The sequence below is a fragment of the Kitasatospora sp. GAS204B genome (genome assembly GCF_029892155.1).
Classification (GTDB): Bacteria; Actinomycetota; Actinomycetes; order Streptomycetales; family Streptomycetaceae; genus Kitasatospora.
On sequence record NZ_JARZAG010000017.1, the window covers coordinates 114623 to 171017 of the forward strand.

The 56395-nt window shown below is 71.5% G+C and carries 51 protein-coding genes, 1 pseudogene and 1 riboswitch (2 of these 53 cut by a window edge); of the genes and pseudogenes, 32 read left to right on the top strand and 20 right to left on the bottom strand.

Annotation, left to right across the window (positions count from 1 at the left end):
- The 9 genes from hpnD to P3T41_RS23060 form a co-directional block, all read left to right on the top strand.
- A protein-coding gene (gene hpnD / locus P3T41_RS23020; protein WP_280691947.1) for a presqualene diphosphate synthase HpnD crosses the window boundary here: on the top strand, positions 1 to 216 show its end. The gene continues 642 nt to the left of window position 1, outside the view; only the last 216 of its 858 coding nucleotides appear in the window; the start codon falls outside the window, past its left edge; its stop codon occupies positions 214 to 216.
- Positions 217 to 355: 139 nt separating this feature from the next.
- Positions 356 to 1792, top strand: coding sequence for a hydroxysqualene dehydroxylase HpnE (gene hpnE / locus P3T41_RS23025; RefSeq protein ID WP_280691887.1), 1437 nt, complete (start codon positions 356 to 358; stop codon positions 1790 to 1792).
- 164 nt (positions 1793 to 1956) lie between these two features.
- The gene (locus P3T41_RS23030; protein WP_280691948.1) at positions 1957 to 2994 is read left to right on the top strand and encodes a polyprenyl synthetase family protein; all 1038 of its coding nucleotides are present in this window, start codon (positions 1957 to 1959) and stop codon (positions 2992 to 2994) included.
- 130 nt (positions 2995 to 3124) lie between these two features.
- Positions 3125 to 5083, top strand: a complete 1959-nt coding sequence (gene shc / locus P3T41_RS23035; RefSeq protein ID WP_280691949.1) for a squalene--hopene cyclase — start codon at positions 3125 to 3127, stop codon at positions 5081 to 5083.
- A complete protein-coding gene (locus tag P3T41_RS23040) occupies positions 5080 to 5784 on the top strand; it encodes a 1-hydroxy-2-methyl-2-butenyl 4-diphosphate reductase (RefSeq protein WP_280691888.1) in 705 nt (234 codons plus the stop codon). Before shc ends, P3T41_RS23040 begins: the two co-directional genes overlap by 4 nt.
- A 2-nt stretch (positions 5785 to 5786) precedes the next feature.
- Positions 5787 to 6809 (top strand): adenosyl-hopene transferase HpnH, encoded by a 1023-nt coding sequence (gene hpnH / locus P3T41_RS23045; RefSeq protein ID WP_280691889.1) that lies wholly within the window; start codon positions 5787 to 5789, stop codon positions 6807 to 6809.
- Positions 6810 to 6896: 87 nt separating this feature from the next.
- Positions 6897 to 8057, top strand: a complete 1161-nt coding sequence (gene ispG, locus P3T41_RS23050; protein WP_280691890.1) for a flavodoxin-dependent (E)-4-hydroxy-3-methylbut-2-enyl-diphosphate synthase — start codon at positions 6897 to 6899, stop codon at positions 8055 to 8057.
- Positions 8058 to 8133: 76 nt separating this feature from the next.
- Positions 8134 to 10056 (top strand): 1-deoxy-D-xylulose-5-phosphate synthase, encoded by a 1923-nt coding sequence (dxs, locus tag P3T41_RS23055; RefSeq protein ID WP_280691891.1) that lies wholly within the window; start codon positions 8134 to 8136, stop codon positions 10054 to 10056.
- Complete coding sequence (locus P3T41_RS23060) at positions 10046 to 11461, top strand: aspartate aminotransferase family protein (RefSeq protein ID WP_280691892.1); 1416 nt, start codon at positions 10046 to 10048, stop codon at positions 11459 to 11461. The genes dxs and P3T41_RS23060 overlap by 11 nt, the downstream gene beginning before the upstream one ends.
- A gap of 24 nt (positions 11462 to 11485) precedes the next feature.
- On the opposite strand, the gene P3T41_RS23065 is transcribed toward P3T41_RS23060, so the two are convergent.
- Entirely contained in the window at positions 11486 to 11761 is a 276-nt protein-coding gene (locus P3T41_RS23065; protein ID WP_280691893.1) for a DUF6343 family protein, read from the bottom strand.
- 118 nt (positions 11762 to 11879) lie between these two features.
- Between P3T41_RS23065 and P3T41_RS23070 the strand changes: the two genes are divergently transcribed.
- The 3 genes from P3T41_RS23070 (at position 11880) to P3T41_RS23080 (ending at position 12922) form a co-directional block, all read left to right on the top strand.
- Positions 11880 to 12128, top strand: a complete 249-nt coding sequence (locus P3T41_RS23070; RefSeq protein ID WP_280691894.1) for a hypothetical protein — start codon at positions 11880 to 11882, stop codon at positions 12126 to 12128.
- A 67-nt stretch (positions 12129 to 12195) separates the two neighbouring features.
- Entirely contained in the window at positions 12196 to 12414 is a 219-nt protein-coding gene (locus P3T41_RS23075) for a hypothetical protein (RefSeq protein WP_280691895.1), read from the top strand.
- 343 nt (positions 12415 to 12757) lie between these two features.
- Positions 12758 to 12922: a hypothetical protein gene (locus tag P3T41_RS23080; protein WP_280691896.1), complete on the top strand. Its 165-nt coding sequence runs from the start codon at positions 12758 to 12760 to the stop codon at positions 12920 to 12922.
- Between the two features lie 23 nt (positions 12923 to 12945).
- Here the strand turns inward: P3T41_RS23080 and fabG are convergent, their stop codons facing one another.
- Positions 12946 to 13713, bottom strand: a complete 768-nt coding sequence (gene fabG, locus P3T41_RS23085) for a 3-oxoacyl-ACP reductase FabG (RefSeq protein ID WP_280691897.1) — start codon at positions 13711 to 13713, stop codon at positions 12946 to 12948.
- A gap of 483 nt (positions 13714 to 14196) precedes the next feature.
- On the opposite strand from fabG, the gene P3T41_RS23090 reads away from it, so the two are divergent.
- On the top strand, positions 14197 to 14982 hold the full coding sequence (locus tag P3T41_RS23090; protein ID WP_280691898.1) for a MarR family winged helix-turn-helix transcriptional regulator: 786 nt from the start codon (positions 14197 to 14199) through the stop codon (positions 14980 to 14982).
- A 110-nt stretch (positions 14983 to 15092) separates the two neighbouring features.
- Here P3T41_RS23090 and P3T41_RS23095 read toward each other — a convergent pair whose 3' ends face one another.
- Positions 15093 to 15947: an aldo/keto reductase gene (locus tag P3T41_RS23095; protein WP_280691899.1), complete on the bottom strand. Its 855-nt coding sequence runs from the start codon at positions 15945 to 15947 to the stop codon at positions 15093 to 15095.
- A 197-nt stretch (positions 15948 to 16144) separates the two neighbouring features.
- On the opposite strand from P3T41_RS23095, the gene P3T41_RS23100 reads away from it, so the two are divergent.
- Entirely contained in the window at positions 16145 to 16402 is a 258-nt protein-coding gene (locus tag P3T41_RS23100) for a LapA family protein (protein WP_280691900.1), read from the top strand.
- 104 nt (positions 16403 to 16506) lie between these two features.
- Positions 16507 to 17412 (top strand): LysR family transcriptional regulator, encoded by a 906-nt coding sequence (locus P3T41_RS23105; RefSeq protein ID WP_280691901.1) that lies wholly within the window; start codon positions 16507 to 16509, stop codon positions 17410 to 17412.
- Positions 17413 to 17452: 40 nt separating this feature from the next.
- Here the strand turns inward: P3T41_RS23105 and P3T41_RS23110 are convergent, their stop codons facing one another.
- Both P3T41_RS23110 and P3T41_RS23115 read right to left on the bottom strand, forming a co-directional pair.
- A complete protein-coding gene (locus tag P3T41_RS23110; protein WP_280691902.1) occupies positions 17453 to 19345 on the bottom strand; it encodes a hypothetical protein in 1893 nt (630 codons plus the stop codon).
- Between the two features lie 88 nt (positions 19346 to 19433).
- Positions 19434 to 20156, bottom strand: a complete 723-nt coding sequence (locus P3T41_RS23115) for a TetR/AcrR family transcriptional regulator (RefSeq protein ID WP_280691950.1) — start codon at positions 20154 to 20156, stop codon at positions 19434 to 19436.
- Between the two features lie 242 nt (positions 20157 to 20398).
- On the opposite strand from P3T41_RS23115, the gene P3T41_RS23120 reads away from it, so the two are divergent.
- Positions 20399 to 21064, top strand: coding sequence for a molybdopterin-dependent oxidoreductase (locus P3T41_RS23120; protein WP_280691951.1), 666 nt, complete (start codon positions 20399 to 20401; stop codon positions 21062 to 21064).
- Positions 21048 to 21707, top strand: a complete 660-nt coding sequence (locus P3T41_RS23125) for a cytochrome b/b6 domain-containing protein (protein ID WP_280691903.1) — start codon at positions 21048 to 21050, stop codon at positions 21705 to 21707. Before P3T41_RS23120 ends, P3T41_RS23125 begins: the two co-directional genes overlap by 17 nt.
- Here P3T41_RS23125 and P3T41_RS23130 read toward each other — a convergent pair.
- Entirely contained in the window at positions 21689 to 22198 is a 510-nt protein-coding gene (locus P3T41_RS23130) for an NUDIX domain-containing protein (protein ID WP_280691904.1), read from the bottom strand. The genes P3T41_RS23125 and P3T41_RS23130 overlap by 19 nt on opposite strands.
- Positions 22199 to 22213: 15 nt before the next feature.
- On the opposite strand from P3T41_RS23130, the gene P3T41_RS23135 reads away from it, so the two are divergent.
- Positions 22214 to 23476, top strand: a complete 1263-nt coding sequence (locus P3T41_RS23135; protein WP_280691905.1) for a serine hydrolase domain-containing protein — start codon at positions 22214 to 22216, stop codon at positions 23474 to 23476.
- A gap of 27 nt (positions 23477 to 23503) precedes the next feature.
- Here the strand turns inward: P3T41_RS23135 and P3T41_RS23140 are convergent.
- The 3 genes and pseudogenes from P3T41_RS23140 to P3T41_RS23150 form a co-directional block, all read right to left on the bottom strand.
- Positions 23504 to 23860, bottom strand: a pseudogene (locus tag P3T41_RS23140) (DUF779 domain-containing protein); the annotation flags it as partial.
- On the bottom strand, positions 23860 to 25365 hold the full coding sequence (locus P3T41_RS23145) for an aldehyde dehydrogenase family protein (RefSeq protein ID WP_280691906.1): 1506 nt from the start codon (positions 25363 to 25365) through the stop codon (positions 23860 to 23862). The pseudogene P3T41_RS23140 and the gene P3T41_RS23145, both read right to left, overlap by 1 nt.
- A 105-nt stretch (positions 25366 to 25470) precedes the next feature.
- Complete coding sequence (locus P3T41_RS23150; RefSeq protein WP_280691907.1) at positions 25471 to 26421, bottom strand: hypothetical protein; 951 nt, start codon at positions 26419 to 26421, stop codon at positions 25471 to 25473.
- A gap of 247 nt (positions 26422 to 26668) precedes the next feature.
- On the opposite strand from P3T41_RS23150, the gene P3T41_RS23155 reads away from it, so the two are divergent.
- The 6 genes from P3T41_RS23155 (at position 26669) to P3T41_RS23180 (ending at position 34634) form a co-directional block, all read left to right on the top strand.
- Positions 26669 to 29608 carry an AAA family ATPase gene (locus tag P3T41_RS23155; protein WP_280691908.1) on the top strand — a complete coding sequence of 980 codons (2940 nt, stop codon included), beginning with the start codon at positions 26669 to 26671 and terminating at the stop codon, positions 29606 to 29608.
- 61 nt (positions 29609 to 29669) lie between these two features.
- A complete protein-coding gene (locus tag P3T41_RS23160; RefSeq protein ID WP_280691909.1) occupies positions 29670 to 30776 on the top strand; it encodes an aldose epimerase family protein in 1107 nt (368 codons plus the stop codon).
- A gap of 37 nt (positions 30777 to 30813) precedes the next feature.
- Positions 30814 to 33267, top strand: coding sequence for a nitrate- and nitrite sensing domain-containing protein (locus tag P3T41_RS23165; protein ID WP_280691910.1), 2454 nt, complete (start codon positions 30814 to 30816; stop codon positions 33265 to 33267).
- Positions 33264 to 33668, top strand: a complete 405-nt coding sequence (locus P3T41_RS23170; RefSeq protein WP_280691911.1) for a roadblock/LC7 domain-containing protein — start codon at positions 33264 to 33266, stop codon at positions 33666 to 33668. The genes P3T41_RS23165 and P3T41_RS23170 overlap by 4 nt, the downstream gene beginning before the upstream one ends.
- A gap of 53 nt (positions 33669 to 33721) precedes the next feature.
- Positions 33722 to 34066, top strand: a complete 345-nt coding sequence (locus P3T41_RS23175; protein ID WP_280691952.1) for a DUF742 domain-containing protein — start codon at positions 33722 to 33724, stop codon at positions 34064 to 34066.
- A gap of 1 nt (position 34067) precedes the next feature.
- The gene (locus tag P3T41_RS23180) at positions 34068 to 34634 is read left to right on the top strand and encodes an ATP/GTP-binding protein (protein ID WP_280691912.1); all 567 of its coding nucleotides are present in this window, start codon (positions 34068 to 34070) and stop codon (positions 34632 to 34634) included.
- 68 nt (positions 34635 to 34702) lie between these two features.
- Here P3T41_RS23180 and P3T41_RS23185 read toward each other — a convergent pair whose 3' ends face one another.
- From P3T41_RS23185 to P3T41_RS23195, 3 genes are all read right to left on the bottom strand, one after another.
- Positions 34703 to 35473, bottom strand: coding sequence for a G1 family glutamic endopeptidase (locus P3T41_RS23185; protein WP_280691913.1), 771 nt, complete (start codon positions 35471 to 35473; stop codon positions 34703 to 34705).
- A gap of 225 nt (positions 35474 to 35698) precedes the next feature.
- A complete protein-coding gene (gene fahA / locus P3T41_RS23190) occupies positions 35699 to 36916 on the bottom strand; it encodes a fumarylacetoacetase (protein WP_280691914.1) in 1218 nt (405 codons plus the stop codon).
- Positions 36913 to 38145, bottom strand: a complete 1233-nt coding sequence (locus P3T41_RS23195; RefSeq protein ID WP_280691915.1) for a homogentisate 1,2-dioxygenase domain-containing protein — start codon at positions 38143 to 38145, stop codon at positions 36913 to 36915. The genes fahA and P3T41_RS23195 overlap by 4 nt, the downstream gene beginning before the upstream one ends.
- A gap of 349 nt (positions 38146 to 38494) precedes the next feature.
- Here P3T41_RS23195 and P3T41_RS23200 point away from each other — a divergent pair, with 349 nt between their 5' ends.
- The 5 genes from P3T41_RS23200 to P3T41_RS23220 all read left to right on the top strand — a co-directional run bounded on the left by P3T41_RS23200 (position 38495) and on the right by P3T41_RS23220 (position 44654).
- Positions 38495 to 39778 (top strand): extracellular solute-binding protein, encoded by a 1284-nt coding sequence (locus P3T41_RS23200; RefSeq protein ID WP_280691916.1) that lies wholly within the window; start codon positions 38495 to 38497, stop codon positions 39776 to 39778.
- Positions 39779 to 39882: 104 nt separating this feature from the next.
- The gene (locus P3T41_RS23205) at positions 39883 to 40830 is read left to right on the top strand and encodes a sugar ABC transporter permease (protein WP_280691917.1); all 948 of its coding nucleotides are present in this window, start codon (positions 39883 to 39885) and stop codon (positions 40828 to 40830) included.
- Positions 40831 to 40906: 76 nt separating this feature from the next.
- Positions 40907 to 41824 (top strand): carbohydrate ABC transporter permease, encoded by a 918-nt coding sequence (locus tag P3T41_RS23210; protein ID WP_280691918.1) that lies wholly within the window; start codon positions 40907 to 40909, stop codon positions 41822 to 41824.
- 102 nt (positions 41825 to 41926) lie between these two features.
- Complete coding sequence (locus P3T41_RS23215) at positions 41927 to 43606, top strand: glycoside hydrolase family 13 protein (protein ID WP_280691919.1); 1680 nt, start codon at positions 41927 to 41929, stop codon at positions 43604 to 43606.
- Between the two features lies 1 nt (position 43607).
- Complete coding sequence (locus P3T41_RS23220; protein ID WP_280691920.1) at positions 43608 to 44654, top strand: LacI family DNA-binding transcriptional regulator; 1047 nt, start codon at positions 43608 to 43610, stop codon at positions 44652 to 44654.
- Positions 44655 to 44701: 47 nt separating this feature from the next.
- Here P3T41_RS23220 and P3T41_RS23225 read toward each other — a convergent pair whose 3' ends face one another.
- The 3 genes from P3T41_RS23225 to amcA form a co-directional block, all read right to left on the bottom strand.
- Positions 44702 to 45391: a hypothetical protein gene (locus P3T41_RS23225; protein ID WP_280691921.1), complete on the bottom strand. Its 690-nt coding sequence runs from the start codon at positions 45389 to 45391 to the stop codon at positions 44702 to 44704.
- Positions 45388 to 46080, bottom strand: coding sequence for a pentapeptide repeat-containing protein (locus P3T41_RS23230; protein WP_280691922.1), 693 nt, complete (start codon positions 46078 to 46080; stop codon positions 45388 to 45390). Before P3T41_RS23230 ends, P3T41_RS23225 begins: the two co-directional genes overlap by 4 nt.
- 61 nt (positions 46081 to 46141) lie before the next feature.
- Positions 46142 to 47443, bottom strand: coding sequence for a multiple cyclophane-containing RiPP AmcA (amcA, locus tag P3T41_RS23235; protein WP_280691923.1), 1302 nt, complete (start codon positions 47441 to 47443; stop codon positions 46142 to 46144).
- A 214-nt stretch (positions 47444 to 47657) separates the two neighbouring features.
- On the opposite strand from amcA, the gene P3T41_RS23240 reads away from it, so the two are divergent.
- A complete protein-coding gene (locus P3T41_RS23240; RefSeq protein ID WP_280691924.1) occupies positions 47658 to 48971 on the top strand; it encodes a helix-turn-helix transcriptional regulator in 1314 nt (437 codons plus the stop codon).
- A 155-nt stretch (positions 48972 to 49126) separates the two neighbouring features.
- Here the strand turns inward: P3T41_RS23240 and P3T41_RS23245 are convergent, their stop codons facing one another.
- Positions 49127 to 50293, bottom strand: coding sequence for a transglycosylase family protein (locus tag P3T41_RS23245; protein WP_280691925.1), 1167 nt, complete (start codon positions 50291 to 50293; stop codon positions 49127 to 49129).
- A 7-nt stretch (positions 50294 to 50300) separates the two neighbouring features.
- Positions 50301 to 50464: riboswitch (cyclic di-AMP (ydaO/yuaA leader) on the bottom strand.
- A 726-nt stretch (positions 50465 to 51190) separates the two neighbouring features.
- A complete protein-coding gene (locus tag P3T41_RS23250; RefSeq protein ID WP_280691926.1) occupies positions 51191 to 52168 on the bottom strand; it encodes a hypothetical protein in 978 nt (325 codons plus the stop codon).
- Positions 52169 to 52656: 488 nt separating this feature from the next.
- Here P3T41_RS23250 and P3T41_RS23255 point away from each other — a divergent pair, with 488 nt between their 5' ends.
- The gene (locus P3T41_RS23255) at positions 52657 to 52893 is read left to right on the top strand and encodes a DUF397 domain-containing protein (protein ID WP_280691927.1); all 237 of its coding nucleotides are present in this window, start codon (positions 52657 to 52659) and stop codon (positions 52891 to 52893) included.
- Positions 52894 to 53134: 241 nt separating this feature from the next.
- Here the strand turns inward: P3T41_RS23255 and P3T41_RS23260 are convergent, their stop codons facing one another.
- A complete protein-coding gene (locus P3T41_RS23260; RefSeq protein WP_280691928.1) occupies positions 53135 to 53749 on the bottom strand; it encodes an ATP-binding protein in 615 nt (204 codons plus the stop codon).
- Positions 53750 to 54117: 368 nt separating this feature from the next.
- Between P3T41_RS23260 and P3T41_RS23265 the strand changes: the two genes are divergently transcribed.
- On the top strand, positions 54118 to 54984 hold the full coding sequence (locus tag P3T41_RS23265) for a helix-turn-helix transcriptional regulator (RefSeq protein WP_280691929.1): 867 nt from the start codon (positions 54118 to 54120) through the stop codon (positions 54982 to 54984).
- A 56-nt stretch (positions 54985 to 55040) separates the two neighbouring features.
- On the opposite strand, the gene P3T41_RS23270 is transcribed toward P3T41_RS23265, so the two are convergent.
- Together P3T41_RS23270 and P3T41_RS23275 are read right to left on the bottom strand one after the other, a co-directional pair.
- The gene (locus tag P3T41_RS23270) at positions 55041 to 55691 is read right to left on the bottom strand and encodes a helix-turn-helix domain-containing protein (protein WP_280691930.1); all 651 of its coding nucleotides are present in this window, start codon (positions 55689 to 55691) and stop codon (positions 55041 to 55043) included.
- 213 nt (positions 55692 to 55904) lie between these two features.
- On the bottom strand, positions 55905 to 56395 hold the end of the coding sequence (locus P3T41_RS23275; RefSeq protein ID WP_280691931.1) for an MFS transporter. It continues 1054 nt past the right edge of the window; the window shows 491 of its 1545 coding nt (coding positions 1055-1545); its start codon lies off the right edge, out of view; it ends in the stop codon at positions 55905 to 55907.

Below are 56395 nucleotides of genomic sequence, written 5' to 3' on the forward strand. Positions count from 1 at the left end.
CGGCGTGCCCAGGGCTACTTCGAGGAGGGCCTGCGGCTGCTGCCGATGCTGGACCGCCGCAGCCGCGCCTGCACCGCCGCGATGGCCGGCATCTACCACCGGCTGCTCGGGCGGATCGCCGCCGAGCCCGAGTCGGTGCTGCGCGGCAGGGTATCGCTGCCGGGCTGGGAGAAGGCCTACGTCGCGCTCTCCGGCCTGGCCGGAGGACGTTCTTGAACCCTTGCGACCCTCCGTCATCGTTCGACGACGGGGAATCATCAGAGGGATCTGCGGTGTTGTGGCGGGTGTTGTGCGGGAGACGGGTGTGCACTGAGGGGGACACCCGAGGGCACGGAGCGAACGGCGGGGAGGTGCGATGAGCAGGCAGGCCGAAGAAACGAACCAGCGCACCGCCGTGGTGGTCGGCGGCGGCCTGGCCGGCCTCACCGCCGCGCTGCGCCTGGCCGAGGCCGACCACCGGGTCACCCTGCTGGAGGCCCGCCCGAGGCTGGGCGGGCTGGCCTTCTCGTTCCGCCGTGGCGAGCTGACCGTGGACAACGGCCAGCACGTCTTCCTGCGCTGCTGCACCGCCTACCGCGGCCTGGTCGAGCGCCTGGGCGCCACCGACCAGGTCGAGATCCAGCCCCGTCTCGATGTCCCGGTGCTCGCGGTGCGCGGCGACCGGCACCGGCTCGGCCGGCTGCGCCGGGCCGCGCTGCCGGTGCCGCTGCACCTGGCCGCGAGCCTGGCGAGCTATCCGCACCTGGCGCCGCTGGACCGGCTGCGGGTGGTGCGCGGCGCGCTCGCGCTGCAGCGCCTCGACCTCGCCGACCCGGCGCTCGACCAGCTCTCCTTCGGCAGCTGGCTGCGCGCGCACGGCCAGAACGAGCGCACCATCGCCGCCCTCTGGGACCTGGTCGGGGTGGCCACCCTGAACGCCCGGGCCGACGAGGTCTCGCTGGCGCTGGCCGCGATGGTCTTCAAGACCGGCCTGCTGATGGACCCCGGCGCCAGCGACATCGGCACTGCTGCCGTCCCGCTCGGCGTCGTGCACCACGACGCGGCGCTCGCCCAGCTGGAGCGTGCCGACGTCACCGTGCGGCTGCGCACCAAGGCGGTCGAGATCAAGACCGTCTCCGCCACCGTGGGCCCGCCGCACGCGGTGCGACTGGAGAACGGCGAGCTGCTCAGCGCCGATGTCGTGGTGCTGGCCGGCGCCCAGGAGAGCGCCGCCGCCCTGCTGCCGCCGGAGGCGATCGACGGACAGCACCGGCTGGCCGAGCTGGGCACCGCGCCGATCCTCAACGTGCACGTGGTCTACGACCGCAAGGTGCTGCGCCGGCCGTTCTTCGCGGCGCTGGACTCCCCGGTGCAGTGGGTCTTCGACCGGACCCCGCACTCGGGCCTGGCAGGCTCGACGGTGGCGCGCACCCACCCCGGCGCCCAGTACCTGGCGCTCTCCCAGTCCGCGGTGCGCGACGAGATCGACCTGCCGGTCTCCGAGCTGCGGGCCCGTTACCTGCCGGAGCTGATGCGGCTGCTGCCGGCGGCCCGCGGGGCCGAGGTGCTCGACTTCTTCGTCACCCGTGAGCGCACTGCCACCTTCGACCCGGCGCCGGGCACCGCGGCGCTGCGCCCGGTGGCCGCCACCCGGATCCCCGGCCTGCTGCTGGCCGGCTCGTGGACCGCCACCGGCTGGCCCGCGACCATGGAGAGCGCCGTGCGCAGCGGCCACGCCGCCGCCGATGCCGCGCTGCGCGGCACCGGCTCCCGGGTCCCGGTGGACCGCGGCGACGGGCGGTGGCCCCGATGAGCGCGCCACCGGACACCCCGGGCGCCCCAGCCGGCCGGCTCCCGGCCCACCCCACCAGCACCGACCCCAGCACACCGGCCCACGGAGAGGGAACACACGTGGAGGCACGCCCCAGCACGGCCGCGGGAGCGACGGCCCAAGCCGAGCCCGTCTCGGTACCCGAGCTGCTGGCCAGAGGCCGCACGCTCTGCACTCCGCCGCTGCGCGCGGCGATCGCGCGCCTCGCGCCGCCGATGGACGCGGTCGCGGCCTACCACTTCGGCTGGACCGACCGGGCCGGCAACCCGGTGGCGGGCGACGGCGGCAAGGCGATCCGCCCGGCCCTGGCACTGCTCTCGGCCGAGGCGGCCGGCGCCGACGCACTTGCCGGAGTCCCTGGTGGGGTCGCCGTTGAGCTGGTGCACAACTTCTCCCTCCTGCATGATGATCTGATGGACGGTGACGAGACTCGCAGGCACCGGGCCACCGCGTGGACGGTCTTCGGACCGGCCCAGGCGATCCTGGTCGGCGACGCGCTGGCCACCCTCGGCACCGAGGTCCTGCTGGACTCCGCCCATCCCTCCGGGGACCGGCCGGCGCCCGCGACCCACACCGACGCGGCCCGGGCCGTGCGCCTGCTCACCGTCGCCACCCGCAAGCTGATCGACGGTCAGGCCCAGGACCTCTCCTTCGAGCACCGCGACGTGGTCACGGTCGAGGAGTGCCTGGCGATGGAGGGCAACAAGACCGGCGCCCTGCTGGCCGCCGCCTCCGCCGTCGGCGCCGTGCTGGCCGGGGCCGACGACCGCACCGCCGACGCGCTGGAGCGCTACGGCCACCACCTGGGCCTGGCCTTCCAGGCCGTCGACGACCTGCTCGGCATCTGGGGCGCCACCGAGATCACCGGCAAGCCGCACTGGGGCGACCTGCGTCAGCGCAAGAAGTCGCTGCCGGTCGCCGCCGCCCTCGCCGAGGGCGGCGCGGCCTCCCGCCGGCTGGCCGAGCTGCTCGCCGACCCGAAGGGGCGCGGCGAGGAGTCCGAGGAGGTGCTGGCCGGGCGCGCCGCGCTGATCGAGCAGGCCGGTGGCCGCGCCTGGACCCAGGAGGAGGCCCGCCGCCAGCACACGACCGCCCTCGCCGCGCTGGACGAGGTGCCGATGGCCGACGAGGTGCGCGAGCGTTTCGTGGCTCTCGCCGAATTCGTGGTGGTACGAGAGAGGTGACATCAAGTTGACAGCAACCGCGGACGGCCGGCTCGACCCTGAGTACGATTCCGAGCCGGTCGCGGTGGATGAGCGGCCGCCCGACCCGGCGGTCGCCCCGTGGCAGGTGGCGGGGGAGGTCGTCGAGGTCATCGGCGAGCCGCCCGCACACGCACCCGTGGAACGCGCGGAGATCGAGGACAGCCTGCGCCGGGCCACCGCACACCTGCTGTCCCTACAGGACGCCGAGGGCTGGTGGAAGGGGGACCTGGAGACCAACGTCACCATGGACGCGGAGGACTTGTTACTCCGTCAGTTCCTGGGTATCAGAACCGCGGAGCACACCGCCGCGACCGCCGAGTGGATCCGTTCGCAGCAGCGCGCGGACGGCACCTGGGGGACCTTCCACGGCGGCCCCCCGGAGATCTCCACCACCGTCGAGGCCTATGTCGCGCTGCGCTTGGCCGGCGACGAACCCGACGCCCCGCACATGCGGTCCGCCGCCGAGTACGTCCGCGCCCACGGCGGGATCGCGGCGACCCGAGTCTTCACCCGGATCTGGCTCGCGCTCTTCGGCTGGTGGCCGTGGGAGCGTTTGCCGGAGATGCCTCCGGAGATCATGTTCCTGCCCAAGTGGCTGCCGCTGAACATCTACGCCTTCGGCTGCTGGGCCCGCCAGACCATCGTCCCGCTCACCGTGGTCTCGGCCCACCGCCCGGTCAGACCGGCGCCGTTCGACCTGACCGAGTTGCACACCGATCCGGCCAACCCCTTCCCGCTGCGCCCGCTCGCGCCGCCCGCCAGCTGGGACGGCCTCTTCGAACGCCTGGACCTGGTCCTGCACGCCTACCACAAGCGCGCGGTGCGTCCGCTGCGCCGCCTGGCGCTCACCCAGGCGGGCCGCTGGATCGTCGAACGGCAGGAGGCGGACGGCTGCTGGGGCGGGATCCAGCCGCCCGCCGTCTACTCGCTGATCGCCCTGCACCTGCTCGGCTACGAGCTGGACCACCCCGTCATGACGGCGGGTCTGGCCGCCTTCGAACGCTTCACCGTGCACACCGAGGACGGCAAGCGCTGGCTGGAGGCCTGCCAGTCCCCGGTCTGGGACACCTGCCTGGCCACCATCGCGCTGGTCGACGCCGGTCTGCCGGGCGACCATCCGGCGCTGGTCAAGGCCACCGACTGGATGCTCGGCGAGGAGATCACCACCAAGGGCGACTGGTCCGTCCAGCGTCCCCAGCTCGCGCCCGGCGGTTGGGCGTTCGAGTTCCACAACGACACCTACCCCGATATCGACGACACCGCGGAGGTGGTGCTGGCGCTGCGCCGGGTGCGCCACCCCGAGCCCGAGCTGGTGGACGGCGCGGTCCACCGGGGTGTCGAGTGGAACCTCGGCATGCAGTCCAAGAACGGTGCCTGGGGCGCCTTCGACGTCGACAACACCAGCACGCTGCCGAACAAGCTGCCGTTCTGCGACTTCGGCGAGGTGGTCGACCCGCCCTCGGCCGACGTGACCGCCCATGTGGTGGAGATGCTCGCCGAGGTCGGCAAGGCGGACGACCCGCGCACCCGGCGCGGCGTCGACTGGCTGCTGCGCAACCAGGAGGCCGAGGGCTCCTGGTTCGGCCGCTGGGGCACCAACTACATCTACGGCACCGGCTCGGTGGTGCCGGCCCTGGTGGCCGCCGGGGTGCCCGAGTCCGACCCGTCGATCCGCCGCGCGGTGCGCTGGCTGGAGGAGCGGCAGAATCCGGACGGCGGTTGGGGCGAGGACATGCGCTCCTACGAGGACCCGGAGCACTGGTCCGGGCGCGGGGAGTCCACCGCCTCGCAGACCGCCTGGGCGCTGATGGCGCTGCTGTCGGCCGGCGAGGGCCCCGGCGGGCGGTTCGCCCCCGGGGCGGAGCGGGGCAGCGCGGCCGTCGAACGCGGCGTGCGCTGGCTGGCGGCCACTCAGCAGCCGGACGGCAACTGGGACGAGCCGCAGTTCACCGGGACCGGGTTCCCGTGGGACTTCTCGATCAACTACCACCTCTACCGGCTGGTCTTCCCGGTCACCGCACTGGGCCGCTACCTGCACGGCAACCCCGCGCTGGGGAGGCTGACATGAGTGCTCCACTCCTGGTCCTGTGCGCGCTGGCCCCGGAGGAGTGGGCGCTGCGCGGCGGCGACTGGGCGAACGCGCTCGGCGGTTCACCGGTGCTCGCCCGCACCGGTATGGGCCCGGCGCGGGCTGGGCGGACCCTCAGCACCCTGCTGGCGGCCGCCCCCCAGGGGTACAGCGCGGTGCTGATGACCGGATTCTGCGCTGCCGCCGCGCCGGGAACAAGACCTGGTGAGGTGATTGTTGCCGACAGGGTGCACTCCGCTTCGGGATGTTCAACTGCGACCCAGTTGCCCGATGTCCTGGCCCAGGCCGTGACCGGCCTGGGTCTGCCCGTGCGCACCGGCCCGCTGTACTCCGCCGACCACGTGGTGCGCGGCCACGAGCGCCGCGTGCTGCACCGCCGCGGCACGATCGCCGTGGACATGGAGTCCGCGGCCGCGTTCGACGCGCTGCCCGCCGGCCTGCCGGTGGCGGCGGTCCGGGTGGTGGTGGACACGCCCGAGCGCGAGCTGCTGCGTCCCGGCACCCTGCCCGGCGGACTGCGCGCCTACCGCACCCTGCGGGCCCTGGTGCCCGCCCTGCTCGGCTGGCACCGGAGCGTGGTCGGTGCCGGCGCCCAGCGCCCGTGTCCGATACCGGAGCCGTCAGATTTCTCTCTCGCGACCCACTCTTCCCTGCCGACGCTCCCTCAGGAGGCGAGCTAGCCATGGCAATGCCGCTGCGCCAGACCGTGCGGGTCAGTACCTACCTCATGCAGCAGAAGCTGCTCAAGCGCCGTGACAAGTTCCCGCTGATCGTCGAGCTGGAACCGCTCTTCGCGTGCAACCTCGCCTGTGAGGGCTGCGGCAAGATCCAGCACCCGGCCGGGGTGCTCAAGCAGCGGATGCCGGTCGCCCAGGCGGTCGGTGCCGTGCTGGAGTCCGGCGCTCCGATGGTCTCCATCGCCGGCGGTGAGCCGCTGATGCACCCGCAGATCGACGAGATCGTCCGTCAGCTGGTCGAACGGCGGAAGTACGTCTTCCTCTGCACGAATGCGCTGCTGTTGCGCAAGAAGTTGGACAAGTTCACTCCTTCGCCGTATTTCACCTTCACGGTGCACATCGACGGCCTGCGCGAGCGCCACGATGAGTCGGTGGCCAAGGAGGGGACGTTCGACGAGGCGGTCGCCGCGATCAAGGAGGCCAAGCAGCGCGGCTTCCGGGTCACCACCAACAGCACCTTCTTCAACACGGACACCCCGCAGACCATCATCGAGGTGCTCGACTTCCTCAACGACGAGTTGCAGGTCGAGGAGATGATGATCTCCCCGGCCTACGCCTATGAGAAGGCGCCCGACCAGGAGCACTTCCTGGGCGTGGAGCAGACCCGGGAGCTCTTCCGCAAGGCCTTCTCCGGTGGCAACCGTCGCCGGTGGCGCCTGAACCACAGCCCGCTCTTCCTGGACTTCCTGGAGGGCAAGGTCGACTTCGAGTGCACGGCGTGGGGCATCCCGAACTACTCGCTCTTCGGTTGGCAGCGTCCCTGCTACCTGATGGCCGACGGGTACGTGCCCACCTACCGGGAGCTGATCGAGAAGACCGACTGGTCCAAGTACGGCCGTGGCAAGGACCCGCGCTGCGAGAACTGCATGGCGCACTGCGGGTACGAGCCGACGGCGGTGTTGGCCACCATGGGCTCGCTCAAGGAGTCGCTGCGAGCCATGCGGGAGACCGTCAGCGGCAATCGCTGAATGGTCGGGGCCCGGCGCGCGTGCGGGAGCGCGCGTCGGGTCCGACCATGACACCAGGACCAACACAGCAAGGATGTGCGAACAGTCATGACCGCGATCTCGCTCGGTATCCCATCGCTGCCGCTGAAGCCGCTCGCGACCCGTCGTCACTCGCGTCAGATCATGGTCGGCAACGTGCCGGTGGGTGGTGACGCGCCGGTCTCGGTGCAGTCGATGACCACCACGCTGACCTCGGATGTGAACGCGACGCTGCAGCAGATCGCGCAGCTGACCGCTTCGGGGTGTCAGATCGTGCGGGTGGCGGTGCCCTCGCAGGACGATGCGGACGCGTTGCCGATCATCGCGAAGAAGTCGCAGATCCCGGTGATCGCGGACATCCACTTCCAGCCGAAGTACGTGTTCGCGGCGATCGACGCGGGGTGCGCGGCGGTGCGGGTGAACCCGGGCAACATCAAGGCGTTCGACGACAAGGTCGGCGAGATCGCGAAGGCGGCGAAGGAGACCGGTACGCCGATCCGGATCGGCGTGAACGCCGGCTCGCTGGACAAGCGGCTGCTGGAGAAGTACGGGAAAGCGACGCCCGAGGCGCTGGTGGAGTCGGCGCTGTGGGAGTGCTCGCTCTTCGAGGAGCACGATTTCCGGGACATCAAGATCTCGGTGAAGCACAACGACCCGGTCGTGATGATCAACGCCTACCGGCAGCTCGCGGCGGCGTGCGACTACCCGTTGCACCTGGGTGTGACGGAGGCGGGCCCGGCGTTCCAGGGCACCATCAAGTCGGCCGTCGCGTTCGGTGCGCTGCTGGCGGAGGGGATCGGGGACACGATCCGGGTCTCGCTCTCCGCGCCGCCGGTGGAGGAGATCAAGGTCGGAATCCAGATCCTGGAGTCGCTGAACCTGCGTCAGCGCGGCCTGGAGATCGTCTCCTGCCCGTCCTGCGGTCGGGCGCAGGTGGACGTCTACAAGCTCGCGGAGGAGGTCACGGCGGGTCTGGAGGGCATGGAGGTGCCCTTGCGGGTCGCGGTGATGGGTTGTGTGGTGAACGGTCCGGGTGAGGCGCGGGAGGCGGACCTGGGGGTGGCCTCGGGCAACGGCAAGGGCCAGATCTTCGTCAAGGGCGAGGTGATCAAGACGGTGCCCGAGTCGAAGATCGTCGAGACCCTGATCGAGGAGGCCCTCAAGCTCGCCGAGCAGATGCAGGCCGACGGCGCCCCAGCGGGCGTGCCGGCCGTGATCGCGGCAGGCTGAACCCAGACGTCCCGTCAGTCCCGCCCGATCAGCCCAATCAGTCAAGTCCTTCATCACCGAGCGTAGAGGTGGAGCCATGTCACTCCTGTCCTCAATCCAGGGACCAGCCGATCTGAAGCGCCTGCCGGCCAACCGGATGCCGCAGCTGGCCCAGGAGATCCGGGACTTCCTGATCGAGGCTGTCTCCCGCACCGGCGGCCACCTCGGACCCAACCTCGGCGTGGTCGAGCTCTCCATCGCCCTGCACCGGGTCTTCGACTCGCCGCGCGACCGGATCCTCTTCGACACCGGGCACCAGGCGTACGTCCACAAGCTGCTGACCGGGCGCCAGGACTTCAGCCGGCTGCGGGCCAAGGGCGGGCTCTCCGGCTATCCGTCCAGGGCCGAGTCCGAGCACGACGTGATCGAGAACTCGCACGCCTCCACCGTGCTCGGCTACGCCGACGGCATCGCCAAGGCGCACCAGTTGCAGGGGCGCGCGGACCGGCAGACCGTCGCGGTGATCGGTGACGGCGCGCTGACCGGCGGGCTGGCCTGGGAGGCGCTCAACAACATCGCCGAGGCCGACGACCGGCCGCTGGTCATCGTGGTCAACGACAACGAGCGGTCCTACGCCAAGACCATCGGGGGCCTGGCCAACCACCTGGCCACGCTGCGCACCACCCAGGGCTACGAGCGCTTCCTGGCCTGGGGCAAGGAGGCGCTGCAGCGCACCCCGGTGGTGGGCCAGCCGATCTTCGAGGCGCTGCACGGCGCCAAGAAGGGCTTCAAGGACTCCTTCGCGCCGCAGGGCATGTTCGAGGACCTGGGGCTGAAGTACATCGGCCCGATCGACGGCCACGACATCGCCGCGGTGGAGTCCGCGCTGCGCAAGGCGCGTGGCTTCGGCGGCCCGGTGATCGTGCACTGCCTGACCGTCAAGGGCCGCGGCTACCGCCCCGCCGAGCTGGACGAGGCGGACCGCTTCCACGCGGTGGGCGCGATGGACCCCTACACCTGCCTGCCGATCTCGCCGGCCGGTGGCACCTCGTGGACCTCGGTGTTCGGCGAGGAGATGCTGGCCGTCGGGGCGCAGCGCCCGGACGTGGTGGCGATCACCGCCGCGATGCTCCAGCCGGTGGGCCTGGCGCCGTTCGCCAAGGCCTTCCCGAAGCGCACCTTCGACGTCGGCATCGCCGAGCAGCACGCCGTCGCCAGCGCCGCCGGGCTCGCCACCGCGGGGCTGCACCCGGTGGTCGCGGTCTACGCGACCTTCCTGAACCGGGCGTTCGACCAGGTGCTGATGGACGTCGCGCTGCACAGGCTCGGCGTCACCTTCGTGCTGGACCGGGCCGGCGTCACCGGCAATGACGGCGCCTCGCACAACGGCATGTGGGACATGTCGATCCTCCAGGTGGTCCCCGGGCTGCGGCTGGCCGCGCCGCGCGACGCCGAGCAGCTCAAGGCCCAGCTGCGCGAGGCACTGGAGGTCACCGACGCGCCGACCGTGGTCCGCTTCCCCAAGGGCGAGGTCACCCCGGTCCGTCCGGCCGTCGAGCAGGTGGGCGGCGTCGACGTGCTGCAGCGCACCCAGGTGCCCGGGCGCAGCGGGCAGGACGTGCTGCTGGTCTCGGTCGGCGCGATGGCCTTCGCCTGCCTGGACGCCGCCGCGCTGCTCACCGCCGACGGGCTGGCCACCACCGTGGTCGATCCGCGCTGGGTCAAGCCGGTCGATCCGGCGCTGGTCCAACTCGCCGCCCAGCACAGGCTGGTGGTCACCGTCGAGGACAACGGTCGGGTCGGTGGGGTGGGCGCGGCGATCGCCCAGGCCATGCGCGACGCCGATGTCGACACCCCGCTGCGTGACCTGGGAATTCCGCAGGAGTTCCTGCAGCACGCCGGGCGCGGCGAGATCATGGAGGAGGCCGGCCTGACCGGTACCGGGATCGCCGCCCAGACCGCCGCCTTCGCCAAGCACCTGCTACCGAACCGAGGAGTGAACGAACCCCGTGCCAGCTGACGACGTGCCTGCCGACCGACCCGAAGGCGCCCTCGACCTCGCCGCCCTGCTCGCCGAGCGCGGCGGCGAGCGGTACGAGCTGCACGGCCGCTACCTCAACCCGCAGCTGCCGAGGATGCTGCACACCATCGGCTTCGACAAGACCTACGAGCGCGCCGCCGGCCCGTACTTCTACGACGCCGAGGGCAACGAGTACCTGGACATGCTGGCCGGCTTCGGCATCTTCGCGCTCGGCCGCCACCACCCGGTGGTGCGCGACGCGATCCAGCAGGTGATGGACCTCGACCTGCCCGACCTGACCCGGTTCGACTGCCCGCCGCTGCCCGGCCTGCTGGCCGAGCAACTGCTGGCCCTGGCGCCGGGCCTGGACCGGGTCTTCTTCGGCAACAGCGGCACCGAGGCGGTGGAGACCGCGATCAAGTTCGCCCGCTACGCCACCGGGCGCGGGCGGATCCTCTACTGCGACCACGCCTTCCACGGGCTGACCACCGGATCGCTCTCGATCAACGGCGAGGGCGGTTTCCGCAAGGGCTTCGGGCCGCTGCTGCCGGACACCGCGATCCCGCTGGGCGACCTCGCCGCGCTCCAGCGCGAGCTGCGCAAGGGCGACGTGGCCGCGCTGATCGTCGAGCCGATCCAGGGCAAGGGCGTGCACGCCGCACCGCCCGGCTGGCTGCGTGCCGCCCAGGAGCTGCTGCACGAGAACAAGGCGCTGCTGATCTGCGACGAGGTGCAGACCGGCATCGGGCGCACCGGTGCCTTCTTCGCCTACCAGGACGAGGAGGGGGTCCAGCCCGACCTGGTCTGTGCGGCCAAGGCGCTCTCGGGCGGCTACGTGCCGATCGGCGCCACCCTGGGCAAGGGCTGGATCTTCGAGAAGGTCTACTCCTCGATGGACCGGGTGCTGGTGCACTCGGCCAGCTTCGGCTCCAACGCCCAGGCGATGGCCGCTGGGCTCGCGACCCTGCGGGTGATGCGGGACGAGCGGGTGGTGGAGAACGCCCGCCGGGTCGGCGACCTGTTCCGCGACCGGCTGGCCGCGCTGACCGAGAAGTACGAGTTGCTCGCCGAGGTGCGCGGCCGCGGTCTGATGATCGGCATCGAGTTCGGCCGGCCCCGCTCGCTCAAGCTGCGCACCGGCTGGACCGCGCTGCAGGCCGCGCGCAAGGGGCTCTTCGCGCAGATGGTGGTGGTGCCGCTGCTGCAGCGGCACCGGATCCTGACCCAGGTCTCCGGCGATCACCTGGAGGTGATCAAGCTGATCCCGCCGCTGATCATCACTGAGCGTGAGGTGGACCGGTTCGTGGACGCGTTCAGCGAGGTGATGGACGACGCGCACCGTGGCAGCGGCCTGATGTGGGACTTCGGCAGGACGCTGGTGAAGCAGGCCGTGGGCAGCCGGTGACCCGGCGCTACAGCTCGACCGGCGCTACAGCTCGACCCGGCGCCGCCGGATGACCACGTAGAGGTCGATCGTGGCGAAGACGGTGAGCGCGAAGCAGACCGCCGCGAAGCCGATCAGGGTGCCCTGCGAGGGCGCGCTGGTCGGCTTCGCCAGTGCGGCGAAGACCGCGAAGGCGGCGGTCATCAGCGCGAAGATCGGTGTGAAGATCACCGAGAGCAGGAAGCGCAGCTTGAGGTCGCTGCGGGCGTAGCGAGGTTCGGTCCCGCTGCGCCAGCGGCGCGGGGTGGTGGCATAGCGCATGGCGGCTCACCTCCGTCCGGATCGGGCTACCCGGACGGTTCCAGGATATTCCGGCGGTAGGCTCGGCGAACGAGGCATTCGGCCCCCTGGCGGGAGCACGAGGAACGGAGGGACCGGCGTGAGCATCGCGGTGTGCACCATCTGCACCGGCACCGGGCGACTGGCCGGCCTGCAGTGCCGGACCTGCAAGGGCACCGGCACCACCGAGCGGGACGGTGGTGGCAACTGCTTCCTGTGCAGCGGAACCGGCACCTACACCCGGTACCGGGTTTCGGCCGACGGCAGCAAGCAGGCCTATCGCGAGGAACCCTGCCGGACCTGCGACGGTACCGGGTCGATCGCGGGGAGCCGTCCCGCCGAGGTCTGATCGAGCATCAGTTCGCTCTTTCTGCCGCTGAAGCAAGCGGCTACCGTGTACCTACCCTTCGTAACCGATGCGAGAGGTCGTCATGGTCGCCACCGTCACCTACTCCCGGTACTGCGCGCACTGCGGGACCCCGGTCTCCGAGGGGCCGGAGGGCGGCTACGTCTGCGGGGCCTGTTTCCACGTGGTCGAGCCGGTCGGCGCGGACCAGGCCCGCAAGGCGCGCCGGGCGGAGCGGGCCGCCATGGTCGCGGAGGCGGCCCGGCTGCGGGCGCTGCGGCAGTACTAGGGCGTGTTTCATCATTCGCGTCGGATCAGCGCGCGGCGTTGGGCGCCCGGCGTCGCGCGCCCGGCGGAAATTATGAAACACGCCCTAGCGACCCCCGTTCCAGCCCCGTCAGCCGGTCGGCGCGTCAACTGCGGCTCATGAGTCCGGCGGTGGCCCGATCGGTACTACGACGGCCAGCTGCCGTACCCGCTGCGGGCCGGCGACTACGCGCCCGGCCTCGGCGTCCGGCCGAGGCGGTGAACCCCGCGCTCTTCGTCACCGTCCTGCGCACCGACGCCGCCGAAGGCGGTCGGGCCGTCCGGTCGAGACCGTCCAGCTGCCGATCGCCGACACCGAGGAGCGGGTGACGGCCGCCCTGCGGACCCAACTGGCCGTGGGCGCCCGCGAACTGCTGGTCCGGCCGGTCGGCCTGACCATCGAGGATCTGCGGGTTCAGCTGACGGGCACCGCGCGGTTGATGCCCTCGCTGAGAAGCGTAGCGAGCCTGGTCACCGCACGGACGTGGTGACCAGGCTCGCTACGCAGGAATGACTAGTCGAGCGGTCCGCCGGCTACGTAAATCACCTGGCCACTGACGAAGCCCGCGCCCGCACTGGCGAGGAACGAGATGGTGTGCGCGATGTCCTCGGGGACGCCCACCCGCTGGACCGGGATCTGGGTGGCCGCGGCCTGCTTGAAGGCCTCGAACTCCATGCCGACCCGGGCGGCGGTGGCGGCGGTCATGTCGGTGGCGATGAACCCGGGGGCCACCGCGTTGGCGGTGATGCCGAACTTGCCGAGCTCGATCGCCAGGGTCTTGGTGAAGCCCTGCAGGCCCGCCTTGGCGGCCGAGTAGTTGGCCTGGCCGCGGTTGCCCTGGGCCGAGGAGGAGGAGAGGTTGACGATCCGCCCGAAACCGGCGTCCACCATGTGCTTCTGCACCGCGCGGGTCATCAGGAAGGCGCCCCGCAGGTGCACGTTCATGACGGTGTCCCAGTCGGCCGCCGACATCTTGAAGAGCAGGTTGTCGCGGAGCACCCCGGCGTTGTTGACCAGCACCACGGGGGTGCCCAGCTCGGCGGCGATCCGGTCCACGGCGGCCTGGACCTGGGCCTCGTCGGAGACGTCGGCGCCCACCGCGAGCGCCCGGCCGCCGGCCGCGGTGATCTTCTCGACGGTCTCCTTGCCGGCCGACTCCTCCAGGTCGACCACGGCGACGGCATAGCCGTCGGCCGCCAGCCGCTGTGCCGTGGCGGCGCCGATGCCCCGCGCGGCGCCGGTGACGATCGCGACCCTGGTCGTGCTGCTCTGCTCGGTCATACCTCTTACTCGTCTCTCTCGGTTCAACGAAAAATGGTGCTGAGAGCGCTGCGCGAATACCCTACCGGCGAGTAGTTGAGGGGGCCAGGGTGCCGTCCGGGCAGCCGCTCAACTCGGCGGCGCGGGACGAAATACCACAACTGCGATGAACTCCGTCTACTATCTGCCCCTGCCTGCCGCAACACGGGCTCCGTTTGTATAGTGTGCGCCAGCAGCCGTCGGCTGCACGGCGGAGCTCCCCTCGATTCGGGTCGAAATCACTGCGGTTGGTTCTCGATTCGGGCCGGGGGAGGCCAGCACGCCGCTACTGCCCCGCCCGGGCGTCCCACAGCGCGCCGGGTGTGACATCAGGACGGATTCATGGTGCTGGGGGAGATCCCGACGACCCGCGTGCCCGGACGACTTCAGCAGTCGCCCGGTCACCTCATCCGCGTGGCCCAGCAGGTGCACACCCGGCTGTGGTCCGAACACGTAGGGGCCGAATTGACGGCCCCTCAGTTCGCCGTGCTGCTCGCACTCGCTCTCGAACCAGGCGCTGACCAGCGCACGGTGGGCGAACGAGCCTCACTGGACAAGGCGACGATGGCCGAGATGGTCGCTCGGCTGGTACGGCGTGGCCTGGTGCTGCGCCGACGCGATCCGGCGGACGGCCGGCGCAAACTGCTCGCGCTCTCGCAGAACGGAGCCCAGGCGGTCCGTGAGGCCACCGGCGGTGTGGTGCGCGTCCAGCGCACCCTGTTCGAGCCGCTGACCGGCGACGAGCAACTCGAACTGATCCGAGTCCTCGCCAAGATAGCCAAGTTGGAGCCGGCCGCGGTGGCCGCGCTGAGCGACAGTCGCCCGCTGCTGGATGCCCAGCGAGCGGTCGGCTACCTGATCAGGGTCGGTCAGCAGGTCCATACCAAGCTCTGGGCCGAGCACGTCGGCACGGAGTTGACGGCTCCTCAGTTCGCCGTGCTCGACGCCTTGGAGAGCGAGCCGGGGGCCGATCAGCGGACCGTCGGTGAGCTGGCCTCGCTGGACAAGGCGACGATGGCCGAGATGGTTTCGCGGCTGGTCAGGCGGGGTCTGGTGCTGCGTCGCCGGGACCCGTCGGACGGGCGGCGCAACCTGCTCTCGCTCTCACCCACCGGCCAGGAGCTGCTGCACAGCGCCGCCGCCGGTGTGGGCAGGGTGGAGGAGTTGCTGCTCGAACCGTTGGAGCCGGCCGAGCACCAGCAGGCGTTGATCCTGCTGGCGAAGGCGGCTCGACTCGCACCGGTGGCGTAACGATTCGCCACGAAATTCCTGGCAATTCGCTGGGAATTCCCACGTGTCCGACATAACTGTCGGCTCCCGCCACCCGGCGGGAGCCGACAGTTGGTCGGTCACGAATTGACTCAGCTCCAGTCGAAGTGGGCCGGGTCGGGGCCGAGTCGCTGCCCGGTCTCGATAGTGGCGATCGCGGCGAGGTCCTCGGCATCCAGTTCGAACCCTGTCACCGCGAAGTTCTCCGCGATCCGGGACGGGGTGACCGACTTCGGGATCGCGACGATGCCGCTCTGCAGGTGCCAGCGGAGCACCACCTGGGCGACGGTGCGCCCGTGCTTGGCCGCGACCTTGGCCAGCACCGGATCGCCGAGCAGCTCCTTGCCCTGGCCCAGCGGGCTCCACGCCTCGGTGGCGATGCCGTGCTCGGCGTGGAAGGCGCGCAGCTCCCGCTGCGGGAAGTGCGGGTGCAGCTCGACCTGGTTGAGCGCCGGGACCAGCGAGCTGGTCTCGAAGAGGTGAGTCAGCTCCGCCTGGCCGAAGTTGGAAACACCCACCGCCTTGACCCGGCCGGAGTCGAGCAGCTCCGTCATGGCCTGCCAGACGTTGGCGTAGCTGCCGTGCATCGGGCGCGGCCAGTGGATCAGGTAGAGGTCGAGGTACTCCAGGCCGAGCTTCTCCAGCGAGGCCTCGAACTCGATCAGCACGGCGTCCCGGCCAGCCTGGCCCGACCAGTCGCGCGTGCCGCTGTTCCACAGCTTGGTGGTGATGAACAGTTCGTCACGCGGCACGCCGGCCTGCCGGATGCCGAGGCCGGTACCGGCCTCGTTCTCGTAGATGGCGGCGGTGTCGATGCTGCGGTAGCCGGTCTCGATGGCGGTGCGGACGGCGGCGGCCGCCTCGGCCTCCGGCACCTGCCAGACGCCGAAGCCGAGCTGCGGGATCGCGACGCCGTTGTTCAGAGTGATCGTGGGGATGGTGCTCACGAGCTGTGGTGTGCCCTTCGATTTGTCCTGTTCTGCCGGTGGGTCAACCAACGGCGGGTCACCGGTGTTCCCGTGATCCAGGATCCCTTGCCGATTTCCTGTTCGGCCACCCACCCGGCGGACAGCGCGTACTCCGTCCGGGGCAGTCGACGGCGGATCGCGGCGTTCGATGGCGGATCAGCGCGCAGACTGCCGGTGTGACCAGGAACTCGGAGCGCCCGTTCGCCGGCCAGAAGGCGAAGCAGAGCGAGATCGCCGGCATCCCCACCCGGCTGATCGTCGGTGTGGTGGTGGCCGCGCTCGCGCTCTGGTTCCTGCTGGCGAACCTCAACAACGTCAAGATCCAGTTCTGGGTCTTCACCGTGGAGGCGCCGCTGTGGATCGCGCTCGCCGCCACGCTGCTGATCGGCGCCGTGCTGGGCTACCTCCTCAAGGGCCGGCGCGAGAGCCGGTAGCGCGACCGCGGCGGGCTTGCTCGGTCCGCAGGGGGAGTGGCGGGAAGTGATCACCCCAGCTACGGGTAGGACGGCCTTCCACAAATCCTGCTTATGATTCTCGGATGCTGGATTCCCGACACATCCGGACCTTTCACGAGGTGGTCAGCACCGGCTCGTTCACCGCGGCCGCACGCTCCCTCGGCTACACCCAGCCGGCCGTCACCCAGCAGATCCGTGCCCTTGAGCGCGAGACCGGCGTCCCGCTCTTCACCCGGGACGGACGCCGGATGCGGCTCACCGAAGCGGGCGAGACGCTGGCCCGGCACGCCGGAGTGATCCTCGGCAACCTCGGTGCCGCCCAGCAGCAACTCCAGGCGCTGGCCCGGCTGCGGGCGGGCCGGGTGCGGGTCTGCGCCTTCCCCAGCGCCAACGCCACGCTGATCCCCGAGGCGATGGCCGCGCTGCTGGCCGAGCACCCCGGCGTGCGGGTCGAGCTGCTGGAGGCCGAGCCGCCCGAGTCGGTGCAGAAGCTGCTGGCCGGCGAGTGCGACATCGCGCTCTCCTTCAGCTACCCGGGGATGCGCGCCGAACTGCCCACCGAACTGGTGGAGATCCGGCTGATGGAGGATCTGCTGACGGTGCTGCTGCCGGTCGGCCACCCGCTGGCCCGCCGGCACGCGGTGCGGCTGGCCGAGCTGGCCCAGGCCCGCTGGATCGCCGGCTGCGCGCGCTGCCGGGCCAACTTCCTGCAGATCTGCGCGGAGGAGGGCTTCGACCCGGACATCGTCTTCACCACCGACGACAACCTCGCGCTGCAGAGCCTGGTGGCCGCCGGGGTCGGCATCGCGGTGGCCCCCTCGCTGGTGCTCTCCTTCCTCAACCACCGCAAGGTGACCGGGCGGGCCCTGGAGCCGCACGTCCGCCGTCAGGTCTGCGCCTACGTGCTGCGCGAGCACCTGCCGCTGCCCGCCACCGAGCTGGTGCTGGACGGGTTGCGCTCGGCGGCGGCCGACCGGGTCGGGTGCTGACCGCCCAGCAGATCAGGCGAGGCGGATCAGCAGCCGCGGATCAGGAGAACGGATCGGGCTTGGCGGGCGCGGCGGGCGCGCTCGGCGCGTTGGCGGGGGGCGCTGCCGGGACGGCGTTGGCCGGGGCGAACGGGTCGAAGTCCGGGGGCGGGACGTTGACCGGGGTGCCCTTGCCGCCTGCGGGTGCCGCTTCCTCGGCCGCCGCTTCGGCGGCGGGGGCCGGGGCCGGGTCCGCCTGCGGGGCGAAGGGGTTGAAGTCCGCGGGCGGCACGTTGACGGGGGTGCCCTTGCCCTTCGGCGCGGTGGCGGGCGCGCTGGGCGCGGCCGGCGGGGTCGCCGGGGGCGGCGGCGCGGTGTCGGCCATGGTGGCGCGGGTGACGGTGCCGAAGGGGTCGAGGGGCTGATTCTTCATCACCGTGCCGAACGGGTCGAGCACCTGTGCGGGGGCGGCGGCGGCGGCCGGTTCGGGTTCGGGAGCGGCGACGGGGGTCGGGGATGGAGCCGAGGTGGCGGCCGGGGCCGGGGTCGGCTCCGTCTGCGGGGCGAAGGGGTTGAAGTCCGGCGGTGGCACGTTGACCGGGGTGCCCTTGCCCTTCGCGGGCTCAGCCGTAGGCGCGGGCGCGGGGACAGCGGCGGGTGCGGGTGCCTGGACCGGCGCGGGCGGGGTGACCGGGGGAGTGGGCGGCATCGGCGGCGGGGGCGGCACCGGGAGCGGCGCGGCCACCGGGGGTGCGGGCAGTGCCACCGGCGGGGCAGCTGGTGCCACCGGCGGGGCAGCCGGGGCCACTTGAGCCACCGGGGCCACCGGGGCCACCAAGGGTGCGGGGGGCGCGGGCACGACGGACGTCATCGTCGGTGCGGCGCCCACCGGTGCGACCACGCCGTCCCAGCCCAACTCCACGCTCCGCAGCAGCTCCGCGAAGACCGTCGCGTACAGCTCCCAGTCCTCGCCGTGCGCCGTGCCCAGCTGCACGCTCAGCAGCGAGGCGCCGTCCGGCAACGGCAGGAAGGCCTGCACCACCGAGGAGATCACCCAGCGTCGGGTGCCGTCCTCGGCGAGCGTGGCCGGGACCGCGCCGGTGCGGCCCTGGACCAGTACCACGGCCGGGCCGGACGGCAGGATCACCGTCCACACCTCGGCCTGCGGGCGCGAGGTGGCCAGCTCGGCGGCGAGTTCGGCGATCGGCGTGCGGTCCTGGTGCACCGCGACGACCAGCGAGGCGTTGCTCGGCCGTCCGTCGAGCTCCACCGCCGCCACGGCGGCGAACCGGACGCCGGCCGCCGTGCTGTCGTCCAGCAGGGCGGCGTTCAGCACCGCCCAGTCCCGGCGGTCCTGCGCGCCGGCGGCGGCGAACAGCTCCTCCGCCACCTCGCCGAGTTGCTCGGCCGACGCCTCGTCAGCACCGCGCACGGTCAGCGCGTGGAAGGCCGGCGGCACGGTGAACCGGACCTCCACCCCGCTGCCGGTGGGCAGTTCGGCGGGCGCCAGGGTCTGCCGCCCGGCGGCGAGTTCGGCCAGCGGTGCGGCGAAGGCGGGGCGCAGCCGGGCGGCCGAGGGCTCGGCACTGACCGGGAGCTGGAAGGCGGCCGCGTGTTGGGCGTAGGGCACGCCACGGACGGCTGCCCGGCCGTAACGGGCCATCAGCTGCTCGATGGTTCCGGCACTGGCGGCGGCCGGTGCCGGCGGAGTGCAGGAGACCAGCGTGCCGTGACCCGGGCGGGCCAGCCGGCCGGGCCCGGTGCGGGTCAGCCAGATGTCGAAGAGCGCGGGGCCGCCGGGCACCGGCGGGCCGCTGAACAGCGCGTCGGGCGAGTGCCGGGTGACGGCGGAGCCGAGCAGCGCTTCGGCGAGCGAGTCGAGTGAAGCGGAGATCCGCTCGGCGGCCGCCGCCACCGCCGCCCCGGTGAGGCCCCCCTGGCCGTCCTGCGTCATGCTCCGCAGCCCCCGTTCGATCGTTCCATGATGTGCCGATGCGGCCGAGTTGATGCCGCTGTGCTGATATGTCCGCTCCGCTGTTGTATCAGACCGGCTCCACCCCCGTGACCAGGGCGCCCAGTGCCTCGGCCAGGCCTGGGACGGCGAGCAGGCCGGCGAGGGAGTGGACCAGGGTGCCGGTCGGGGTGTCCGGGCGCTCGTCGGCGAGATACTCCGGCAGCACCGCGGCCAGCTCCGGCTCGCGGGCGGCGGTCACCACCAGCGCCGCCACGAAGTCCTGGACCAGGCGCAGCTGGACCTGCTCGCGCGGCGGCTGCTGCCGATCGGCGAGCCAGGCCAGCGAGCTGATCTCGGCGTTGGCGATCCAGGCCCGAACCGTCAGCCGCAGGGCCGGGCTCGGGTCGGGCAGTGCCAGGTGGGAGAGGATCTGGTCGTGCGCGGCCCGCCGCACCTCGTCGATCACCGCGGTGGTCCCCGGGCTGGCCGCCACCGAGCCGCCGCGCAGCAGGGCGGCGAAGCCGGGGCCGTGCTCGGCCACGAAGTCGAGGTAGCGCGCCATCACCCGGGCCAGCCGCTCGGAGAGCGGGCCGACGGCGGGCTCCTCGAAGCGCCCGGCCAGCTCCTGGCCGGCCCGGCGCAGCGACTCCTCGTAGATCGCCTGCTTGCCCGGGAAGTAGTGGTAGACCAGCGGCCGCGAGGCGCCGGCCGCCGCCGCGATGTCGTCGATCGACACGTCCTCCGGCGGCCGCGCGCTGAACAGCTCCAGCGCGACGGCGATCAACTGTTCGCGCCGCTCGTCGACGCTCAGCCGCCGCCGTGGCCGGCCCTTGGCCGTGCTGGGCGTGCCGGGCGCGGCGGCGGACTTCGCGGAGGACGGGGACATGGGCGTCACCCTATCCAGCCGGCCGCGGGCCGGGCTCCCGAGATGACGAAAGTCTGACGTCGGGGCCGGACCCCTGTCGGCGAACCGGTGGCGGCGAGGACACTGGTCCCGTGAACGACAACGCTCCGCCCCGCGGCACACCGGTCGGTCGACGCGTGCTGCTCGGGATGCTCGGTCTGGGCGCCGCCGGCGTCGCCGCCGGGCCCGTGCTCTCGCAGGCGGTCAACTCCGTGCTCTCCGGCATCGCGGCGAAGGACCCGACCGGGCTGACCGCCCTGCTCCCCGACAGCGGCGGTTTCGAGTACTACTCGGTGACCGGCCCGGTGTCGGCCAAGTCGGCGGCCGACTACCGGCTGACCGTCGACGGCCTGGTCGACCGCCCGGCCAGCTACACGCTGGCGGACCTGCAGGCGATGCCGCAGGTCCGGATCGTGCACGACGTGCAGTGCGTGACCGGCTGGCGGGTGCCCAAGACGCCGTTCGAGGGTGTCCGGCTCGCCGACCTGCTGGAGGCGGCGGGGGTGCGGCAGGGCGGCAGCGCCGTGCACTTCACCTGCTTCGACGGCAGCTACACCGAGAGCCTCACGCTCGACCAGGCGCGCCGCGACGACGTGCTGGTGGCGCTGAAGATGCAGGACAAGCCGGTGACCCACGACCACGGCGGCCCGGTGCGGCTCTACGTGGCGCCGATGTACTTCTACAAGTCCGCCAAGTGGCTCTCCGGGATCAGCGTGACGCCCGCCGTCGAGTCCGGTTACTGGGAGAACTACGGCTATGACGTCGACGCCTGGGTCGGCAAGTCCAACGGGCGCGACGATGCCCCGACCAGCTGACGCGGCCACGGCCGGCACCCGGCTGCTGCGGTTCACCCGCGCCGAGCGCTGGGTGCACCGCTGCACCGCGACGCTGATGATGGTCTGCATCGTCACCGCCGCCTGCCTCTACCTGCCGCAGCTGGCCGAACTGGTGGGCCGCCGCCGGTTGCTGGTGGTGGTGCACGAGTGGTCGGGCCTGCTGCTGCCGGTGCCGCTGCTGCTCGGCCTCGCCTCGCGGGCGCTGCGCCGGGACCTGGGCCGGCTGAACCGCTTCCTGCCCTACGACCGGGCCTGGCTGAAGGCGGCGCTGCGGCGCTCGTTCCGCCGCCGGGCGGGCAAGTTCAACGCCGGGCAGAAACTCTTCGCGGGCTGGATCGCGGGCGCCGTCCTGGTGATGCTCGGCACCGGGCTGCTGATGTGGTTCACCCACCTCGCGCCGCTGGTCTGGCGCACCGGGGCGACCTTCGTGCACGACTGGCTGGCGCTCGCCATCGGCATCGTGATCGCCGGCCACCTCTACATGGCGCTGGGCGACCCCGAGGCCCGGCGCGGCATGCGCACCGGGTGGGTGGACCGGCTCTGGGCCGTGCGCGAGCACCCGGAGTGGGAGGCCACCGAGGAGGAGGGCGAGCAGCCGCAGGTTCAGGGCAGCAACAGGTAGCGCCGGTAGGCCTCGCGGCCGTCCGGCACGAACGGCCAGCGGTCGTCGGCCAGTCGGTCGGCGATCTCGGCCTCGGTGAGCCAGCCGTGCCAGTCGATCTCGGCCGCCTGCGGCTGCACCGGGCCGGTCCAGCGGGCCTGGTGCACGTCGCAGAACCAGGAGTAGTCCGTCTCCTCGAAGAGGAAGCGGAACAGCGGCTCGGTGCTGATGCCGCTGACCCCGAGCTCCTCCTCGGCCTCCCGGACGGCGGCCTCGGCGTAGCTCTCGCCGGTGCCGACCACGCCGCCGACGAAGACGTCGTAGGCGCCGGGGGCGAAGAGCTTCTCGGGCGAGCGGCGGTGGGTGAAGATCCGCCCTTCGGCGTCGCGGACCAGGATCATCACGCAGCGGTGGGTCAGCCGGTCCCGGTAGACCTCACCGCGCGGGGCGACCCGGATCACCCGGTCCTGCGTGTCGACCACGTCAAGCAGTTCCTCGCTCGGGTTGCTCATGATGATCAGACTAAGGTGCGGGGGGAGAACAGCGGCGAGAACGGCGAGGCAGGCGGCACCGTGGTGGAGATCTGGGGCGAGACGGCCGAGGGGTACGAGCCGGTCCGGGAGGCGTTCGCGCGGAACTTCCGCGACTACGGCGAGCTGGGCGCGGCCTGCACGATCTACCTGCGCGGCCGCAAGGTGGTGGACCTGTGGGGCGGCGACGCCCGGCCCGAGGTCGGCGGGCGTCCGGCGCCGGCGGTCTCCTGGACGGCGGACACCGCGCAGGTGCTGCGCTCGGTGACCAAGGGCTGCACGGCCGCCGCGGCGCTGCTGCTCGCCCAGCGCGGGCAGCTCGACCTGGACGCGCCGGTGGCCGAGTACTGGCCGGAGTTCAAGGCGGCGGGCAAGGAGCGGATACCGGTGCGCTGGCTGCTCTCGCACCGCGCCGGGCTGCCGGCCCTGGACGTGCCGCTGCGGGTGGCGGACGTGCTGGCCTGGGAGCCGGCGGTGGCCGCGGTCGCCGCCCAGGTGCCGGCCTGGGAGCCGGGCAGCGCGCACGGCTACCACCCGTACACCTTCGGCTGGCTGGTCGGCGAGGTGGTCCGCCGGGTGAGCGGGCGCACGGTGGGCCGCTACTTCGCCGAGGAGGTCGCCCAGCCGCTCGGCCTCGACCTGTGGATCGGGCTGCCGGCCGCGGCCGGGCCCCGGGTGGGCCGGCTGGTCGACCTGCCGGCTCCGGTCGTGGCCGCGCAGGGCGGCGGGCTGCGGCTGCGGCCCAAGCGCTCGGTGACCGACGCCTACCAGGACCCGACCTCGCTGACCGCGCGCGCCTTCGGGGTGGTGCGCCCCGCGCTGGACCTGAACGACCCGGCCGCGCAGGCCGCCGAGATCCCGGGGGCCAACGGGATCGGCACGGCCCGCTCGGTGGCCCGCTTCTACGCGGCGCTGATCGGCGCGGCCGACCGGCCCGACGGCTCCGGGCAGCCGCTGCCGGCCCTGTTCACACCCCAGACGCTGGCCGAGGCGGGCAGTTCCGCCTCGGACGGCCCGGACCGGGTGCTGATCGTCAACTCCCGGTTCGGGCACGGCTTCTTCCGGCACAGCTCGACCTCGCCGATGTCCTCACCGGCGGCCTTCGGGCACCCCGGGCGCGGTGGCTCGCTGGGCTTCGCCGATCCGGAGCTGGGGATCGGCTTCGGCTACGTCACCTGCGGCATGCAGCCGGGAGTGACCGGCGACATCCGCTCCCGGGGGCTGATCACGGCGCTCCGGGCCTGCCTGGACGCCGACTAGGGCCGGCCCCTCGTCCGGCTCCCCTTCGGCCACCTCCGCGTCGGTGAGCAGCCGTGACCGGGTCAGGAACCGCTGCCCGGTGGGGGATTCCAGTGAGAAGCCGCTGCCCCGACCGGGCACCACGTCGATGGTCAGGTGGGTGTGCGACCAGTAGGCGAACTGGTCGCGCGCCATCCAGACCGCGACCGGCTCGGCGAGTCCCTCGACCGCCAGCTCGCCGAGCCGGACATCGCTCGCCGAGGTGCGGAACTCGCCGGCCGGGTAGCACATCGGCGCCGAGCCGTCGCAGCAGCCGCCCGACTGATGGAACATCAGCGGGCCGTGCTCGGCGGCCAGTTCGCGCAGCAGCTCGGCCGCCGCCTCGGTCACCGCGACCCTGGGCATCAGAAGAAGCCCAGCGCCTGCGGCGAGTAGCTGACCAGCAGGTTCTTGGTCTGCTGGTAGTGCTCCAGCATCATCTGGTGGTTCTCCCGGCCGATGCCGGAGTTCTTGTAGCCGCCGAACGCGGCATGGGCGGGGTAGAGGTGGTAGGCGTTGGTCCAGACCCGCCCCGCCTGGATCGCCCGTCCGGCCCGGTAGGCGGTCGAGCCGTCCCGGCTCCAGACGCCCGCGCCGAGCCCGTAGAGGGTGTCGTTGGCGATCTCGACGGCGCCCTCGAAACCGTCGAACCGGGTCACCGCGACCACCGGGCCGAAGATCTCCTCCTGGAAGATCCGCATCCCGTTGTCGCCCTCGAAGACGGTCGGCGCCATGTAGTAGCCGCCGGCCAACTCGCCGCCCAGGTCGACCCGTTCGCCGCCGGCCAGCACCTTGGCGCCCTCGGCCTGGCCGATCTCGACGTACGAGAGGATCTTCTCCAGCTGGTCGTTGCTGGCCTGCGCGCCGACCATGGTCTCGGTGTCCAGCGGGTTGCCCTGCTTGATCGCCCGCACCCGCTCCAGGCCGTCGCCCAGGAAGCGGTCGTAGATCGAGGACTGGATCAGCGCCCGGCTGGGACAGGTGCAGACCTCGCCCTGGTTCAGCGCGAACATGGTGAAGCCTTCGAGTGCCTTGTCGTAGAAGGCGTCCCGCTCGGCCGCCACGTCCGCGAAGAACAGGTTGGGGCTCTTGCCGCCGAGCTCCAGGCTGACCGGGATCAGGTTGGCGCTGGCGTACTGCATGATCAGCCGGCCGGTGGTGGTCTCGCCGGTGAAGGCGATCTTGCGGATCCGGGGGCTGGCGGCGAGCGGCTTGCCGGCCTCGACGCCGAAGCCGTTGACCACGTTGACCACGCCGGCCGGCAGCAGGTCGGCGATCAGCTCGATCAGCACCAGGATCGAGGCCGGGGTCTGCTCGGCCGGCTTGAGCACCACGGCGTTGCCGGCCGCCAGGGCCGGGGCGAGCTTCCAGATCGCCATCAGGATCGGGAAGTTCCACGGGATGATCTGGCCGACCACGCCGAGCGGTTCGTGGAAGTGGTAGGCGACGGTGTCCTCGTCGATCTGCGACAGGCCGCCCTCCTGGGCCCGGATCGCGCCGGCGAAGTACCGCAGGTGGTCGATGGCCAGCGGGATGTCCGCGGCCAGCGCCTCGCGGACCGGCTTGCCGTTCTCCCAACTCTCGGCTATCGCCAGGAGTTCGAGGTTGGCCGCCATCCGGTCGGCGATCGCGTTCAGCAGCTGGGCGCGCTCGGCCGGGGAGGTGCGGCCGAAGGCGGGAGCCGCGGCGTGCGCCGCGTCCAGCGCCAACTCGATGTCGTCGGCGGTGGAGCGGGCCACCTCGCAGAAGACCTGGCCGGTGACCGGCGTCGGGTTCGCGAAGTACTGCCCGCGCACCGGGGGCACCCAGGCGCCTCCGATCCAGTTCTCGTAGCGGGACTTGAAGCTGGTCGGAGGCTGGTAGATCGTCAAGTCCGGTTTCTCCTCGGCAGAGTGGGTGGCCGGCAGCGAGAGATGACGTGCTCTGCGCACCCTAGCCGTGCTCCAGCCGCTCGGCTACGGTGTGTCCCGAACCGGTCACTCCGGCTGGTAGCGGCCAGTGCCGCTCTCCCAGCTCAGGTAGCCGGAGAGCCAGGCGGTCAGGCCGTCCGCGTAGCGCTGCGCGGTCCGGCTCTGGTCCGGTCCGAGTTCCAGCTCCCGGTAGGTGCGCGGCAGTTCGTCCACCAGTCGGGCGTAGCGGTCGACCATCAGCTGGGCCTCGGCGAGCACCACCGAGCCGGCCTCCTCCAGGGAGCAGTCGCGCTCCCGCTGCACGATCATCACCAGGTTGTTCACGTCACCGCGGGGTGCCTCCTGCGGATAGGAGCGGATGTCGTTGCTCAGCGAGGGGATGTCGGCGGCCAGTTGGCGAAGCTGCTTGAGCAGCGGGCTGTGGAAGGCGGCGGGGGCCACCTCGAACCGGCCGAGCCGCTCCACCATGTCCAGCACCGACTCCATCGCGGCGGTGCCCCGACGCAGGATCAGATAGGTCTCCCGGTCCGGCGGTTCGCCGCTGCGCCGGCCGGCCGCCTCGGCGGGATGGCTGGCGAAGTAGCTCTCCCAGTTGTAGGTGGCCCGGGCCCGCCAGCGTGGTGACATGCCGCGGCTGATCCGCTGCCAGAGGTCCTCGAAGGCCATGGCGCACGGGGTGTCGGCGGGGGCGGGCGTGCCGTGCAGCACGCCGGTGAGGCGGTCGCACAACAGCGCGACGTCGCCTGGTCGGCGGCCGAGCGGGCCGTCGAATTGGTCGTCGAAGAGGAAGTAGAAGCCCATCAGGTCGGTGGCCAGCGCCAACTCCTCCGCGGTGCAGTCCGGGTAGCTCAGCGCGGCGAGCGCGGGAACGTCCCAGCGGGCGTAGGAGTCGGGGGTCAGGGCACTGCCGAGCATCCGGTGCTCGAGCAGCCAGCGCCGGTGTTGGGTCTCGGCGTTGGCGATATGCGGGTTTCGGCGGTGGGGGTAGGGGACGTCAAGGGTCGTCGCGTCGGACATCGGACTCCCGGGAGGTGAGGGCCGGTCGTACGGGTGGTGCCACGGGTTAGCATGATCCCTGGTTTCTGCGGCCCGCAGGGTATCTGATCACACCATCAGGTGGCGTGACTGTCGCAGCAATTGCCCACGGCACCTGCCCTTGAACCATGGCCAGTAGCGCTACCTGCGCGAAGCGTCGGCGCGCGGGCCGTCCCGGCGATAGCCTCACCCTGAGGATCACGCAGCGGCGACGTGGAGGGGACCGACGGTGACCGAACGGGAGAGCGAGCGCGGAGCGGGCGAGGCGTCGTCGGTGCCGCGACTCTACGAGCGCGAGATCGCGCTGAGCGCGGCCAGGGCGGCGATCGACACGCTGCGCCGGGACTTCGCGGCCGGCGGCGTCAATCTGGGCTCGCTGCTGCTCTACAGCGGCAAGGCCGGGCTCGGCAAGACCACCATGCTCCAGCAGGTCAGGGCGCTGGCCAGGAACCAGGGCCTGGCCGTGCTCAGCGGCCGGGCCGGTGAGCAGCGGGTCAACGAACCCTTCTACCTGCTGCGCCAGTTGCTGCTGCCCGAGCTGCTGCGGCTGCGCCCGGAGGAGCAGCAGGAGGTGCTCGGGCCGTGGCGCGAGATCGCCGGCCCGGCGCTCGCCCTGCTGTTGCCCGGCGGCGAGGCGGCCGACCCGCAGAGCGTGCGCACGGGTATCGACTACGTGGTGACCCAACTCGCCATCCGCCGGGCACCGCTGGTGATGCTGGTGGACGACCTGCAGTGGGCCGACCACGAGTCGCTCAGCTGGCTGGAGGCCTTCGCCCAGCGCTGCCCCGAACTGCCGGTGCTGCTGGCCATCGCCTGGCGCTCCAGCGAGATGCCCGAACAGGCCCAGTCCTTCCGCGCCCTGGTGGCCGGCAACGCGCACCGGCACCTGGAGTTCCAGGGCCTGCAACCGGAGCCGGTCAAGAAGCTGGTCCACGAGGCATTCCCGGACACGGCGGAGGACTCCTTCTGCCGTCAGGTCTGGGCGGTCACCGACGGCAACCCGTTCCTGGTCAACGCGCTGCTGGCGAAGATCCGCGAGAGCGGCATCGAGCCGGTGCACGAGAACGTGCCGCTGTTGCACGACCTGGCCGCCGAGGCCCAGGGCATGGACCGCGACTACTGGCTGACCAAACTCAGCGTCAACACCTTCAACTTCGCCCAGGCCGCCGCGATGCTCGGCACCCAGATCGCGATCCCGGTGGCGACCAGGATCGCCGGCATGGCCCCTTCGGGCGCCGCCGACGCGATCGCCGAGCTGCGCCGCCACCAGGTGCTCAACGGTCCGGCCGACGGCCCGCTGGAGTTCGTCCACCCGCTGCTCGCCACCTCGCTCTACAAGTCGATCCGGCTGGGCATGCGCACCGCGATGCACGGCAAGGCCGCCCAGGAGCTGGAGAACGCCGGGCGCCCGCTGGTGGAGTCATCCCGGCATCTGCTGGAGACCCACCCGGAGGGCGATCCCGAGGTGGTGGTCAAGTTGCGCCAGGCCTCCCGCGAGCACCTGGCGGTCGGCGCCCCGGACGCGGCCGTGCGCTGCCTGGACCGCGCGCTGGCCGAGCCGCCGGAGGACGAGGACCGGCCCGAGGTGATCTACGAGCTGGGCTGCGCGACGCTGCTCACCGACCCGGTCAGCACGGTCAACCAGCTCCGCCTCGCGCTCGACACCACCCCGCCGCTCCGCAGCGACCTGCGGGTGGACGCGACCTTCCGGCTCTCCGAGGTGCTCGCGCACAGCGGCCGGCTGGTGGAGGCCGCCGAGGTCACCCTGGCCGAGGCCGAGCGGACCGCGCCGGGCTCGGGGCGGACCAGGCTGCAGGTGGCCCACTTCATCTGGGCGGCCTTCCAGCGCGAGGAGGTCGACGGCCCCGAGCGGTCGGCCCGCCTCGCCGCGCTCTGTGCGGAGCTGCCCGGCGACGACCTCTCGGCGCGGGCCGCCCGGGCGTTGCGCGCCTGGGACCTGACGCTGCAGGGCGGCGACTGTGCCGAGGTGCTGGCGCTGGTGGACTCCGCGCTGCTGCCGGACGGCCGGCTGCCCGCCGGGCTGGAGTGGACCGGCACCATGTGGGGCCTGGAGCTGCCCGGGATCATCGGCCTCACCTACGTCTACACCGACCGGCTGGACCGCGCCGAGAAGCTCTTCGAGGAGGCGATCAGGACCTTCGAGGTGGCGGGCTGGGGCGGCGGCCATCTCGGCTTCGCCTACTTCCTGATGGGCCTGGTCCGGTTCCGCCGCGGCGCGCTGGCGGAGGCCGAGAACTTCCTGCGCCAGGCGCTGCGGATCGCCCGCCAGTTGGGCCCCGGCCTGCCGCTGCAGTGGGACGCGGTCGGCGTGCTGGCCGACACCCTGCTGGCGCGCGGCCGGACCGACGACGCCTGGAAGCTGGCCGCCGAGTTCTCCTTCGCCCCGCCGTACCACCCCACCGCGATGGTGCTGCCGGACGCCGCCACCCTCTACGGCAAGCTGCTGCTGGCCCAGCAGGAGCGGCCGGCGGCCGCCGAGGTGTTCACCGAGGTCGGCGAGCGGTTGGTCGAACGCGGCTGGCACAACACCATCTGGGCGCCCTGGCTCGGCAACCTGGCGCTCGCGGTGCTGCCCGAGGACCCGGAGCGGGCCCGTCGGTTGGCCGACGAGGGGCTGGCCAGGGCCCGCTCCTCCGGCGTCGCCTCGGCGATCGGGACCGCCCTGCGGATGAAGGCCGCGGTGGCCGAGGGCCAGAACGCCGTCGACCTGCTCGCCGAGGCGGTGCGCGAACTCGGCCGCTCCCCGGTCGGCTACGAGCAGGCCTGCGCGCTGGTCGAGTTGGGCGCCGCGCTGCGCAAGTCGGGCCGGCTCGCCGAGGCCACCGAGCAGCTGCACCAGGGCATGGAGCTGGCGGTGGAGTGCAACGCGGACGGCCTGATGGCCCGGGCCCGCGAGGAGCTCAGGGCCTCGGGCCTGCGCCCGAGCCGACTGCGCAGCACCGGTCGGGACGCGCTGAGCCAGGTCGAGTGGCGGGTCGCCCAGCTCACCGTGGAGGGCCTGTCGCCGGCGGAGATCGCCGAGCGCCTGAAGATGCCGCCGGGGCTGGTCGACCGCCGGTTGGCCGCGGTGCACCGCAAGACCGGCAGCACCCAGGCGGGCCTGGCCGCCGCGCTCGGCCTGACGAACAAGAGCCCTGACACCCCCTAGGCTGACGCTGAGTAAGCCCCGTAAGCCCGTCGTCGGCACGGCGAATTCGAAGGAGCAGCAGATGGCGCCCAACTCCGAGCACCCGGTGACGGTCTCGCACGCCCCGTTGGAGCACAGCGGGGCCGGGGTCGCGATCGAACGCTGGACCCTGCGGGCCGGGCCGGTGGAGGTGGCGGTGCTCACCCTGGGCGCCACCCTGCACGGCGTGCGGATCCCGGACCGCACCGGCGCGGTGGGCCAGGTGCTGCTCGGCAGCGAGGAGTTGAGCCAGATCCTCGGCCCGGCCCGGCACTTCGGCGCCACCGTCGGGCGGTACGCGAACCGGATCGCGGACAGCCGGATCACCCTGGACGGGCAGGAGTTCCGGTTGGCCCCCACCGGTGGCGGGGTCACCCTGCACGGTGGTCCGGACGGCTTCGCCGACCGGGTCTGGGCCGCCGAGTCGGTCACCGAGGACGACCGGGCCGGCGTGCGGCTGCACCTGCACAGCCCCGACGGGGACCAGGGCTTCCCCGGCGCGCTGGACGTCTGGGTGAGCTACCTGCTCTCCGCCACCGGCGAACTGGCCATTGAGTACCGGGCCGTCACCACTCGCCCCACCGTCCTCAACCTGACCAACCACTTCTACGTCAACCTCGCCGGCGAGGGCAGCGGCGACGTGCTCGACCAACTGCTCACGCTGGACGCCGACGAGTACACCCCGGTCGACGAGCGGCAGATCCCGTACGGCCCGTTCGAGCCGGTGGCCGACACCCCGTTCGACTTCCGCACCGCGCGCCCGATCGGCAAGGCGATCCACGAGAAGCACCCGCAGCTGGTCGGCCCGGGCGGTTACGACCACAACTGGGTGCTGCGCCCGCGCCCGCAGGACGGGCCGCCGGTGCGGGCGGCGCTGCTGGAGGACCCGGTCTCCGGGCGCAGCCTGGAAGTGCTGACCACCCAGCCGGGCATCCAGGTGTTCACGGCGAACACCTTCCACGGCGCGGTCAGCGGGCCCGCTGGGGCCGCCTACGGGCCCTACGCCGGGGTCGCGTTGGAGACCCAGCACCACCCGGACTCGCCGCACCACCCCGGGTACCCGTCCACCGAGCTGCGCCCTGGTCAGGAGTTTCGTTCGGCGACGGTACTCCGTTTCGCCTGGGGTTTCCCCGACAGTCACACTGTATGACTAGTATCACCCCGTCAAAGGTCGTACCAAAGACGGCGTGTCGCCACAGAGCACCGCCCCTCTCGAGGAGACTGCCCTGCGCGCGCGTAGAGCCGACAGGCTGCGAAAGACGTCAAGAACCAGGCGCTCGCGTCTCACCCTGCGGACCGCGCTGCTGGTCCTGGCGATCGTCCCCAGCGTCGCGCTCGCCGCGCTCTGGGCCGTCACCACCGGACAGACCCTGTCCGACTTCCAGCGGCAGGCCGCCCAGGGGCGACTGTCCCAGCGCGCGGGCCAGCCCTCCAACATCGTGTACTACAACCTGCAGGAGGAGCGCCGGCTCTCCGCCGAGCAACTGGCCCAGCCGGGCAGCGTCACCGACCAGTTGACCACCCAGCGGCTGGCCACCGACGACGCGGTGCGCACCTTCCAGAAGCTCTCCAGGGTCTCCCAGTCGCACGCCTCCACCGAGGTGAAGGACGCCATCAACACCGCCCGCACCGCGCTGGACCAGCTGCCGCAACGGCGGGCCGCGGTGGACCAGGGCAGCGTCGACCAGCAGAGCGTCTTCGTCTACTACACCAACCTGATCACCGTCGACCTCAAGCTGTTCAGCGCGCTCAGCCACGTGGACAACGGCGAGGTCGGCTACCTCTCACGGACCCTGGTCGACGAGTTCTGGGCCAAGGAGATGGTCTCGCGCGAGGACGCGATCCTGGCCCGGGGCTGGCCCAGCGGCAAGCTGTCGACGCCGGACTTCCAGGCGGTGCAGCAGTCGATCGGCGCCCAGTCGTTCCTCTACACCGTCAAGATCCTGCCGTACCTGCCCAGCCAGGAGGCGGCCGCGGCCCAGCGGTTGACCACCGGCTCGCCCTGGCAGACCAAGCTCGACATCGAGCAGCAACTGCTGAAGCCCACCCCGGTCGGCGCTGACGCCGCCGTCCCGCTGCCGCCGGTGCAGGACCAGTGGCGCCAGGCCATCGAACTCACCACCCCGCAGCTGGTATCGCTGCTGCAGACCCGCACCGACGCGGTGGTCGCCGCCGGCAACAGCGCCGTCCGGACGCTGCTGCTGCGACTGGTGCTGACCAGCGTCATCGGCCTCTTCGCGGTGATCGCCGTGATCATCACCTCCTGGCGGCTGGCCCGCTCGCTGCGCCGGCGGATCGTCGACCTCCAGGGCCAGGCCGGTGAGCTCGAACGGACCCTGCCCGAGCTGGTCGAACGGCTCGGCCGCGGCGAGGCGGCGACAGCGGCGCAGGAGGGCGTGGCGATCAGCGCCGACCCGGCTCGCGGCGACGAGCTCAGCCGGCTCGGCCAGGCGCTCAACCTGGCCCGGCACAGCGCCGTCACCGCAGCCGTCGCCCAGGCCGAGCAGCACCGCGGCTTCGAACGCCTGCTGCAGCGCATCGCCCGCCGCACCCAGCTGCTGATCGGCCTTCAGCTGAAGACGCTGAACGAGATGGAGCGCAAGCACGAGGACCCCGAGGTGCTGGAGGGCCTCTTCGACCTCGACCACCTCACCGCGCGCCTGCGCCGCTACGAGGAGAACCTGGTCATCCTGGCCGGCGGCCAGCCGCAGCGCCGCTGGCGCAAGCCGGTCTCGCTGCTCGACGTGCTGCGCGCCGCCCAGGGCGAGGTGCAGGACTACCGGCGGATCCTGATCGACATCGAGGGCGCCCCGTGGCTCTCCGAGCGCGCGGTCGGTCCGGTGGTGCACGTGCTGGCGGAGCTGATGGAGAACGCCGCGGCCTTCTCCAAGCCGCCCACGCCGGTCGAGGTGCGCGCCGCGATGGTCGGGCGGGGCCTGGCGGTGGAGGTCGAGGACCGCGGGCTGGGCATGGAGCCCGAGCAGCTGGACGCCGCCAACGACCTGATGCGCCGCCCGCCGCGGATGGACGTGCTGGCGCAGGCCGACGACATCCGGCTCGGCCTCTACGTGGTCGCCCGGCTGGCCGACACCCTGGGGCTGCGGGTGGAGTTCCGCGCCTCGGCCTTCGGCGGCACCCGTGCGGTGGTGCTGATCCCGGGCGAGCTGGTCACCGACGGCGCCGTGCTGGAGCCGGTGCCGGTGGAGGTCCCGCCGCTGCCCGCCAGGGTGCGCGGGCGCACCCTGCCCGCCGAACTGCCGGCGCCGGTCGAGCCGGTGCCAGTCGAGCCGGTGCCGCCGGCCGCGACCCCGGCCATCGAGCCGGCCCCCGTCCCCGTCCTCGTCCCCGTCGCCCGCCCGTCCTGGGCGGTACCCGCCGGCGACCACGAACGGACCGCCGAGAACGTGCAGTCCCCGCTCCCGCAGCGGGTCCGCCAGGCCAGCCTGGCCGCCGAACTGCGCACCCCGGCCACCTCGCCGGAGCGCGGCCACACCCCGGGTGACCCCACAGAAGCACCAGCACCCGCCCCGGCCCGCTCCAGTGCCGCGATCGGCGCCTTCCAGCGCCGCTCCCGGGCCGCCCGCCTCGGTGACGAGACCACCGAGTCGACCCCCATCCCTCCCGGTAAGGACCCGTCATGACGCGCACCATCGCCACCCATCAGGACCTGGACTGGCTGTTGGACGGGTTGGTGGACTCGGTGGCCGGGACCAGACACGCCGTGCTGCTCTCCGACGACGGCCTGGTGGTCAGCAAGTCGCGTGGCATCGAGCGGGCGGACGCCGAGCGGCTGGCGGCGGTGGCGACCGGCCAGCAGAGCCTGGCCCGTGGTGTCGGCACGCTCTTCGACGGCGGTGCGGTGCACCAGGTGATCGTCGAACTGGCCGAGTTGTGGCTCTTCATCACCGCCGCCGGCCAGGGCACCCACCTGGCCGTGATCGCCTCCCAGGAGGTGGACGCCGAGGTGATGTCGCTGGCCATGCACACGCTGGTCCAGCAGGTCGGGCAGAAGCTCAGCACGCCGATCCGGAGCGTCGGTTGAGCCCGAACTGGGAGGAGCTGGAGCAGACGGTCGGGGACGACGGCGCGCAGTCGATGGTCCGCCCGTACACCATCACCCGCGGCCGCACCGCGCCCGAGCGCGACGACCTGACCCTGATCACCGTGCTGACGCTGGTGTCGGGGGCCGCCGAGCAGCCGGGCCGCCGGCTGCAGCCCGAGCACCGGGTGATCCTGGCCCGGTGCGCCCGGCAGCCCGCGGCGGTCGCGGAGCTGGCGGCCGACCTGGACCTGCCGGTCTCGGTCACCAAGATCCTGCTCGGCGACCTGATCGCCCTGGGCCTGCTGGCCGCCCGGGCCCCGATCGCGGTGGCCAGGGCCGGTGGCGGCGTCGACCTCGGCCTGCTGAACGCCGTACGCGAGGGACTGCGGAGACTCTGAGATGACAGACAGTCAGGCGGCCCCGGCCGCTGTCAAGATCCTGATCGCGGGCGGCTTCGGGGTGGGCAAGACCACCCTGGTCGGCTCGGTCAGCGAGGTCACCCCGCTGCGCACCGAGGAGTACCTGACCCGGGCCAGCGTCGGCGTCGACTCCCTGGACGGGGTGGACACGAAGGACACCACCACCGTCGCGCTCGACTTCGGCCGGATCACCATCGGCCCCGAGCTGGTGGTCTACCTCTTCGGCACCCCGGGCCAGGAGCGCTTCTGGTTCATGTGGAACGACCTGGTGAACGGCGCGCTGGGCGGGGTGGTGATCGCCGACACCCGGCGGCTGGAGAGCAGCTTCGCGTCGATCGACTTCTTCGAGAGCCGGCGGATCCCCTTCGTGGTGGCGATCAACTGCTTCGACGGCGTCAACACCCGTACGGCCGCCGAGATCCGCGTCGCGCTCGACCTGGACCCGCAGGTGCCGCTGCTGGTCGGCGACGTGCGGACGCGTGCGTTCGGGCGGGACGTGCTGCTCGCCCTGGTCGAGCACCTGATCAACCAGCCGGCCCTGGTCTGAGGACCGGGACGCCGGAGTCGACATGCCCAGGGCCCGCCGGTCACGACCGGCGGGCCCTGGGCGTGCGGTCAGCTGTGGTGCCAGTTGACCGAGAAGGCGTTGCCGTCGGTCAGCGGCGAAGTGCTGGCCAGCACCGTCCCGTCGTGGGCGGCCATGGTGACGTTCTCCGGGGAGAAGCCGCCGATCGGCCTGCCGTTGGCGGTGGCCCCGGTGAAGTCGACCTGCTGGAAGTCGGTCAGCGGCAGCGGCCCGTTGGCGTCCGAAGGGGCCTCGGCGATGATCTCGGCCGAAGCCAGTGCGGCGCCCGGCAGGGTCCGCTTGATGCTGTGGCTCCAGCCCTGGGTGGTGTCGGCGAGCTTCAGGGTGAAGGAGCCGGCGCCGGTCTCGGTCACGGAGGCGGTGAAGTGGTCGCCGGGCCGCACCTCGTTGGTGAACATGACCGGGTAGGCCGGGTACATCTCGTACCAGGAGTAGTACTGCGGTGAGCCGCCGGAGCAGTCGACCTCGCTGCCGGTCTGCTCGACCGAGTCGCTGCCGTCGCCGTCCAGGCCGACCCAGAAGCTGGACCAGGTGTCGTCGTTGGTGCACAGGCCGGTCGGCTCGACCCAACTGGCGCTGACGCTGGTGAACTTGGCGCCGGTGGCGGCGTAACCGGCCCAGTTGGTGCTGGTGCCCTGGGTGATGGGGGTGCCGTGCGGTCCGACCAGGTGCGGGGAGGTGGCCACGATCGGCGCGTGCAGCAGCGCGGGGGCGGTGGCGGCGAGAGCGGGGACGGTGTTGCCGAGGACCGCCGCGAGGGCGGCGCAGACGGCCAGGGCGCGACGACGGGGGGCGGGCATGGCTACTCCACCGGATCGATAGTGTGCTGACGGGGTGTGTACTGACGGCTGGGTGCCGACAGACCTATGCCCGTCCGGCGGTCCGGTGATGTGACGCATCCTCAGATTGACCCCACGCTTCACCTGTTCGGGTGAGCCGCCTCATCCTGTGCGGACCTTCGATGAGGACAGAGCGGAGCGGCCGGCCCCCTGATCGGGGTGGCCGGCCGCTCCGCTGTCGGTCCGTCAGCCCGCGATCGTGCCGGTCACCTCGCCGAACCCGATCCGCACGCCGTCCGCGCCGGGCGCCGAGGCGGTCATCGTCACGGTGTCGCCGTCCTGGAGGAAGGTCCTGGTGGAGCCGTCCGGCAGGGTGATCGGGTCGCGCCCGTTCCAGGTCAGCTCGATCAGCGAGCCGCGCTGGTCGGCCGCCGCGCCGGAGATCGTCCCCGAGCCGTACAGGTCACCGGTGCGCAGCGAGGCGCCGTTGACCGTGGTGTGCGCGAGCATCTGGGCCGGCGACCAGTACATCCCGGCGTACGGCGGGCGCGAGATGACGGCGCCGTTCAGCCGCACCTCCAGCTCGAGGTCCAGCCCCCAGGGCTCCTTCTCCACCAGGTAGGGCAGCGGCTGCGGCTGCTGAACCGGGGTGGCCACCCGGGCCGCTTCCAGCGCGGCGAGCGGGACCACCCAGGGGGAGATCGAAGTGGCGAAGGACTTGCCGAGGAACGGGCCGAGCGGCACGTACTCCCAGGCCTGGATGTCGCGGGCACTCCAGTCGTTGAGCAGCACCGCGCCGAAGACGTGCTGCGCGAAGTCGTCGACGCCCACCGGCTCGCCCAGCGTCGAGCCGGCGCCGACCACGAAGCCCAGCTCGGCCTCGATGTCCAGCTTCACCGAGGAGCCGAAGACCGGTGCCGGGTCGTTCGGTCCCTTGCGCTGCCCGCTCGGGCGGCGGATCTCGGTGCCGGAGGCCACCACGGTGCCCGCGCGCCCGTGGTAACCGACCGGCAGGTGCTTCCAGTTCGGCAGCAGCGCCTCGCCGCCGGGCCGGAAGATGTGGCCCAGGTTGGTGGCGTGCTGCTCCGAAGCGTAGAAGTCCACGTAGTCCGCCACCTCCACCGGAAGGTGGAGCTTGACCTCGTCGATCCGATGGAGGTTGGCCTCCACCAGTCGTCGCTCGCCGTCGTCCGTCAGCAGGTTGGTGACCCGCTCGCGCACGTACGCCCACTCGGCGGGTCCGCGGCGCAGGAAGCGGTTGAGCGAGCCGGTGGCCAGGTCACCGCCGAGCGGTGTGCCCGCCCAGACCGCCGAGAGGTCCAGCACGAACTCGCCGATCGCCACGCCCACCCGGGGCTGGGCGGAGCCGCGCGGGGTGAACACGCCATAGGGCAGGTTCTGCACCGGGAAGGGGGAGCCCTCCGGCACCGGGATCCAGCTCTGAAGGGCCTGCTGAGCCGTCACTGCTGCTTGCCACCGTCCTGCGGGCCGCGCCCGCTCCAGCTCCACGCGTACTTGCCGTCATCGCTCGCCCGGCCGCCCTCGGCGACCTCCAGCGGGCGGAAGGTGTCCACCATCACCGCGAGTTCGTCGAAGAACTCGGCTCCGATCGAGCGCTCGTAGGCGCCCGGCTGCGGGCCGTGGGTGTGCCCGCCCGGGTGCAGCGAGATCGACCCCTGGCCGATGCCCGAACCCTTGCGGGCCTCGTAGTTCCCGCCGCAGTAGAACATCACCTCGTCGCTGTCCACGTTGGAGTGGTAGTACGGCACCGGGATCGACAGCGGGTGGTAGTCCACCTTGCGCGGTACGAAGTTGCAGATCACGAAGTTGTTGCCCTCGAAGACCTGGTGGGCCGGCGGCGGCTGGTGGATCCGTCCGGTGATCGGCTCGTAGTCGCTGATGTTGAAGGCGTACGGGTAGAGGCAGCCGTCCCAGCCCACCACGTCGAAGGGGTGGCTGGGGGTGACGAAGACGGTGCCGGCGACGCCGCTGGAGCCGTTGCCGCGGTGCTTGACGTAGATCTCGGTGTCCTCGGCGCGCTCGTCCTCGCCGACCACCAGCGGCCCGACCGGCCCGCGCAGGTCGCGCTCGCAGAACGGCGCGTGCTCCAGCAACTGGCCGTACTTGGAGAGGTAGCGCTTGGCCGGGGTGATGTGGCTGTTCGCCTCGATCGCGTAGAGGCGCAGCGGCTGCTCGCCGCTCGGCAGCCAGCGGTGGGTGGTGGCGCGGGGGAGGATCACGTAGTCGCCCTGGCCCACCTCCAGGCTGCCGAAGACCGTCTCCACCGTGCCGCTGCCGGACTCCACGTAGACGCACTCGTCGCCTATGGCATTGCGGTAGAGGGGCGAGGGCTGACCGCAGGCGACGTAGGCGATCCGCACGTCGGCGTTGGCCAGCACGAGCCGGCGGCCGCGTACCGCGTCCGTCTGGCGCCACTCCTCGCCCGGGAACAGGTCGTGCAGCTTGAAGTGGAAGGGCTTCAAGGGGTGGTTCGGCTCCGGCTTGCCGTCCGGCAGGGCCCAGATCCGACTGTCCACCAGGGCGGAGGGGATGGCGCGGTGGTAGAGCAGCGAGGAGTCGGAGAAGAAGCCCTCCTCGCCCATCAGCTCCTCGTAGTAGAGGCCGCCGGCCTCGTCGCGGTGCTGGGTGTGCCTCTTGGGCGGCACCGTGCCAACGGTGCGGTAATACGCCATCTGCGCCTCCTGAGCGACTGACACCCTGGACTGCACCGGCCAGGGCGGAACCGCCCGTGGGGTGGGGGCGGCCCGGACCAATCCCATGGCAGGGGCGCTGCGCTGTCAAGAACCAGCCGGGCTGGTCAAGACGCGTGGAGGCAACTCTCTGGACACGCGAATGTAACGATCGCCCGCCTCTTGCAGAAACTTGCTGCAAGAACTTTCAAACGGCCTTGCAGCGCTGTTACGTTCCTGCTCACAAGCCCGGCGCCGGCAGCCAGTGCGGTTGGTGCCAGGGGGCAAGTATGCGCTCCCGTCCCCGCGCCCGGGCCACCCACCCCCACCACCCTTCCCCCAAGGAGTTCTCATGCGGCGTGGCATCGCGGCCTCCGCCCTCGTTGCAGCCCTCGCGGTCTCTCTCGCGGCCTGCGGCAGCAGCGGCTCCGGCTCCTCCAGCACGGCTTCCGGCCCGGTGACCATCACCTACTGGGACACCTCCAACGCCACCAACGAGGCGCCGAACTACCAGGCCGTGGTGCAGAAGTTCGAGGCCGCCAACCCGGCCATCAAGGTCAACTTCGTCAACGTGCCGTTCGACCAGGCCCAGAACAAGCTGCAGACGGCGATGAGCAGCAAGGGCGCCCCGGACGTCTTCCGCTCCGACGTCGGCTGGACCGCCGCCTTCGCCAAGGGCGGCTACCTGACTCCGCTGGACGGCACCCCCGCGCTGCCCGACGCCTCGGTCTTCCAGCCCAGCCTGATCAAGCAGGCGCAGTACCAGGGCAAGACCTACGGCGTCCCGCTGGTCACCGACACCCTGGGCCTGCTCTACAACAAGGCGCTCTTCACCCAGGCGGGCATCACCACCGCGCCGACCAGCTGGGACGACTTGAAGGCTGACGCGGCCACGATCAAGGCCAAGACCGGCGTCGACGGCTTCGAGATGCGCGCCGGCGACGGCTACTACGCGATGCCGCTGCTCTTCGGCGAGGGCACCGACATGGTGGACGCCGCCAACAAGAAGATCACCGTCAACTCGCCCGAGGCCGTCAAGGCGATCAACACCTACCAGTCGCTGTTCACCGCGCCCGGCACGGTCAAGGCCGACATCACCTCCGACGGCTACGCCCACATGATGGACGCCTTCAACAGCGGCAAGGTCGCGGCGATCATCAACGGCCCCTGGGAGATCACCAACATCTACAAGGGCTCGGCCTTCACCGACCACACCAACCTGGGCATCGCCGCCGTCCCGGCCGGTTCGGCCGGCAAGGCGGGCGCCCCCACCGGCGGCCACAACATCGCGGTCTACGCCGGCTCGGACGCCGCCCACCAGGCCGCCGCCGAGAAGTTCGCCGCCTTCATGACCTCGGCCGACAGCGAGTCGTTCATCGCGGAGAAGAACTCCACCCTGCCAACCCGCTCCGACGCCTTCACCGCCGGGGTGAAGTCCGACCCGGGCATCGCCGGCTTCCAGCAGATCCTCAACGTGGCCCAGCCGCGCCCGGCGCTGCCCGAGTACGCCTCGCTCTTCACCTCGCTGGGCACCAACCTCGCCCAGGTCGCCACCGGCCAGAAGGGTGTGCAGGCCGGCCTGGACGCCACCGCCCAGGACTACGCGAAGATCCTGCCGGACTTCGCCAAGCAGTAGTCCGCACGCCGCTCGGCCCGCCCCGGGGGCGGGCCGAGCGGCCGGTGCCATGTCCGACCGCCCCGCCCTCCGGCACGTCGTCCCTCCCAAGAAGGTGTCACCCCATGGCAGCCCTGGCGCAGCGCCTGAAGCTCTCGTACAGCAAGTACTGGTACGCCTACGTGATGGTGGCACCGGTGGTCATCGTGCTGGGCGTCCTGGTGGCCTATCCGCTGGGCCGGGGCGTCTACCTGACCCTCACCGACGCCAACAGCCTCAACGTCGGCCACACGGTCGGGGTCAACCACATCCCCGACAGTTTCAACTTCGTCGGGCTGCGCAACTACTCCGACATCCTCTTCGGCCCCGGCTCCTACGACCGCTTCTGGTCGCACTTCGTGTGGACCATCGAGTGGACCGTGCTCTGCGTGACGCTGACCGTCGGCACCGGCCTCGGCCTGGCGCTGCTGCTCAACCAGAAGCTGCGCGGCCGCACCGCGTACCGGATGCTGCTGGTCGTGCCGTGGGCGGTGCCCACCTTCGTCACCGTCTTCTCCTGGCGGCTGATGCTCGCCGACGGCGGCCTGGTCAACGCGGCTCTCGGCTCGCTGCACCTGCCGCAGCCCAGTTGGCTGGAGGACCCGCTGGCGCAGAAGACCGCCGCCATCCTGGTCAACACCTGGTGCGGCGTGCCGTTCATGATGCTCTCGCTGCTCGGCGGCCTGCAGTCGATCCCCAGCGAGCTCTACGAGGCCGCCGAGATGGACGGGGCCAGCGCCTGGCAGCAGTTCCGCCACGTCACCCTGCCCGGGCTGCGCTCGGTCTCCAGCACCGTGGTGCTGCTCGGCGTGATCTGGACCTTCAACCAGTTCGCCATCATCTACCTGCTGTTCGGCATGAACGCCCCCGACGTGCAGATCCTGGTGACCTGGGCCTATCAGCTGGGCTTCGGCCAGCAGCCGCGCGACTACGCCCAGTCGGCCAGCTACGGGATCATCCTGCTCTCCATCCTGATCGTCTTCACGGGCTTCTACCAGCGCTGGCTCAAGCGCAACGACCAGACCGCGATCTGACGGCCGGTCAGCAACTCCGCCACGAGACCACGCGACCACGCAGCCCGCGCAGGACCGCAGGAACGGAAGGACCCAGATGACCAGCACCACCGACCTCGCCACCGCCGCACCGGCCGCCCGCCCGGAGCCCGCCCGGACGGCCGGCACCACCCGGGTCCGCCGGCGCGGCGAGCGTAGCCGCACCGCCTCCGTGCTCACCCACGGCGTGCTGGTGCTGGCCGCCTTCGTCGCCGTCTTCCCGGTGCTCTGGCTGGCGTACATCGCGCTCGGCCCGGACGAGACCGACTACCTCAAGCCCGGCGGCATCCTGCACAAGGCGAGCTTCGCCAACTTCTCCGAGGTCCTGAACCACACCGACTTCCTCACCTGGTTCGGCAACTCGCTGCTGGTGGCCGGTGGCACCTGCGTGCTGGGCGTGATGATCGCCGCCAGCACCGGCTACGCGGTCTCCCGGATGCGCTTCCCCGGGCTGCGCCCCCTGATGTGGTCGCTGCTGGTGACCCAGATGTTCCCGATCGCCGTGCTGATCGTGCCGATGTACTACATCCTGGCCAGCCTCAACCTGCTGGACAGCTACGGCGGCCTGATCCTGGTCTACGCCGGCACCGTCGTGCCGTACTGCGCCTGGCTGCTGAAGGGCTACTTCGACACCATCCCGGTGGAGATCGACGAGGCCGGGCGGGTGGACGGGCTCAGCCCGTTCGGCACCTTCTGGCGGCTGATCCTGCCGCTGGCCCGCCCGGGCCTGGCGGTGGCCGCCTTCTACACCTTCCTGACCTGCTGGGCCGAGGTGCCGTTCGCCTCCACCTTCATGCTCAGCTCCGACAAGTACACCCTGGCGGTCGGCCTGACCACCTTCGTCAGCCAGCACGACAGCCAGTGGAACCTGATGGCCGCCACCGCGGTGCTGATCGCGATCCCCGCCTCGGCCTTCTTCTACCTGGTCCAGCGGCACCTGGTCGCCGGCCTGACCGCAGGTGCCGCGAAGTCCTGACGGACACTCAACTCATATCAGTATTCTGCCTGTTACGCGTGCACTGAGCGCCCCTTCGCGCGAGTTGTCGGCACGCCACCTAGTCCTCGAGGGATCCGCCTGATGACCCAGAACCTGGCCGACACCACCCGGCTGACCGCCTCCGCCGCCACCCCTGCCGGCGAGCCCAGAGGCTGGTGGCGGGACGCGGTCATCTACCAGGTGTACCCGCGCAGTTTCGCGGACGCCAACGGCGACGGCATGGGTGACCTGCCCGGCGTCCGCAGCCGGCTGCCCTACCTGCGCGAGCTGGGCGTGGACGCGGTCTGGCTCTCCCCGTTCTACGCCTCCCCGCAGGCCGACGCCGGCTACGACGTGGCCGACTACCGCGCGGTGGACCCGATGTTCGGCAGCCTGCTGGACGCCGACGGCCTGATCCGCGACGCCCACGCGCTGGGCCTGCGGATCATCGTGGACCTGGTCCCCAACCACTCCTCCGACCAGCACGAGTGGTTCCAGCGCGCGCTGCGCGAGGGCCCCGGCTCCGCGCTGCGCGAGCGCTACCACTTCCGCCCCGGAAAGGGCGAGACCGGCGAACTGCCGCCCAACGACTGGGAGTCCATTTTCGGCGGCCCGGCCTGGACCCGCACCGCCGACCCCGACGGCACCCCGGGCGACTGGTACCTGCACCTGTTCGCCCCCGAGCAGCCCGACTTCAACTGGGACAGCCCCGCCGTCGCCGACGAGTTCCGCTCGATCCTGCGCTTCTGGCTGGACATGGGCGTCGACGGCTTCCGGGTCGACGTCGCGCACGGCCTGGTGAAGGCCCCCGGCCTGCCCGACCTCGGCACCCACGACCAGCTCAAGCTGCTCGGCAACGACGTGATGCCGTTCTTCGACCAGGACGGCGTGCACGAGATCTACCGCGCCTGGCGCAAGATCCTCGACGAGTACCCCGGCGAGCGGATCGCGGTCGCCGAGGCCTGGACCCCCACCGTCGAGCGCACCGCCAACTACGTGCGACCCGACGAGCTGCACCAGGCCTTCAACTTCCAGTACCTGGGCACCGCCTGGGACGCCGCCGAGCTGCGCGCCGTGATCGATTCCTCGCTCGCCGCGATGCGCCCGGTCGACGCCCCCGCCACCTGGGTGCTCTCCAACCACGACGTCACCCGGCACGCCACCCGCTTCGCCAACCCGCCCGGCGGCACCCAGCTGCGCGAGCGCGGCGACCGCGAACTCGGCCTGCGCCGGGCCCGCGCCGCCACCCTGCTGATGCTCGCGCTGCCCGGCTCCGCCTACCTGTACCAGGGCGAGGAGCTCGGCCTGCCGGACGTCACCGACCTGCCCGACGAGGTCCGCCAGGACCCCTCGTTCTTCCGCGCCGACGGCCAGGACGGCTTCCGCGACGGCTGCCGGGTCCCGCTCCCGTGGTCCGGCAGCACCGCCCCCTACGGTTTCGGCCCGACCACCGGCGGCCCCAGCTGGCTGCCGCAGCCCGCCGAGTGGGCCGAGTTGAGCGTCGAGGCGCAGACCGGCGACCCGACCTCCACCCTGGAGCTCTACCGCAGCGCGCTGGCCGTGCGCCGCGAGCGCCCCGAACTCGGCGCCGGCCGCGAGGTGGAGTGGCTGCCGTCCGCCCCGGGCGTGCTCGCCTTCCGCCGCGGCTCGTTCGTCTGCCTGGCCAACACCACCCGGCAGCCGGTGGCGTACCCGACCGCCGGCCGACTGCTGCTCAGCTCCGGCGAGGGCGTCGAGCCGGGACTGCTGGCGCCGGACAGCACCAGCTGGTGGGCGGTCTGACATGGTTGCAATAGGCTCTGGGATCGTGACTACGGCGCGACTCTCGGACATCGCGGCGCAGGCGGGGGTCAGCGAGGCCACCGTCAGCCGCGTCCTCAACGGCAAGGCGGGCGTCTCCGCCGCCACCCGGCAGACCGTGCTGGCCGCGCTCGACGTGCTCGGCTACGAGCGGCCCACCCGGCTGCGCCAGCGCAGCGCCGGGCTGATCGGGCTGATCACGCCGGAGCTCGGCAACCCGATCTTCCCCGCGCTGGCCCAGGTGATCGAGCAGGTGCTGAGCCGGCACGGCTACACGCCGGTGCTCTGCACCCAGACCCCGGGCGGGTCCACCGAGGACGAACTGGTCGAGCTGCTGGTCGAGCGGGGCGTGGCGGGCATCGTCTTCGTCTCCGGCCTGCACGCCGACTCCACCGCCGACCACGACCGGTACGCCAAGCTGACCGGCCGCCAGGTGCCGTTCGTGCTGATCAACGGCTACAGCGAGAAGATCACCGCGCCGTTCATCTCGCCCGACGACCGGGCCGCGATGGCGATGGCCGTCCAGCACCTGACCGAACTCGGCCACCAGCGGATCGGCCTGGCGGTCGGTCAGCGCCGGTACGTGCCGGTGCTCCGCAAGATCGAGGGCTTCACCGCCGCGCTGCGCTCGGTCCTCGGCTACACCGCCGAGCAGGCCGACGAACTGGTGCACCACACCCTGTTCACCGTCGAGGGCGGCCACGCGGCCGCCGGCGCGCTGCTGGACCGGGGCTGCACCGCGATCGTCTGCGGCAGCGACCTGATGGCCCTCGGCGCGATCCGCGCGGTGCGCCAGCGCGGGCTGAGCGTGCCCGGTGACGTCTCGGTGGTCGGCTTCGACGACTCACCCCTGATGGCCTTCACCGACCCCCCGCTCACCACCATCCGCCAGCCCGTCGAGGCGATGGCCACGGCGGCGGTGGACGCACTCCTGGAGGAGGTCGGCGGCGAGCCGGCCCAGCGCGGTGAGTTCATGTTCCAGCCCGAACTGGTGGTCCGGGGCTCCACGGGGGCCGGCCCGCAGCGCTGATGGTGGCGCGCCGGCGCCCGGCAGCGGGGATTTCGGCGAGTGCGGGGCTACCGGTGGAGCAATGGTCGCCCGAACGTGCCACGCGGCCAGCGGCCCAGCCAGAACGCCGCGGTGGAGTGCTGCTGGCCGTCGGTCGATCCGTCGTGTGGCAGGTACTCGGTAGGCGCGACGTAACCCTCACCGGGCTCGAGCCGGATGCGCAGGCACCGCAGGGGGCGTCCGGCGGCGACGTAGGCGCGAAGGTCGTCCGTGTGCGGGTACCGAGTCGCGTAGTCCTGGTGGACCGCGCGGCAGATCGCCTGAATGTCGGTGTCGCCGAGCAGGAGGTACCGGCTGCCGGGACCGAGGTTGATGCACAACCGTCGCCGGCCGGTGTGCTTGGCGGCGTAGGTGAGCTTGTCCCAGTTGTCGAGGTGCAGTCCGATGCGCCGGCCGTCGCGGTAGTTGGGAGTGGTGGTGAGAGCCTTCGCGGGGCTTTCGGTGGTGCCGAGCTGGGTGACGTCCAGGCGGTCAAGCTGGGCACGGTCGATCTTCTCGACCAGCTCCACCAGGACAGAGTCCGGGGTCTCCTCCGTCGATGTGACGTGTGCTCCTGTCCCGAGGGTGACGGGGCGCCAGGGACCCAATGGCAGGACCGCGCCGTCCTCGTACTCAGGATCCCCGTGCGCCGTCCGGACGTCGGCGACCTGGCAGCGTTCGCGGAGGGCATCGAAGCCGAGGGCGATCCTCAGGCTCACCAGTTACTCCGTCCGTTGTCCAGGTCTTCGTCGTAGATGACCTCCAGCTCCGCGGTGAGGGCCTGGGCGAGATCGGCCTGCTGGGAGTGGTTGATGATGACCTTTGCCAGGTTGGCGACCCCGCGCACGGTGGTCAGCTCGTTGCCGCGCAGGTCCGTCTCCTTGTAGGTGCCGCGGCCGAACTCCGTCAGTCGCAGCGTGCAGTCGTCGAAGACGACCTTGGCGAGGTCGCAGCCGTTGAACGACGCCTCGATGAGGGCGGTCTTCGAGAAGGCGACAGGGCCGGCGGCACGGACCTGCTCGAAGGTGGCGTAGTCGAGCTTGCAGTTCTCGAAGAGGACGCTGTCGAGGTTCACCCTGGTGAGGTTGGCGCCCATGATCTTGCAGTCGCGGAAGACGACGCGGGACAGTTTGCTGTCGCTCCAGTCGGCAGAGCCGAAGTCGCAGCTGTCGAACTCCACCGAGTCGACCCGGACGTCATCCAGACGCACGCGGGTCGCGTGAAGGTGGGTGACGCGGCCGGTGATGAGGCGGGCCCGGGCGAGGTCGAGGTCGCGGAGGTCGGCGTCGGCGTACCGGAACTCCTGGACGGAGCCTCGTCCGCTCTCCAGCGTGGTGACGTTGGTGAGGTAGCCGTCGGCGAGGTTGGGCAGGGTGACGCTGACGCGGCCGAAGGTGCGGCTGTCCATGGTGTCTCGCTCTCGAAAGCGGGCCCGGCCCGCCAATTCATCCACGGGCCTGGCGACAGGTCTACTTGCTGCTCTTGTTCCAGTTGTCCCAGGTCGGCCGGTTGTCGAACGACGACGACGTGTTGTCCCACGTGGGCCGGTTGTCGAACTTGCCCACCGCGGGCTCGACCTCCAGGACGCCCACGAGATCGGTGATCACGCTGGCCTGGGCGGTTTCCAGTAGTTCGAGGAGGGTCATGCGGCTTGCTCCTTGCGGACGGTATCGGACAGAGCGATGAGAAGGGCCTGCTTCGACACGCGGCAGTGGTTCGTTTCGGTGCTGTCGAAGCAGCCGTTCTCGAAGAAGCGATTGCCGGCCTGCGCGCCCCGGCAGAATCCGAAGAACTCGCAGGTGGCCTCGCAGTTGTCGAGGCCGGTCAGGAACTCGTCCACGTAGCGCAGCCGGTGCGCGTCCGTCAGCATGGCGCCGATGGACCGCTCCAGGACGTTTCCGGCGCGGAAGTCCTGGTACCCGGGGGCGGTGACGCCCGCCAGCTCGGGGGAGAGGAGGACCACCTCCCCGGCGGAGGAGACAGCGGGTATCGGGTCGATCAGCACGTCCCGCCAACCGTTCCCGGCCCGGCGCACGCAGGTAGCCGCCCAGCCGGTCCACTTCCCGGACCCTCAGCTCTGGGTGCGCGCGGGTCCAGGTGATGGTCCGGCGCCAGAATTCGACGGCTTCTTCGAGCACGGGGGTCTGCCTGGTGGTGCTGGCACCCTCGGACTCCTCGATGTTGAAGCCGACCGTGTGGCAGCCGAGTTCGGCGAAGAAGTCCAGCAGCTCCTCCGGCCGGCTGATGCCGTCCGCGGTGACGACCGCGATCACCGAGAAGCCGATGCCGGCGTCACGCAGGCGACGGATACCCCGTATGCTCCGGCTGAACGCGGGCTTCCCGGTGCGATCGACCCGATCGCAGTTGAGCGCGGCGGGGCCGTCGACGCTCACCCCGATCCGGAACTCCCGGTCGGCGAAGAAGTCGCACCAGGCGTCCGTGACCAGCGTGGCGTTCGTCTGCACGTAATGGTGCAGCGCTCCGGTCCGCCTCAGCTCCTCGAACGGCTCGACCAGTTCGACGAAGCGGCGGACCCCGAGGGCCATCGGCTCCCCGGCGTGCCAGACGATCTCCAGCGGCGACGACGGGTCGGCGAACTCGGAGACCGAGCGGGCTACCGCCTCGGCGACGGCGAGCGGCATGGGCGACCGCCGCTCCTTGTCCGGGAGGTAGCAGTACCGGCAGGCCAGGTTGCAGAAGCCGTCGGGCTGGACGACAACTGTTCGCGGCCGAGACGCGATGCGGCGGTGGTAGCGGATGGTGTGTGCCATGGAACCCTCCGTCAATAGGTAACGTGGGCCGAGGCCGGTGACCGCAGCTCGCCGTTTCATGAGCGGACTCCTTCCGCTTCGTGCGGGAACTTGTCGACGCATGATGAGTACAGCCCAACTGCTCGTAGTCGGACAGGCGTTGCCTGTCGTCCCGGTGTAGTCCCGCTCTCGCGCGCAGTAAGCTGCCGGTCACTGTGGATGATGGGATTGGCCCGTGGACGATCCGATCCGGCACCCCCTCACATACGTGCGTGTCCAGCGCGAGCTGACGTTGGAAGACCTGGCGCGGCTGTGCCGCCAGGCCGCCGCCAAGCGTGGGCTCCGCTCGGGGATCGATCGACAGCGAGTCTGGAAGTGGGAGAACTACCAGGCTGGGCCGAGCTCGGAGTCTGAACTGCTGCTCGCCGATGCCCTGGACGTCCCGGTCGAGGACGTCGAGATGTTCGGCTGGCCGGACTGGCTGCCCGGGCACGATGTCCCGTTGCCGCTGGGTTCCGCGTATACCGTTCAAACACTTCGAGAGGCCCAGAGAACCGCGATGGACCGTCGTAACTTCATGACCTTCAGCGCCATCTCGCTGGCTGGCCTCGCAGCCCAGTGGGCGCTGGTCGAACCGGACCACCTCACCACCGCCTTGGGCGGTAGGAGCGTCGATGGCGAGCTGGTCGACTGGCTGGAGTCCACCAGTACGCGACTGACGACGCTTCCGACCGAGCAACGCCAGCACACCGCGAAACTGATGGATGCTCACCTCGCCACGGTCACCGACCTGATTGCCGACGGCCGCTACAGTGAGCGCACCGGCAAGCGACTGCACCTTCTCGCCGCATCCCTGGCGACCACCTGCGGCTGGCATCGCTTCGACCAGGGTCACCACTCAGCCGCAGGCCGCCTGTGGTCGGCGTCCCTGCACAGCGCACACGCTGCCGGCGACCGCGATTTCGGAGCCGGCGTCCTGTCCGACTTCGCCTACCAGTCCAACTGGCTCGGCCGGCCGAACATCTCCGTGGACCTCCTCGGCAACGCGCTCTCCCGCACCGAGCACCCTACGGCCCGCTCCCTGCTCCTCCTGCGCAGGGCCAGGGCTCATGCCGCGCTTGGCGAGCGCTCGGACTGCTACCGCGACCTGTCCGCCGCCGAGACCGAGCTGTCGACCACAGCCGCCGACCCCGCCCCCAGCTGGTGTGTGTGGATGAGCCCCGCAGACCTCACCGTCGACTCCGGCCAGTGCATGCTCGACCTTGGCCGATCTGACCTCGCCAAGGCACGGATCACCGAGGGCATGTCGCTGCTGCCCCGCTCCCGGGACAAGACGCGCGGGATCTTCCTGACCTACGAGGCACGGAGCCATCTTCAGTCCGGCGAGGTCGAGCGTGCCCTCGCCGTCACCAACGAATCCCTTGATCTCGCCACCCGCATCGGTGCCGAGCGGTGTGTGACCTTGGTCCGCGAACTCGCACCGGCCTTCAGGCGCTACCAGCAGGTCGAGGGCGTCCCGGAGTTCTTGGAACGTCTCCGCGTCAGCTGATCGATCAGCGGGGGACCTCGGCATGCCCGAGCACGGCCGAAGGCCGCCTCCCTTCGGGGAGGCGGCCTTCAGGCTGCCCTGCGGTTGCGATCGGAGAGTGCCGATCGGCACGTGCCCGTCAGGACGCGTTCTTCACCACGCGTCCGTCAGGTCGTTCAGACCCGGCCGGCGAAGTCCGGGGCGTAGTTGCTGATGGTCTCGTACTTCACGCCCGCGCTCGGGTTGGCGGCCTCGACGAACTGGCCGTTGCCCACGTAGATGGCGACGTGGTAGACGCCCGAGTCCTGGCCGTTGTTCGACCAGAACAGCAGGTCGCCCGGCTGCAGGCTGTTCATCGACACCGGGGTGCTGGCGGCGGCCTGGTCGGCGGCGACGCGGGGGATGGAGATCCCGGCCTTCGCCATCGCGGCCTGGGTCAGGCCGGAGCAGTCCCAGCCGCCGTTGCCGGTGCCGCCGTAGATGTAGGCCTGGCCGACCTGGGACTCGGCGAAGCTGATCGCGGCGGCCATCGAGCCGGTCGCGGCCGGCGCGCTGGTGGCGGCGGTGGTCTGGGCGGTGACCGCCGGGGCCGGGGCGGGCGCCGGGGTGCTGGCGGGGGCCTGGGTGGCCGGGGCGGCCTGGGTGCCGAGCGACAGGTGCTCGCCCGGGTACAGGAGGTCCGGACCCTGGGTCAGGACCGACTTGTTGAGGTCGTAGAGCTTCTGCCAGCCGCCGTCCACGTGGTGGGTGTTGGCGATGGTGGAGAGCCAGTCACCGGCCTTCACGGTGTAGCTCTGGTCGCCCTGGGAGTGGTTCCAGTGGCCCCAGTTGCCGTGGTCCGAGCCGCCCTGGTGCGAGCCGCTGCTCTGCGCCGGGGCGCTCGGGGCGGGGGTGCTGGGGGCCGGGGCGCTGGTGGTGGCCGCCGAGGAGCTGGTCGAGCCGCCGGGGTTGATGGCCGGGGCGGGGCCGCCCGCGGTCAGGCCGGCCTGGATCGAGCAGACGGGCCAGGCGCCGGGGCCCTGGTCGGCCAGCACCTTCTCGGCGACGGCGATCTGCTGGTCCTTGGTGGCCTGGTTGGCCTGGGCCGCGTACTGGGTGCCGCCGTAGGCGGCCCAGGTGGAGGCGCTGAACTGGAGGCCGCCGTAGTAGCCGTTGCCGGTGTTGATGCTCCAGTCGCCGGAGCTCTCGCACTGGGCGACCTTGTCCCAGGTGGAGACCGGCGCCGCGTTGGCGGTGGTGGCGGTGATGCACGGCAGGGTCAGACCGAGGCCGAGCAGACCGGTGGCCGCGATCACCCGACGGGCGTTACGGGACGGACGGGTCGTGCCGGAAGTGGGCAGCATGAAGACGCGATCCTCTCCTACGCCTGCGAGGTGAGCTGTCGGATTCGGGCTGGAGTTGCCCGGCCGCGCGCTGCGCGGCTTCACCCCTAGCCCCGGGCACCTGGTCCGAAGACCGGCGCCGGAGCGGCTTACCTGGTTCCCCCGCTCCTGCCGTGGTTGCGTTTTCGCGCTGCCAGCGCGGCCGGTGGCAGGACTAGGCGTCCGGTTGCGCTGGGTCCGTGTGACCACGAACGGGGAGCACGTTAGACAGAGATAAGTTGAAACCGCAAACAGCTGTGACGGCCGTCACAGGCACTTCACGGGAGCTTCAAGATCGCCCCGGCGGCACAACTGAGGGGGCGTCGGAGGAGTGGTCCGGGCGCGGTGCGCAACTGACGTCTGGGGTTCGGGAGATGGCGCTCCTTCAGGGCGCGCGGTGCTGATGGTCCGTCCGCTTTCCGGGTGTGGAGATCTCTTGGGGATCTTGGAAATTCGTCTTGCGGGAACGGCTCGAGGTAGGACCAAAGTCTCATCCGGCGCAGCGCGGCGTGACTGGCCGACATCAACCGAATGTCCGTTTTGCACCTTCTGTCACTCCGTCAGGTCGCCACCGCGAACCGCCTGCTGCCGCCCCCTCGGGAGTCGCGCCGAGCGCCCCGCACCGCCGCCGGGCCGTCACCTGCCGGTCGCCTGGGCGTTGCCGGGGAGGTGGCCCGTCCGGCCGCGAGCCCGCCCGCCCTTTCCGGGCCGTGAGGGAGGCCTCAGGGGCCGTTCTCGCCGCCCCGGGCCCGGACCCGGCCGCCCCGGTGCCGTGGCCGGACATGCCGCCGGCCCTGCCCCCAGCGCTCGCGCCGGGGGCAGGGCCAGGGCCTTGTCCGCTATCTGGTGTTGTCTCGTGCTGACTCGCCGTCTAGCGGGTCACTCGCCCGCAGCGGCCTGGTCGTCCGGGGCCTCCTCGACGGGAGCCTCCTCGACCGCCGGGACCGGCAGCGCGGCCAGGTACGCCGAGGCGACCAGCTGACCGATCGTCGGGTAGGCGCCCAGCACGGCCGCGCTCTCGCAACCGGTCTCCGCGGCGGCGGCGAGCAGCAGCTGCTCGTCGGCCTCCGGGCCGATCACCAGCGGGGCCAGCGCCGGCCGCTGCGAGCCGGTGGCCCGCAGGTGGTCGACCGCGTCGGCCACCGAGCCCGGCACGTCCAGCGCGGCGGAGACCACCGGCACCGCCAGGCGGGCGGCGAGCAGCACGCCGGTGATGCCGGCGGCGTCGGCGGCGGCCTGGCCGCCGGTGGTGATCAGCACCACGCCGTCGGCGGCGGTGGTGATGGCGAAGAGCCGGGCGCGGTCGGCGCGGGCCAGGCCGGCCTCGGAGAGGCGCACGTGCACGGCCTCCGCCAGCAGCGGGTGCGGGCCGAGCGCGTCGGTCAGCAGGGCGCCGGTCTCGGTGGCCAGCGCGTGCAGGTCCATCAGGTAGTCGTGCGGGCCGGGCAGTAGCGGCACCAGCACCGGCGCGGGTCGTCCGGCCGCCAGCGCCCAGGAGATCAGCTCCTCGACCGTCGCGGTCGGCCGGGTCGTCGGCGCCGCCGCCCCCTGCTCATCGGCGCCCGGCTCCCGCGGATCCGGGGCCGGCTCGCCGTCGGTCGGGTCCTGCTCCGCCGCCGGGGCGGTGCGCAGCCAGCCGGCCGCCACCTCGATGCCCGGCTGCTCGAAGCGGATCATCGAGACCAGTTCGTCCACCAGCGCCACCGCGGCCGGGCCGGCCTCGGCCGGGACGGCGAGCACGAGCGCCGGCGCGCCGATCGGCACCTCGGGCCTTTCGGGCCGACGGTGGCGCCCCCGCGCGCGGGAGCCTGGCGTGCGGACGGGCAGTGGTGCGCCCGGGATGGCTGCAGTGCTCATGCCGGAGATCGTAGGACATGCGCGCCATCGCCCCGCATCCGGCCAGGCACTCCAACACGTCCTGGTGGGAGAGCGGATTCGACACCGGCGGGCCCCCAATCCGGACAAGTCGCGTGAAAACCCTCGGCCCTTGGTGCGAATGTGACGGAGTGTGAGGAATTGGCTGCGAAGTTGATCATTTGTGGCGGGTGTCAATGGTCGAACCGGTCAGGCTGGCCGGTCGGTTTGCCGACGCCGGGTTACGGATCATTGAGCGATTTGCCAACAGATGTCCGATTCGGTGGACCTGACAAGGCCTCCAGGGCTCGATTTGGTCACCTGTCGTACAGGCTTCTGCACGCGCAAAATCACATGCCGATGCACGTGCATTAGCGTTATTATTACGACTAGTAAGGCACCAGCCCTGCCCGTACGAGCCGGAGGCGGCCGGCGGCCGAAGCGGTCGGGCGCCGAGTAGTACGAGCACTCCAGGCTCTTGGGAGATTTCTATGCACCACACGTACAACGGCATGGCGGCTGCGGACCTCGACGGTGTGGTCTGGCAGAAGAGTCGGCACAGCAACTCCAAGGGGAACTGCGTGGAGTTCGCCGCCCTCCCCGACGGTGCGGTCGCGATGCGCAACTCGCGCTTCCCGGACGGTCCGGCGCTCATCTACACGCGCGACGAGATCGAGGCGATGCTGCTCGGTGTCAAGGACGGGGAGTTCGACCACCTGGTGGCCTGAGGGCCCGGCTGGTCCGGTGACACGAAAACACGCCGTCGTGGGGGTCCGTGCCGCGGCGGCGTTCGACGTGTCCGGGCCGGTGCGGTGGCTCGTGCGGTGCCGGCTGTTCAGCGAACGGCATGGACGGCGTGGCTGGCATGGACGGCGTGGCCGGCACACCAGGGAACAGCGAAACGCCGCGCACAGGCGCGGCTCTCCCGGCCATCGACCGGGAGGTGCCCCGTGGTGCACGGCGTGGTCCCTAGGCGGAGCGGCGGTGGCGTCCGGCCGAGGCGGTCATCGCTGACATCGCGTCAGCGGCCAGACCTGGTACTTCTGCTGACGGTTCGTCGGCCTGGAACAGGGCCCAGACCACCTTCCCGGCCCCGGAGGCCAGCGGGTGCCAGCCCCAGGACTGGCTGAAGGAGTCGACCAGGTGCAGTCCGCGGCCCGACTCGGCGACGAAGTCCGCCTCCCGGGTCACCGGGCCCTCGGTGCTCGGATCGCTGACCGCGCAGACCAGTTGGGAGGCACGGTGGACCAGACTGAGCCGGACCGGCAGCCGGCCTTCCGCCGCCTGTCCCTGCCCCTCGGGCGCGCGGCCGTTGCCCGCCTGCACCGGGAACCCGGCCAGCGCCGAGCTCGGACAGCAGGCCTCCGCCAGGTCGGCGACGGTCGGCTGGCCTATCGCGTGGCGCAGCGCGTTGGTCACCAGCTCCGAGGAGACCAGTGCCACATCGTCGAAGAGATTCTCAAGGCCCCAGCGGAGCAGGGTCGTTCTGGTGAAATCGCGAGCTGTCTTCACCGCGTCGTAGCGGGGCGCGAGGGTACACGTCACAACGTCAGGATCGACGGCCAGGGCCGCACCGGTGCCCATGAAGAGCTCCTCCCATAAGGGGGCGGACACGGCTGGACCCGGCGGGGTCATGCCGGTCACCTCCGACTCGCTCGGCCGCCTGGTCCTCGTCCCGACCAACTGCGCACGGTCGACGACGAAGCCCGCGGGGATCCAAGGGGCGTGCAACTGCACGTGCACCATCGTGCTCTGCGCTCACGGCAGATGCAAGAGTCGATTCACGTGCAGTTGGCCGATTGGCATATGCATGAGCCGGATGCACGTGCAGCGGAACGTGCCGATGGACGTGCTGATGCAAAATTGATAGATCCTTCTGCCACTACACGCACTGTGAGCGGCCAAGTGATGGCAGACTGTGCGCTGTTTCCCGACGCGGAGGTTCCCACGGCATGACCACAGCGCAGCCCGGCGGCGGTTCCATGGTGCGCCGTATCCTCCTGGGCTCCCAGCTGCGCCGACTGCGCGAGAGCCGGAACATCACGCGCGAGGACGCCGGTTACGCGATCCGTGCCTCCGAGTCCAAGATCAGCCGGATGGAACTGGGCCGGGTCAGCTTCAAGGAGCGGGACGTCGCCGACCTGCTCAGCCTCTACGGCGTGACCGACGGCGAGGAGCGCGAATCGCTGCTCGGCCTGGTCCGCGAGGCCAACAAGTCCGGTTGGTGGCACAGCTTCAGCGACGTCCTGCCCGGCTGGTTCCAGACCTACGTCGGCCTGGAGGAGGCCGCCTCGTTGATCCGCACCTACGAGGTGCAGTTCATCCCGGGGCTGCTGCAGTCCGAGGACTACGCCCGCGCGGTCTTCGGGCAGAGCCGTCCGGTGCTCAGCGACGAGGAGATCGAGCGCCTGGTCGGCCTGCGACTGCGCCGCCAGAAGCTGCTGACGGAGGGTCAGGGGCCGCGGCTGTGGGCGGTGATCGACGAGGCGGCGCTGCGCCGTCCGGTCGGCGGGCCGAAGGTGATGCGCGGTCAGCTCCAGTACCTGATCGACGTCGCCGAGCAGCCCAACGTGGTGATCCAGGTGATGCCGTTCCGGTTCGGCGCGCACGCCGGTGAGAGCGGCGCGTTCAGCATCCTGCGCTTTCCGGAACAGGACCTGGCCGACGTGGTCTACCTGGAGCAACTCACCAGCGCGCTCTACCTGGACAAGCGCGACGACGTCGACGCATACGTGCAGGTGATGGAGCGGCTCTGCGTGGACAGCCTGACTCCGGAGCGCACCATCGACCTGCTCGCCTCGATCCTCGCGGAGAGCTGAACTCCGGCCTGCTCCACAAGTTCTGGGGCCGTCCGGGGCGATCGGCGTGGGGGCGGTCAGGGTGCCGTGGGCTCCTGCGGCGCCCAGTGCGGTCGGCTCGGTGCCTGCGGTTGCGGTGGCCGGCCGAGCTTCCAGGGCAGGTCGTAGCGGGCGAACAGGTCGGCCCGGATCGGCGGCAGCGGGGTCTGCGCCCCGGGCAGCAGCAGGCCGATGCAGCCACCCATCAGCGCGCTGCGCAGCACCGCGTGCTCGGCGATCGGATCCCCGGCTCCCCAGTCCGCCAGCACCTCCCGCAGGAGCGCGCCCAGTTGCCGCTGCTCCGGGTCCTGCACGAAGTCGCCGACGTCCGGGTCGAGGATCAGCGCCAGATGCGAGCGCATCACCCGGGGATGGTCCAGCGCGGTGTTCAGCACCGCGTCGATCGCGGTGGCCAGCCGGCACTGCGGCGAGGCGTCGCCGGGCAGCGGGGCGAGCGCGGCGGCCAGTTCCAGGTGCATCAGGCGGTGGGTGGCCGCCTGCATCAAGAGTCGTTTGCCGTCGAAGTAGTACGACACCAGACCGCGGGCCAGCCCTGCCTGCTCGGCGATGTCGGCCAGCGTGGTCGCGGAGTATCCGTGCTGGTCCACGAGTTCCACGGTGGCCCGCATCAGGCGGCGGCGGGAGCGTAGCCGCATCTCCTCGTTGACCGATTCCCCGCGAGGTGCCATCGTGTCAGCTCCGTAGGTTGGTTGACTCCGGGCCAATATACTGCCGGCTCGGGCGTCGCCGACTGCCCGTACCCGAAGCAGCGCCGGGTGCGGGGCGGACGCGGACACTGGTGTCGGTCTCACCAGAACGGGGGACTGGTGAGACCGATGCCCACCGGGCGGCGTCCGCCGCCCGGTGGGCCGGTGAGTCACACGCTGGACCGGGTCGGCCGGTCAGACCTGCTCGGTCGACCTGACCTGCTCCGGCAGTGCCGCATCGGCGCCGAGCCGACCGTAATCGTAGTCCGGCACCGAGTGCCGCGTTCCCGCCCGTCGCCGGTCCAGCAGCGCACCGGTCGCGGTGACCAGCAGGCCCACCAGGGCGACTCCGGTGACCAGCAGCAACCCGGGCCGGTAGCCGTCCAGTTGGGCGCCGGCGCTGGTGCCGCCGTGGCTGCCGGCGGTGATCACGGCGGTGGTCACGGCCAGCACCAGCGCGTTGCCGATCTGCATCGCGGTGTTCACCAGGCCGGAGGCCAGCCCCTGCTCCTCGTCGGCCACGCCGTTGGTGGCGGCGATGTTGGCCGAGGGGTAGAAGAGCGCGAAGCCGATGCCGAGCAGCACCATGCTCGGCAGTACCAGGGCGGCGAAGGTGCTGTGGGTGCCCAGCCGCAGGAAGAGCGCGTAGCCGAGCACCATCGCCAGGCCGCCCAGCGGCAGCAGCT

What these genes read in the sequence shown, in the direction of transcription:
- hpnE (WP_280691887.1), top strand. Translation starts at nt 356, where the DNA reads ATGAGCAGGCAGGCCGAAGAAACGAACCAGCGCACCGCCGTGGTGGTC.
- P3T41_RS23040 (WP_280691888.1), top strand. Translation starts at nt 5,080, where the DNA reads ATGAGTGCTCCACTCCTGGTCCTGTGCGCGCTGGCCCCGGAGGAGTGG.
- hpnH (WP_280691889.1), top strand. Translation starts at nt 5,787, where the DNA reads ATGGCAATGCCGCTGCGCCAGACCGTGCGGGTCAGTACCTACCTCATG.
- ispG (WP_280691890.1), top strand. Translation starts at nt 6,897, where the DNA reads ATGACCGCGATCTCGCTCGGTATCCCATCGCTGCCGCTGAAGCCGCTC.
- dxs (WP_280691891.1), top strand. Translation starts at nt 8,134, where the DNA reads ATGTCACTCCTGTCCTCAATCCAGGGACCAGCCGATCTGAAGCGCCTG.
- P3T41_RS23065 (WP_280691893.1), bottom strand. Translation starts at nt 11,761, where the DNA reads ATGCGCTATGCCACCACCCCGCGCCGCTGGCGCAGCGGGACCGAACCT.
- P3T41_RS23075 (WP_280691895.1), top strand. Translation starts at nt 12,196, where the DNA reads ATGCGAGAGGTCGTCATGGTCGCCACCGTCACCTACTCCCGGTACTGC.
- fabG (WP_280691897.1), bottom strand. Translation starts at nt 13,713, where the DNA reads ATGACCGAGCAGAGCAGCACGACCAGGGTCGCGATCGTCACCGGCGCC.
- P3T41_RS23105 (WP_280691901.1), top strand. Translation starts at nt 16,507, where the DNA reads ATGCTGGATTCCCGACACATCCGGACCTTTCACGAGGTGGTCAGCACC.
- P3T41_RS23110 (WP_280691902.1), bottom strand. Translation starts at nt 19,345, where the DNA reads ATGACGCAGGACGGCCAGGGGGGCCTCACCGGGGCGGCGGTGGCGGCG.
- P3T41_RS23120 (WP_280691951.1), top strand. Translation starts at nt 20,399, where the DNA reads ATGCTCGGTCTGGGCGCCGCCGGCGTCGCCGCCGGGCCCGTGCTCTCG.
- P3T41_RS23125 (WP_280691903.1), top strand. Translation starts at nt 21,048, where the DNA reads ATGCCCCGACCAGCTGACGCGGCCACGGCCGGCACCCGGCTGCTGCGG.
- P3T41_RS23130 (WP_280691904.1), bottom strand. Translation starts at nt 22,198, where the DNA reads ATGAGCAACCCGAGCGAGGAACTGCTTGACGTGGTCGACACGCAGGAC.
- P3T41_RS23150 (WP_280691907.1), bottom strand. Translation starts at nt 26,421, where the DNA reads ATGTCCGACGCGACGACCCTTGACGTCCCCTACCCCCACCGCCGAAAC.
- P3T41_RS23160 (WP_280691909.1), top strand. Translation starts at nt 29,670, where the DNA reads ATGGCGCCCAACTCCGAGCACCCGGTGACGGTCTCGCACGCCCCGTTG.
- P3T41_RS23170 (WP_280691911.1), top strand. Translation starts at nt 33,264, where the DNA reads ATGACGCGCACCATCGCCACCCATCAGGACCTGGACTGGCTGTTGGAC.
- P3T41_RS23175 (WP_280691952.1), top strand. Translation starts at nt 33,722, where the DNA reads ATGGTCCGCCCGTACACCATCACCCGCGGCCGCACCGCGCCCGAGCGC.
- P3T41_RS23180 (WP_280691912.1), top strand. Translation starts at nt 34,068, where the DNA reads ATGACAGACAGTCAGGCGGCCCCGGCCGCTGTCAAGATCCTGATCGCG.
- P3T41_RS23185 (WP_280691913.1), bottom strand. Translation starts at nt 35,473, where the DNA reads ATGCCCGCCCCCCGTCGTCGCGCCCTGGCCGTCTGCGCCGCCCTCGCG.
- P3T41_RS23195 (WP_280691915.1), bottom strand. Translation starts at nt 38,145, where the DNA reads ATGGCGTATTACCGCACCGTTGGCACGGTGCCGCCCAAGAGGCACACC.
- P3T41_RS23200 (WP_280691916.1), top strand. Translation starts at nt 38,495, where the DNA reads ATGCGGCGTGGCATCGCGGCCTCCGCCCTCGTTGCAGCCCTCGCGGTC.
- P3T41_RS23205 (WP_280691917.1), top strand. Translation starts at nt 39,883, where the DNA reads ATGGCAGCCCTGGCGCAGCGCCTGAAGCTCTCGTACAGCAAGTACTGG.
- P3T41_RS23210 (WP_280691918.1), top strand. Translation starts at nt 40,907, where the DNA reads ATGACCAGCACCACCGACCTCGCCACCGCCGCACCGGCCGCCCGCCCG.
- P3T41_RS23215 (WP_280691919.1), top strand. Translation starts at nt 41,927, where the DNA reads ATGACCCAGAACCTGGCCGACACCACCCGGCTGACCGCCTCCGCCGCC.
- P3T41_RS23220 (WP_280691920.1), top strand. Translation starts at nt 43,608, where the DNA reads ATGGTTGCAATAGGCTCTGGGATCGTGACTACGGCGCGACTCTCGGAC.
- P3T41_RS23230 (WP_280691922.1), bottom strand. Translation starts at nt 46,080, where the DNA reads ATGGACAGCCGCACCTTCGGCCGCGTCAGCGTCACCCTGCCCAACCTC.
- amcA (WP_280691923.1), bottom strand. Translation starts at nt 47,443, where the DNA reads ATGGCACACACCATCCGCTACCACCGCCGCATCGCGTCTCGGCCGCGA.
- P3T41_RS23245 (WP_280691925.1), bottom strand. Translation starts at nt 50,293, where the DNA reads ATGCTGCCCACTTCCGGCACGACCCGTCCGTCCCGTAACGCCCGTCGG.
- P3T41_RS23250 (WP_280691926.1), bottom strand. Translation starts at nt 52,168, where the DNA reads ATGAGCACTGCAGCCATCCCGGGCGCACCACTGCCCGTCCGCACGCCA.
- P3T41_RS23255 (WP_280691927.1), top strand. Translation starts at nt 52,657, where the DNA reads ATGCACCACACGTACAACGGCATGGCGGCTGCGGACCTCGACGGTGTG.
- P3T41_RS23260 (WP_280691928.1), bottom strand. Translation starts at nt 53,749, where the DNA reads ATGGGCACCGGTGCGGCCCTGGCCGTCGATCCTGACGTTGTGACGTGT.
- P3T41_RS23265 (WP_280691929.1), top strand. Translation starts at nt 54,118, where the DNA reads ATGACCACAGCGCAGCCCGGCGGCGGTTCCATGGTGCGCCGTATCCTC.
- P3T41_RS23270 (WP_280691930.1), bottom strand. Translation starts at nt 55,691, where the DNA reads ATGGCACCTCGCGGGGAATCGGTCAACGAGGAGATGCGGCTACGCTCC.